At 71.0% G+C, this 51,414-nt stretch carries 49 protein-coding genes, 1 pseudogene and 1 riboswitch; of the genes and pseudogenes, 22 read left to right on the forward strand and 28 right to left on the reverse strand.

Annotated elements, in window-relative coordinates; genetic code table 11:
• The 6 genes and pseudogenes from AB0F15_RS33795 to AB0F15_RS33820 form a co-directional block, all read right to left on the reverse strand.
• Window positions 1-116 (reverse strand): annotated as a pseudogene (locus AB0F15_RS33795) (lipoyl synthase); the annotation flags it as partial.
• Window positions 113-1,387, reverse strand: a complete 1,275-nt coding sequence (glyA, locus tag AB0F15_RS33800; RefSeq protein ID WP_360279403.1) for a serine hydroxymethyltransferase — start codon at window positions 1,385-1,387, stop codon at window positions 113-115. The gene glyA and the pseudogene AB0F15_RS33795, both read right to left, overlap by 4 nt.
• Window positions 1,387-1,764 (reverse strand): glycine cleavage system protein GcvH, encoded by a 378-nt coding sequence (gene gcvH, locus AB0F15_RS33805; RefSeq protein ID WP_360279406.1) that lies wholly within the window; start codon window positions 1,762-1,764, stop codon window positions 1,387-1,389. The genes glyA and gcvH overlap by 1 nt, the downstream gene beginning before the upstream one ends.
• A gap of 14 nt (window positions 1,765-1,778) precedes the next feature.
• Entirely contained in the window at window positions 1,779-2,870 is a 1,092-nt protein-coding gene (gcvT, locus tag AB0F15_RS33810) for a glycine cleavage system aminomethyltransferase GcvT (RefSeq protein WP_360279409.1), read from the reverse strand.
• Window positions 2,871-2,877: 7 nt separating this feature from the next.
• Window positions 2,878-5,709, reverse strand: a complete 2,832-nt coding sequence (gcvP, locus tag AB0F15_RS33815) for an aminomethyl-transferring glycine dehydrogenase (protein ID WP_360279532.1) — start codon at window positions 5,707-5,709, stop codon at window positions 2,878-2,880.
• A 44-nt stretch (window positions 5,710-5,753) separates the two neighbouring features.
• Window positions 5,754-5,852, reverse strand: a riboswitch (glycine riboswitch).
• A 145-nt stretch (window positions 5,853-5,997) separates the two neighbouring features.
• Window positions 5,998-7,326 (reverse strand): helix-turn-helix transcriptional regulator, encoded by a 1,329-nt coding sequence (locus AB0F15_RS33820; protein ID WP_360279412.1) that lies wholly within the window; start codon window positions 7,324-7,326, stop codon window positions 5,998-6,000.
• Between the two features lie 72 nt (window positions 7,327-7,398).
• Between AB0F15_RS33820 and AB0F15_RS33825 the strand changes: the two genes are divergently transcribed.
• Window positions 7,399-7,596 (forward strand): hypothetical protein, encoded by a 198-nt coding sequence (locus tag AB0F15_RS33825; protein WP_360279415.1) that lies wholly within the window; start codon window positions 7,399-7,401, stop codon window positions 7,594-7,596.
• Here AB0F15_RS33825 and AB0F15_RS33830 read toward each other — a convergent pair.
• From AB0F15_RS33830 to AB0F15_RS33845, 4 genes are read right to left on the reverse strand one after another with little or no spacing between them, the layout of a single operon-like run.
• Window positions 7,593-8,360, reverse strand: coding sequence for a 3-oxoacyl-ACP reductase (locus tag AB0F15_RS33830; RefSeq protein WP_360279418.1), 768 nt, complete (start codon window positions 8,358-8,360; stop codon window positions 7,593-7,595). The genes AB0F15_RS33825 and AB0F15_RS33830 overlap by 4 nt on opposite strands.
• A complete protein-coding gene (locus AB0F15_RS33835) occupies window positions 8,360-9,727 on the reverse strand; it encodes an aldehyde dehydrogenase family protein (RefSeq protein WP_360279421.1) in 1,368 nt (455 codons plus the stop codon). Before AB0F15_RS33835 ends, AB0F15_RS33830 begins: the two co-directional genes overlap by 1 nt.
• The gene (locus AB0F15_RS33840; protein WP_360279424.1) at window positions 9,724-10,434 is read right to left on the reverse strand and encodes a gamma-glutamyl-gamma-aminobutyrate hydrolase family protein; all 711 of its coding nucleotides are present in this window, start codon (window positions 10,432-10,434) and stop codon (window positions 9,724-9,726) included. Before AB0F15_RS33840 ends, AB0F15_RS33835 begins: the two co-directional genes overlap by 4 nt.
• Window positions 10,415-11,761 (reverse strand): glutamine synthetase family protein, encoded by a 1,347-nt coding sequence (locus AB0F15_RS33845; protein WP_360279535.1) that lies wholly within the window; start codon window positions 11,759-11,761, stop codon window positions 10,415-10,417. Before AB0F15_RS33845 ends, AB0F15_RS33840 begins: the two co-directional genes overlap by 20 nt.
• A 228-nt stretch (window positions 11,762-11,989) precedes the next feature.
• Here AB0F15_RS33845 and AB0F15_RS33850 point away from each other — a divergent pair, with 228 nt between their 5' ends.
• Window positions 11,990-12,514 carry a general stress protein gene (locus AB0F15_RS33850; RefSeq protein WP_360279427.1) on the forward strand — a complete coding sequence of 175 codons (525 nt, stop codon included), beginning with the start codon at window positions 11,990-11,992 and terminating at the stop codon, window positions 12,512-12,514.
• Between the two features lie 157 nt (window positions 12,515-12,671).
• Here the strand turns inward: AB0F15_RS33850 and AB0F15_RS33855 are convergent, their stop codons facing one another.
• The 3 genes from AB0F15_RS33855 to AB0F15_RS33865 all read right to left on the reverse strand — a co-directional run bounded on the left by AB0F15_RS33855 (window position 12,672) and on the right by AB0F15_RS33865 (window position 15,250).
• Window positions 12,672-13,634: an alpha/beta hydrolase gene (locus AB0F15_RS33855; protein WP_360279430.1), complete on the reverse strand. Its 963-nt coding sequence runs from the start codon at window positions 13,632-13,634 to the stop codon at window positions 12,672-12,674.
• Between the two features lie 78 nt (window positions 13,635-13,712).
• A complete protein-coding gene (locus AB0F15_RS33860) occupies window positions 13,713-14,930 on the reverse strand; it encodes a hypothetical protein (protein WP_360279433.1) in 1,218 nt (405 codons plus the stop codon).
• Entirely contained in the window at window positions 14,927-15,250 is a 324-nt protein-coding gene (locus AB0F15_RS33865) for a PadR family transcriptional regulator (protein ID WP_360279435.1), read from the reverse strand. Before AB0F15_RS33865 ends, AB0F15_RS33860 begins: the two co-directional genes overlap by 4 nt.
• A 99-nt stretch (window positions 15,251-15,349) precedes the next feature.
• Between AB0F15_RS33865 and AB0F15_RS33870 the strand changes: the two genes are divergently transcribed.
• Complete coding sequence (locus tag AB0F15_RS33870) at window positions 15,350-16,252, forward strand: SMP-30/gluconolactonase/LRE family protein (RefSeq protein WP_360279438.1); 903 nt, start codon at window positions 15,350-15,352, stop codon at window positions 16,250-16,252.
• A 12-nt stretch (window positions 16,253-16,264) separates the two neighbouring features.
• On the opposite strand, the gene AB0F15_RS33875 is transcribed toward AB0F15_RS33870, so the two are convergent.
• The 12 genes from AB0F15_RS33875 to rsmD form a co-directional block, all read right to left on the reverse strand.
• Entirely contained in the window at window positions 16,265-17,431 is a 1,167-nt protein-coding gene (locus AB0F15_RS33875) for an MAB_1171c family putative transporter (protein ID WP_360279441.1), read from the reverse strand.
• The gene (locus AB0F15_RS33880; protein WP_360279444.1) at window positions 17,428-17,937 is read right to left on the reverse strand and encodes a hypothetical protein; all 510 of its coding nucleotides are present in this window, start codon (window positions 17,935-17,937) and stop codon (window positions 17,428-17,430) included. Before AB0F15_RS33880 ends, AB0F15_RS33875 begins: the two co-directional genes overlap by 4 nt.
• 214 nt (window positions 17,938-18,151) lie before the next feature.
• Entirely contained in the window at window positions 18,152-18,586 is a 435-nt protein-coding gene (locus AB0F15_RS33885; protein ID WP_360279447.1) for an XRE family transcriptional regulator, read from the reverse strand.
• Window positions 18,587-18,644: 58 nt separating this feature from the next.
• Window positions 18,645-19,502, reverse strand: coding sequence for a bifunctional DNA-formamidopyrimidine glycosylase/DNA-(apurinic or apyrimidinic site) lyase (gene mutM / locus AB0F15_RS33890; protein ID WP_360279450.1), 858 nt, complete (start codon window positions 19,500-19,502; stop codon window positions 18,645-18,647).
• An 87-nt stretch (window positions 19,503-19,589) separates the two neighbouring features.
• Complete coding sequence (locus tag AB0F15_RS33895) at window positions 19,590-20,945, reverse strand: polysaccharide lyase 6 family protein (RefSeq protein ID WP_360279453.1); 1,356 nt, start codon at window positions 20,943-20,945, stop codon at window positions 19,590-19,592.
• Between the two features lie 87 nt (window positions 20,946-21,032).
• Entirely contained in the window at window positions 21,033-21,782 is a 750-nt protein-coding gene (gene rnc / locus AB0F15_RS33900) for a ribonuclease III (RefSeq protein WP_360279456.1), read from the reverse strand.
• A gap of 13 nt (window positions 21,783-21,795) precedes the next feature.
• Complete coding sequence (rpmF, locus tag AB0F15_RS33905) at window positions 21,796-21,978, reverse strand: 50S ribosomal protein L32 (protein ID WP_013223689.1); 183 nt, start codon at window positions 21,976-21,978, stop codon at window positions 21,796-21,798.
• Between the two features lie 69 nt (window positions 21,979-22,047).
• Complete coding sequence (locus tag AB0F15_RS33910; RefSeq protein ID WP_360279459.1) at window positions 22,048-22,650, reverse strand: YceD family protein; 603 nt, start codon at window positions 22,648-22,650, stop codon at window positions 22,048-22,050.
• 84 nt (window positions 22,651-22,734) lie between these two features.
• Entirely contained in the window at window positions 22,735-23,463 is a 729-nt protein-coding gene (locus AB0F15_RS33915; RefSeq protein WP_360279462.1) for a DivIVA domain-containing protein, read from the reverse strand.
• Between the two features lie 120 nt (window positions 23,464-23,583).
• Window positions 23,584-24,282 carry a ribonuclease domain-containing protein gene (locus AB0F15_RS33920; RefSeq protein WP_360279465.1) on the reverse strand — a complete coding sequence of 233 codons (699 nt, stop codon included), beginning with the start codon at window positions 24,280-24,282 and terminating at the stop codon, window positions 23,584-23,586.
• 132 nt (window positions 24,283-24,414) lie between these two features.
• Entirely contained in the window at window positions 24,415-24,900 is a 486-nt protein-coding gene (gene coaD, locus AB0F15_RS33925; protein WP_360279467.1) for a pantetheine-phosphate adenylyltransferase, read from the reverse strand.
• 96 nt (window positions 24,901-24,996) lie between these two features.
• Window positions 24,997-25,557, reverse strand: a complete 561-nt coding sequence (rsmD, locus tag AB0F15_RS33930) for a 16S rRNA (guanine(966)-N(2))-methyltransferase RsmD (protein WP_360279470.1) — start codon at window positions 25,555-25,557, stop codon at window positions 24,997-24,999.
• A 123-nt stretch (window positions 25,558-25,680) separates the two neighbouring features.
• On the opposite strand from rsmD, the gene AB0F15_RS33935 reads away from it, so the two are divergent.
• The gene (locus tag AB0F15_RS33935) at window positions 25,681-27,795 is read left to right on the forward strand and encodes an ATP-binding domain-containing protein (protein ID WP_360279473.1); all 2,115 of its coding nucleotides are present in this window, start codon (window positions 25,681-25,683) and stop codon (window positions 27,793-27,795) included.
• Between the two features lie 294 nt (window positions 27,796-28,089).
• Here the strand turns inward: AB0F15_RS33935 and AB0F15_RS33940 are convergent, their stop codons facing one another.
• Entirely contained in the window at window positions 28,090-31,869 is a 3,780-nt protein-coding gene (locus AB0F15_RS33940; protein ID WP_360279538.1) for a hypothetical protein, read from the reverse strand.
• A 261-nt stretch (window positions 31,870-32,130) separates the two neighbouring features.
• Here AB0F15_RS33940 and AB0F15_RS33945 point away from each other — a divergent pair, with 261 nt between their 5' ends.
• The 12 genes from AB0F15_RS33945 to AB0F15_RS34000 all read left to right on the forward strand — a co-directional run bounded on the left by AB0F15_RS33945 (window position 32,131) and on the right by AB0F15_RS34000 (window position 43,908).
• Window positions 32,131-33,126 (forward strand): LLM class flavin-dependent oxidoreductase, encoded by a 996-nt coding sequence (locus AB0F15_RS33945; RefSeq protein ID WP_360279475.1) that lies wholly within the window; start codon window positions 32,131-32,133, stop codon window positions 33,124-33,126.
• A 526-nt stretch (window positions 33,127-33,652) separates the two neighbouring features.
• Window positions 33,653-34,447, forward strand: coding sequence for an ABC transporter permease (locus AB0F15_RS33950; protein WP_360279478.1), 795 nt, complete (start codon window positions 33,653-33,655; stop codon window positions 34,445-34,447).
• A gap of 2 nt (window positions 34,448-34,449) precedes the next feature.
• Window positions 34,450-35,304: an ABC transporter permease gene (locus AB0F15_RS33955; protein ID WP_360279481.1), complete on the forward strand. Its 855-nt coding sequence runs from the start codon at window positions 34,450-34,452 to the stop codon at window positions 35,302-35,304.
• Window positions 35,301-36,575, forward strand: a complete 1,275-nt coding sequence (locus AB0F15_RS33960; protein ID WP_360279484.1) for an MCE family protein — start codon at window positions 35,301-35,303, stop codon at window positions 36,573-36,575. The genes AB0F15_RS33955 and AB0F15_RS33960 overlap by 4 nt, the downstream gene beginning before the upstream one ends.
• On the forward strand, window positions 36,572-37,576 hold the full coding sequence (locus AB0F15_RS33965; RefSeq protein WP_360279487.1) for an MCE family protein: 1,005 nt from the start codon (window positions 36,572-36,574) through the stop codon (window positions 37,574-37,576). The genes AB0F15_RS33960 and AB0F15_RS33965 overlap by 4 nt, the downstream gene beginning before the upstream one ends.
• On the forward strand, window positions 37,573-38,565 hold the full coding sequence (locus AB0F15_RS33970) for an MCE family protein (protein ID WP_360279490.1): 993 nt from the start codon (window positions 37,573-37,575) through the stop codon (window positions 38,563-38,565). Before AB0F15_RS33965 ends, AB0F15_RS33970 begins: the two co-directional genes overlap by 4 nt.
• A complete protein-coding gene (locus tag AB0F15_RS33975) occupies window positions 38,562-39,596 on the forward strand; it encodes an MCE family protein (protein ID WP_360279492.1) in 1,035 nt (344 codons plus the stop codon). The genes AB0F15_RS33970 and AB0F15_RS33975 overlap by 4 nt, the downstream gene beginning before the upstream one ends.
• Window positions 39,596-40,669 carry an MCE family protein gene (locus tag AB0F15_RS33980; RefSeq protein ID WP_360279495.1) on the forward strand — a complete coding sequence of 358 codons (1,074 nt, stop codon included), beginning with the start codon at window positions 39,596-39,598 and terminating at the stop codon, window positions 40,667-40,669. Before AB0F15_RS33975 ends, AB0F15_RS33980 begins: the two co-directional genes overlap by 1 nt.
• A complete protein-coding gene (locus AB0F15_RS33985; RefSeq protein WP_360279497.1) occupies window positions 40,669-41,877 on the forward strand; it encodes an MlaD family protein in 1,209 nt (402 codons plus the stop codon). Before AB0F15_RS33980 ends, AB0F15_RS33985 begins: the two co-directional genes overlap by 1 nt.
• Window positions 41,865-42,374, forward strand: coding sequence for a hypothetical protein (locus tag AB0F15_RS33990; protein WP_360279500.1), 510 nt, complete (start codon window positions 41,865-41,867; stop codon window positions 42,372-42,374). Before AB0F15_RS33985 ends, AB0F15_RS33990 begins: the two co-directional genes overlap by 13 nt.
• Window positions 42,371-43,186 (forward strand): hypothetical protein, encoded by an 816-nt coding sequence (locus AB0F15_RS33995; protein WP_360279502.1) that lies wholly within the window; start codon window positions 42,371-42,373, stop codon window positions 43,184-43,186. Before AB0F15_RS33990 ends, AB0F15_RS33995 begins: the two co-directional genes overlap by 4 nt.
• 77 nt (window positions 43,187-43,263) lie before the next feature.
• The gene (locus AB0F15_RS34000) at window positions 43,264-43,908 is read left to right on the forward strand and encodes a hypothetical protein (protein ID WP_360279505.1); all 645 of its coding nucleotides are present in this window, start codon (window positions 43,264-43,266) and stop codon (window positions 43,906-43,908) included.
• 39 nt (window positions 43,909-43,947) lie between these two features.
• Here AB0F15_RS34000 and AB0F15_RS34005 read toward each other — a convergent pair whose 3' ends face one another.
• On the reverse strand, window positions 43,948-44,838 hold the full coding sequence (locus tag AB0F15_RS34005; RefSeq protein ID WP_360279508.1) for a hypothetical protein: 891 nt from the start codon (window positions 44,836-44,838) through the stop codon (window positions 43,948-43,950).
• A 421-nt stretch (window positions 44,839-45,259) separates the two neighbouring features.
• On the opposite strand from AB0F15_RS34005, the gene AB0F15_RS34010 reads away from it, so the two are divergent.
• From AB0F15_RS34010 to AB0F15_RS34025, 4 genes are all read left to right on the forward strand, one after another.
• The gene (locus AB0F15_RS34010; protein WP_360279511.1) at window positions 45,260-45,898 is read left to right on the forward strand and encodes a DUF6801 domain-containing protein; all 639 of its coding nucleotides are present in this window, start codon (window positions 45,260-45,262) and stop codon (window positions 45,896-45,898) included.
• 85 nt (window positions 45,899-45,983) lie between these two features.
• The gene (locus tag AB0F15_RS34015; protein ID WP_360279514.1) at window positions 45,984-47,402 is read left to right on the forward strand and encodes a DUF6801 domain-containing protein; all 1,419 of its coding nucleotides are present in this window, start codon (window positions 45,984-45,986) and stop codon (window positions 47,400-47,402) included.
• A gap of 20 nt (window positions 47,403-47,422) precedes the next feature.
• Complete coding sequence (locus AB0F15_RS34020; RefSeq protein WP_360279517.1) at window positions 47,423-47,995, forward strand: DUF6801 domain-containing protein; 573 nt, start codon at window positions 47,423-47,425, stop codon at window positions 47,993-47,995.
• 20 nt (window positions 47,996-48,015) lie between these two features.
• Window positions 48,016-48,606 (forward strand): DUF6801 domain-containing protein, encoded by a 591-nt coding sequence (locus AB0F15_RS34025; protein ID WP_360279520.1) that lies wholly within the window; start codon window positions 48,016-48,018, stop codon window positions 48,604-48,606.
• A gap of 119 nt (window positions 48,607-48,725) precedes the next feature.
• On the opposite strand, the gene AB0F15_RS34030 is transcribed toward AB0F15_RS34025, so the two are convergent.
• The gene (locus AB0F15_RS34030; RefSeq protein ID WP_360279523.1) at window positions 48,726-50,006 is read right to left on the reverse strand and encodes a helix-turn-helix domain-containing protein; all 1,281 of its coding nucleotides are present in this window, start codon (window positions 50,004-50,006) and stop codon (window positions 48,726-48,728) included.
• A gap of 307 nt (window positions 50,007-50,313) precedes the next feature.
• Here AB0F15_RS34030 and AB0F15_RS34035 point away from each other — a divergent pair, with 307 nt between their 5' ends.
• Window positions 50,314-51,012: a hypothetical protein gene (locus AB0F15_RS34035; protein WP_360279526.1), complete on the forward strand. Its 699-nt coding sequence runs from the start codon at window positions 50,314-50,316 to the stop codon at window positions 51,010-51,012.
• Window positions 51,009-51,383, forward strand: coding sequence for a GntR family transcriptional regulator (locus AB0F15_RS34040; protein ID WP_360279529.1), 375 nt, complete (start codon window positions 51,009-51,011; stop codon window positions 51,381-51,383). Before AB0F15_RS34035 ends, AB0F15_RS34040 begins: the two co-directional genes overlap by 4 nt.
• Window positions 51,384-51,414: the final 31 nt, after the last annotated feature.

Raw genomic sequence — 51,414 nt, forward strand, 5'->3', positions numbered from 1 at the left:
TCCGGACCCATCCGCACCCGCGTCTTGATCCACGGCGGCTTCTTCTCGATCGGCGTCTCACTGTTGCGAACCTCGAGACGCAGCAGCTTCCGGCCCTCGGGCTGGGCGGCGCTCATCGGGACAGGTCCGCGTACAGCGGGTGCTTCTTGGCCAGCGTCTCGACGCGGTCGCGGAGCTTGGCCCGCACAGCGTCGTCGAAGTCCGGCTTGAGCGCCTCGGCGATGACGTCGGCGACCTCGGCGAAGTCGTCCGCGCCGAAGCCGCGGGTGGCCAGCGCCGGCGTGCCGATCCGCAGGCCGGAGGTGATCATCGGCGGGCGCGGGTCGAACGGGACGGCGTTGCGGTTGACCGTGATGCCGACTTCGTGCAGCCGGTCCTCGGCCTGCTGACCGTCCAAGGCGGACTGGACCAGGTCGACCAGCACCAGGTGGACGTCGGTGCCGCCGGTCAGCACGCGCACCCCGGCGGACGCGCAGTCCTCCTGCGAGAGCCGCGACGCGAGGATCCGCGAGCCTTCGAGGGTGCGCTGCTGCCGCTCGCGGAACTCGTCGCTCGCGGCGATCTTCAGCGCGACGGCCTTGGCCGCGATGACGTGTTCGAGGGGCCCGCCCTGCTGGCCGGGGAACACCGCGGAGTTGATCTTCTTCGCCAGCTCCTCGCGGCAGAGGATGAGCCCGCCGCGCGGGCCGCCGAGGGTCTTGTGCGTGGTCGTGGTGACGATGTCGGCGTGCGGCACCGGCGACGGGTGCAGCCCGGCCGCGACCAGCCCGGCGAAGTGCGCCATGTCCACCATCAGCCGCGCCTCGACGAGATCGGCAATGCGGCGGAACTCGGCGAAGTCGAGCTGCCGCGGGTAGGCGGACCAGCCGGCGATGATGAGCTTCGGCTTGTGCTCGACGGCCAGGCGCTCGATCTCGGCGAGATCGACGATGCCGGTCTCCTTGTCGACGTGGTAGGCGACGACGTTGTACAGCTTGCCCGAGAAGTTGATCTTCATCCCGTGCGTCAGGTGGCCGCCGTGGGCCAGGTCGAGGCCGAGGATCGTGTCGCCCGGCTTGAGCACGGCGACCATCGCGGCGGCGTTGGCCTGCGCGCCGGAGTGCGGCTGGACGTTGGCGTGCTCGGCGCCGAACAGGGCCTTCGCCCGGTCGATCGCGAGCTGCTCGACGACGTCGACGTGCTCGCAGCCGCCGTAGTAGCGGCGGCCCGGGTAACCCTCGGCGTACTTGTTGGTCAGCACCGAACCCTGCGCCTCGAGCACGCCCACCGGGGCGAAGTTCTCGGAGGCGATCATCTCCAGGGTGGACTGCTGGCGGTTCAGTTCGTCGGCGACGGCCGCGGCGACCTCGGGGTCGACTTCGGACAGGTGCTGGTCGAACGTCGTCATCAGTTCTCCTGGGTGAGCTGGGCGTACGCGGCGGCGTCGAGCAGGTCGGGCACGTCGCCGGTCAGACGCACCTTCAGGAGCCATCCTTCGGTGTACGGGTCGGAGTTGATGACCTCGGGGGTGTCCGATGTGGTGCCGTTCACCTCGACGACCTCGCCGGAGACCGGCGCGTACAGCTCGCTGACCGACTTGGTCGACTCGACCTCGCCGAACACCTCGCCGGCGGTGATCGCCGAACCCGCCTCGGGCAGCTGGACGAACACGATGTCACCGAGCGACTCGGCGGCGAAGGCGGTGATGCCGACGGTGGCGACACCGTCGGAGACGCTCAGCCACTCGTGTTCCTTGGTGTACTGCAGGTTCTCGGGGATGCTCACGGTTCAGCAGATCCTTACGCGCGGGAGTAGAAGGGCAGGGCGACGACCTCGACGGGCTCGATCCTGCCCCGGATGTCGACGGAGAGCTCGGTGCCGGGCTCGGCGTACGCCCGATCGACGTACGCCATGGCGATCGGGTAACCGAGCGTCGGCGACAGCGCGCCGCTGGTGACCTCGCCGATCCCGGTACCGTCGGCCAGCACCGCGTAGCCGTGCCGCGGCGCACGACGACCAGCGCCGCGCAAGCCGACCCGCACGCGCGGGACGTCCGCATCCGCACGGCGTTCCAATGCCGCGCGGCCGACGAAGTCGCCCGGCTTCTCGAACTTGACGACGCGGCCGAGCCCGGCTTCGAAGGGGCTCTGTTCGACGGTGAGCTCGTTGCCGTAGAGCGGCATCCCGGCTTCCAGCCGCAGCGTGTCGCGGCAGGCGAGACCCGCCGGGACCAGGCCGTGCGGCTCGCCGGCCTCCAGCAGCAGCCGCCAGACCGCGGGGGCCTCGTCCGCGTTCACGAACAGCTCGAAGCCGTCCTCGCCGGTGTAGCCGGTGCGGGCGAGCAGGACCTCGTGGCCCTTCACGACCGCCGGGACGCCGGCGTAGTACTTGAGCGACGTCAGGTCCGCGTCGGTGACGGCCCCGATGATCGCCGCGGCCTCCGGGCCCTGGACCGCGATCAGCGCGGTCGTCTCCGACCGGTCGTCGACCTTCGCGTCGAAGCCCGCGACCCGCTCGGCGAGGGCGTCCGCGACGACCTGCGCGTTGCCGGCGTTCGCCACGACCAGGTAGTGCTCGTCGGCCAGCCGGTAGACGACCAGGTCGTCCAGCACGCCACCCTCGGCGTTGCAGATCATCGTGTACCGCGCGCGGCCCGGCTTGACGCCGGTGAGGTTGCCGACCAGCGCGAAGTCCAGGACGTCCGCCGCCTGCTTGCCGGTGACGTGGATTTCGGCCATGTGCGAGAGGTCGAACAGCCCGGCCGCCTCGCGGACGGCCTTGTGCTCGGCCAGTTCGCTGGCGTAGCGGACCGGCATCGACCAGCCGGCGAAGTCGGTGAACAGCGCACCGAGTCCCTTGTGGACTCCGTGCAGGGAGGTCTCTTTCGACACGACAGGATCAGCCTTCGTAAGCGTTGAGGGGCGGGCACGAGCACACGAGGTTACGGTCGCCGCGGGCGCCGTCGATGCGACGCACCGGCGGCCAGTACTTGTTCTTCCGCGAAACACCCGCCGGGTACACGGCCAGCTCACGGTCGTAGCGCTTGTCCCACGCCCCGACCAGCGTCTCCGCGGTGTGCGGTGCCCCACGCAACGGCGACTCCTCCGCGCTCCACTTACCGTTCGCGACCTCGTCGATCTCGGCGCGGATGGCGATCATCGCGGCGCAGAACCGGTCGATCTCGCCGAGGTCCTCCGACTCGGTCGGCTCGACCATCAGCGTCCCGGCGACCGGGAACGACATCGTCGGCGCGTGGAAGCCGTAGTCGATGAGCCGCTTAGCGACGTCGTCGACCGTCACACCGGTCTCCTTGGTGATCTGCCGCAGGTCGAGGATGCACTCGTGCGCGACCAGGCCGTCCTGGCCCGTGTAGAGCACCGGGTAGTGCGGCGCCAGCCGCGAAGCGACGTAATTGGCGGCCAGCACGGCGACCTTCGTGGCCGTGGTCAGGCCGGGCGCACCCATCATCCGGACGTAGGCCCAGGAGATCGGCAGGATCGACGCCGAGCCGTATGGCGCGCCGCTGATCGGGCCGACGCCCGTCTCGGGACCGGCCTGCGCCAGCAGCGGGTGGTTGGGCAGGTACGGCGCGAGGTGCGCGCGCACCGCCACCGGGCCGACGCCGGGGCCGCCGCCGCCGTGCGGGATGCAGAACGTCTTGTGCAGGTTCAGGTGCGAGACGTCGCCGCCGAACTCACCCGGCTTGGCCAGGCCGAGCAGGGCGTTGAGGTTCGCGCCGTCGACGTACACCTGGCCGCCGCCGTCGTGGACGATCTTCGCCAGCTCGTCGATGCCGTGCTCGTACACCCCGTGCGTGGACGGGTAGGTGACCATGATCGCGGCGAGCGCGTCCCGGTGGGCGTCCACCTTGGACCGCAGGTCGGCCAGGTCGACGTTGCCCTCGTCGGTGCACTTGACGACGACCACGCGCATCCCGGCGAGCACCGCGGACGCGGCGTTGGTGCCGTGCGCGGACGACGGGATCAGGCAGACGTCACGGCCCTCGTCGCCGTTGGCCCGGTGGTAGGCGCGGATCGCGAGGAGGCCGGCGAGCTCGCCCTGGCTGCCCGCGTTCGGCTGCAGCGACACCTGGTCGTAGCCGGTCACCTCGGCCAGCCACTGCGCGAGCTGCGCCACCAGGACGTGGTAGCCCTCGGCGTCCTCCGCCGGCGCGAACGGGTGGATGCCGGCGAACTCGCGCCAGCTGATCGGCTCCATCTCGGTGGTGGCGTTGAGCTTCATCGTGCAGGAGCCGAGCGGGATCATGCCGCGGTCGAGCGCGTAGTCCAGGTCGGACAGCCGGCGCAGGTAGCGCAGCATCGCCGTCTCGGAGCGGTGGGTGCCGAAGACCTCGTGGCCCATGAAGCCGCTCTCGCGCGCCAGCCCGTTCGGCAGCGCGACGCCGTCGTGCACCTCCGCCTCGACGCCGAACGCGCGGAGAACCTGAGCGGTGATCGCGGGGGTGCTGACCTCGTCGAAGGCGACGCGGACGTGGTCGGCGTCGATGTGGCCGAGGTTGATCCCGGCTTCGCGGGCGGCGGCGTGGACCGCGGCGGCCCGGCCGGGGACGCGCACGACGACGGTGTCGAAGAACGACTCGTGCACCACCTCGGCGCCGCCCTGACGCACGGCGTCCGCGAAGCCCGCGGCCAGGCCGTGGACGCGCCGGGCGATCTTCTTCAGGCCGTCGGGACCGTGGTAGACCGCGTACATCGCGGCCAGCACGGCCGGGAGGACCTGCGCGGTGCAGATGTTCGACGTCGCCTTCTCACGACGGATGTGCTGCTCACGGGTCTGCAGCGCGAGCCGGTACGCCGAGTTGCCGTCGGCGTCGACCGAGACACCCACCAGCCGCCCGGGCAGCGAACGCTCGAGGCCGGAGCGGACCGACAGGTACCCGGCGTGCGGACCGCCGTAGCCGAGCGGGACGCCGAAGCGCTGCGTCGACCCGGCGGCGACGTCGGCGCCGAACTCGCCGGGGGCGGCGATCAGCGTCAGCGCGAGCAGGTCGGCGGCGACGGTGAACAGCGCGCCCGCGGCCTTCGCCGACTCCGAAATCGCCTGGTAGAAGCCGTGGCCGCGCAGCACGCCGGACGCGCCGGGGTACTGGACGACGACGCCGAAGAACTCGTCCGGCAGGCCGGTCAGCAGGTCGCGGACCTCGACCTCGATGCCGAGGGCCTCGACCCGGGTCCGCACGACGGCGATCGTCTGCGGCAGGCACTCGGCGTCCAGCACGACCTTGTTCGACTTCGACTTGGACGAGCGGCGCATCAGCGTGACGGCCTCGGCGACGGCGGTCGACTCGTCCAGCAGGGACGCGTTCGCGGTGGCCAGGCCGGTCAGGTCGGCGACCATCGTCTGGAAGTTGAGCAGCGCCTCGAGGCGGCCCTGCGAGATCTCCGGCTGGTACGGCGTGTACGCGGTGTACCAGGCCGGGTTCTCCAGGACGTTCCGGCGGATCACCCCGGGGGTGACGGTGTCGGAGTAGCCCAGCCCGATCATCTGCGTCATCGGCCGGTTGCGCGCGGCGAGGGCACGCAGCTCCGCGGTGGCTTCCTCTTCGGACGCGGCAGGCGGGAGGTCGAGGTCGCGGGTCGCCTGGATGGCACTCGGCACGGCCGCCCCGACCAGGGCGTCCAGGCTGCCGTAGCCGCACTCGGCCAGCATCTTCGCGCGTTCGGCCTCGGACGGGCCGATGTGGCGGGCGTCGAACTGCGTAGACGTGATGGGGAGCTCCTCGGGCCGGGCACCGGACAGAACGGTGCGCTGGGAACTCCCCCTCTGTCATGGCACCTGAGAGTTTCACCGTGTGTGACACGGCTTTCACCTTGGGTGAGGCGCGGGTGCGCCTGCTTTCCAGAGTGGCCTCGCGCGAAGCGGTAGCAGGTACCTGAGAGATTCCGGGGAGTTTGCTCCTTCGGTGCCCCACCGACTTCGTGAGGGCTCTCCCGCCTCGGCTCGACGGCCCGATCTGCAGTTGTTGCGGCCACCGTACCTGCCGGGTTCGAGGTCCGTCTACTTCTCCCGAGCAACGCCACACCGGTCCTCGACCGGCGCTCGACCGGCGATCCGGCGGACCACCCGGCCCGCCAGCGCGGGCGGCCGCCGGACCCGGCCCGACGAGAGGACGAGGCGTTTGAGCGGGCCGCCGAGCGGCACCGGGGGCAGGCCCGCGGTCAGCAGCACCTGCTCGACGATCTGCTCGGCGAACCACGCCACCGAATCGTTGAGCCGGTCGAGCGAGGGGCGGTCGCCGTCGAAGACGTCCTCGTCGGCCAGCGTCACCTCGAAGTACGCGCAGCCCGGCGGGACCGAGACGGCTTCCTCGATCGCCCGCGCTCCCGCCAGGGGATCCGCGAACCCCGCTTCGAGCAGCGGGGCACGGTAGATACGCGCGGCCCGCGCGCGCATGCGGGGGCCGTAGCGGACCACCACCGGGAGCCGTCCGGTCAGGTCGGGCACGGCGAGGCCGTGCAGCAGCATGATCGGCGGCACCGAGTGCACCAGCCGCGGCGCGGGCCCGGCCAGCTCGCGGGCGGTGATCCGGACCCGGTCGGCCATCGTGTCGGGGAGGCCGAAGTAGCGGAAGTCGACGTTGCCGAACCCGAGACCGTCGGCGACCAGCGACGCCAGCAGCTCGCCGTAACCCCAGATCGGCGACAGCACGACCACCGGCGGCGCGGTGACGACCGGTGACGGCGCGGGCGGCCGCGTCGCCTCCTGCTCCGGCACCTGGATCACCAACCGGGGCGGCTCGTGCCAGTCGTGCACCTCGGCGACCCGCCAGTAGAGACCCAGCGGCCGCCACAGCTCCCCGAGGATCTCGTGCTCGATGATGCGGCGCACCTCGGCGTCGTCGTGGGGGAAGTCCCGCGGCGGCACGATCCCGACGTAGTGGTGGTAGGTGACGCGGACTTCGTCGCCGCGGGTGGCGGAGCGGATCCGCATCTCCCAGTCGATCGGCGACGCCGCGATGGCGTTGGCCACCTGCGTGCCGGGCGAGGAGTAGACGAGCGCGGTCGCCTGCCGGAGGAACTGCCCGGCCCGGTCGATGCCTTCCCTCAGCGCCTTCGCCGCCTGCGCGACGCGCACCGGGGAAGCGAGCGAGTCGGGCAGGACGCCGGCGACGCGCAGCAGCTCGGCTTCCCCGAGCCCGGTGACCTCGGCGAGCTGCGCCCAGTGGTCGAAGACGGTCACCTTCGGCGCGTGCCGGTGCTCGATCCAGCTGCGCAGCGTCGACGTCGGGACGCCGATGCGCCGCGCGGCCTCGTCCAGGGAAAGGCCCCGGGAACGGATCCCGGCCCGGACCGCTTCCGCCCACTCGTCGGCGCGCCAGTGCGTCACCTCACAAAGCTAACGAAACCGGCTAGCTTTGCGCAGGGACGAATCGCCCACCCGGCATCGACGCTGGTCACCATGACCACCACCATCGTCGCCCTGACCCTGATCGTCGGCGTGCTGACCTTCGCCGCCGGCGCCTTCCTCTCCTCCGAGATCGCCACCCGGATCCTGCGGCGCCGGGAAAAGGAGATCTCCGAAGAGCGCAAGAAGCTCAACGCCGCCTGGAGCTACCTGCGGGAGGTCTACGGCGTCAAGAAACCGACCAGGCGTTAGATCGGGGTGACGTACGCGCCGGAGATGCCGCCGTCGACCAGGAACTGCGACGCCGTGATGAAACTGGCGTCGTCGCTGGCCAGGAACGCGACGGCGGCCGCGATCTCCGACGGCTCGGCGAACCGGCCGACGGGCACGTGGACCAGGCGCCGCGCCGCGCGTTCCGGGTCCTTCGCGAACAGCTCCTTGAGCAACGGGGTGTTCACCGGCCCGGGGCACAGCGCGTTGACGCGGATGTTCTCCCGCGCGAACTGGATGCCCAGCTCGCGGCTCATCGCCAGCACGCCGCCCTTGGACGCGGTGTAGGAGATCTGCGACGTCGCCGCGCCCATCACCGCCACGAACGACGCCGTGTTGACGATCGAACCGCGACCCTGCCGCTGCATGTGCGGCAGCACCGCCTTGCAGCACAGGTACACCGACGTCAGGTTGACCCGCTGGACCTTCTCCCACGCCTCGATGCCGGTGGTGAGGATGGAGTCGTCCTCCGGCGGTGAGATGCCGGCGTTGTTGAAGGCGACGTCGACCGAGCCGAACTGCTCCACCGTGCTGTGGAACAGGTTCTCGACCTGCTCGGCGTCGGTGACGTCGGTCTGGATGAACGCGCCGCCGATCTCGTCGGCGGCCGCCTTGCCCTCGGCCGGCGTGAGGTCCGCGATGACGACCTTCGCGCCTTCGCTCGCCAGGCGGCGGGCCGAGGCGAGCCCGATGCCGCTCGCGCCGCCGGTGATGACCGCGACGCGGCCTTCGAAACGCTGGACCATTACTCCTCCGTGCTCAGAAAGACGTTCTTGGTTTCGGTGAACGCCGCCGCGGCGTCCGGGCCCAGCTCGCGGCCGAGACCGGACTGCTTGAAGCCGCCGAACGGCGTCCAGTAGCGCACCGACGAGTGCGAGTTCACCGAGAGGTTGCCGGCTTCGACGCCGCGGGCGACCCGGAACGCCCGGCCGGCGTCGCGGGTCCAGATCGACCCGGACAGGCCGTAGTCGGTCGTGTTGGCCATCCGGATCGCGTCGGCCTCCTGCTCGAACGGCACGACGGCGACGACCGGGCCGAAGACCTCCTCCGCCGCGACCGGGTGGTGCAGGTCCGGCGGGGTGACGACGGTCGGCGGGAACCAGAAGCCGGGGCCCGCGGGCGCGGTGCCGCGGATCGCGACGGGCGCGTCGCCGGGCACGTAGGAAGCGACCTTCTCCCGGTGCGCGGCCGAGATCAGCGGGCCCATCTCGGTCTTCTCGTCGCCGGGGTCGCCGACGACGACGCCGTGCACCGCGGGCTCGAGCAGCTCCATGAAGCGGTCGTACGCGCTCGCCTGCACCAGGATCAGCGACCGCGCGCAGCAGTCCTGGCCGGCGTTGTCGAAGACGCCGTAGGGTGCGGTCGCCGCGGCCTTCTCCAGGTCGGAGTCGGCGAAGACGATGTTGGCGTTCTTGCCGCCGAGCTCCAGCGTCACGCGCTTCACCTGCGCCGCGCAGCCCGCCATGATCTGCTTGCCGACCTCGGTCGAGCCGGTGAAGACGACCTTCCGCACGGCCGGGTGGTCGACGAACCGCTGCCCGACCACGGACCCCTTGCCGGGCAGCACCTGGAAGACGTCCTCGGGGATGCCCGCCTCGCGGGCCAGCTCGCCCAGCCGGATCGCGGTCAGCGGCGTCAGCTCGGCGGGCTTGAGGACGACGGTGTTCCCCGCGGCGAGCGCGGGCGCGAACCCCCAGCCGGCGATCGGCATCGGGAAGTTCCACGGCACGATCACGCCGACCACGCCCAGGGGCTCCTGGAAGGTGACGTTGATCCCGCCCGGCACCGGGATCTGCTGGCCGATCAGGCGTTCCGGCGCGGCGGAGTAGTAGTTCAGCACGTCACGGACGTTGCCCGCTTCCCAGCGGGCGTTGCCGATGGTGTGCCCGGAGTTCTCGACCTCGAGCCGCGCGAGGTGCTCGAGGTCGGCCTCGACGGCGTCGGCGAAGCGGCGCAGCAGCCGCGCCCGGTCGCCGGGGGCGACGTCACGCCACGCCGGGAACGCCGCGTGGGCGCGGGCGATCGCCGCGTCGGTCTCCTCGGCGCTGGTCAGCGGGACGCTCCGCACCACCTCCTCGGTGGCGGGGTTCAGGACGTCGAAACTGGTGGTCATGCCCTCTCCTTGCTCGCGTCGACGAGAGCCTGGAACAGCCGGACGTCGTCGCTGTCCTGCTCGGGGTGCCACTGGACGCCCAGGGTGAACTCGCCGGGCACTTCCGCGGCCTCGATCGTGCCGTCGGCGGCCCAGCCGACCGGTTCCAGGCCGGTGCCGAGCCGGTCGATGGCCTGGTGGTGGTAGCAGCGGGCCTTCGTCTCCCGCCCCAGGATCGCCGCCGCCCGGCTGCCGTTCTCGAGCAGGACCGTGCTGGTCCCGAACGTCGCGGGGGCAGGCTGGTGCTCGGTGGTGCCCGCACTCTCGGGCAGGTGCTGGACCAGGGTGCCGCCGAGGGCGACGCTCATCACCTGCAGGCCGCGGCACACGCCGAGGACCGGTTTGCCCGCCGTGCGCGCCGCTTCGAACAGGCCGAACTCGAACGCGTCCCGCTCCGGCCGGACGTAGGTCGCCGGGTGCGGCTCGTGGCCGTAGCGCGCGGGTTCGACGTCGGCGCCGCCGGTGAGCACCAGCCCGTCCACAGTGGACACCAGCCGGTCGTACGCGTCGGATACCGGCGGCAGCACCACCGGGATACCACCGGCCGCGACGACGCAGTCGACGTAGACCCGGTGCAGCAGCACGGCTTCGGTGTCCCAGGCCAGGAACTTCGCGGGTTCCAGGTAGGACGTCAGCCCGATGACGGGCTTAAAGGCGCTCGAAGCCACGGACGAGCTCCCAGTCGGTGACGGCCGCGTTGCAGGCGTCGATTTCGATCTTCGCCGCGTTCAGGTAGTGGTCGACGACGTCGTCGCCGAAGGCCGCGCGCGCCAGTGCGCTGCCGTCCAGGGCCGCGGCGGCCGCGGGCAGGGTGGTCGGCACGGTGTCCCGGCCGGAGTTGTAGGCGTTGCCGGTGAACGGCTCCTCCAGCTCCAACTCGTTCTCGATGCCGTGGAGCCCGGCGGCGACGAGCGCGGCGACGGCGAGGTAAGGGTTGACGTCGCCGCCCGGCACCCGGTTCTCCACCCGCAGCGACTCGCCGTGCCCGACGACGCGCAGGGCGCAGGTCCGGTTGTCGGTCCCCCACGCGATCGCGGTCGGCGCGAAGCTGCCGGGCACGAACCGCTTGTAGGAGTTGATGTTCGGCGCGAGGAAGTACGTCAGCTCGTGCAGCGCGGCGAGCTGGCCCGCGAGGAAGTGTTCCATCAGCTTCGAGAAGCCGTGCTCGCTGTCGCCCGGCAGCACGGCACGGCCCTCGGTCGAGCGCAGGCTGATGTGGATGTGGCAGGAGTTGCCCTCGCGTTCGTTGTACTTCGCCATGAAGGTGAGGCTCTTGCCCTCCTGCGCGGCGATCTCCTTGGCACCGTTCTTGTAGACGCTGTGGTTGTCGCACGTCGAGAGCGCGTCGGTGTAGCGGAAGGCGATCTCCTGCTGACCGGGGTTGCACTCGCCCTTGGCGGACTCCGGGTAGAGCCCGGCGCCGGCCATGTCGTTGCGGATGCGGCGCAGCAGCGGCTCCAGCCGCGCGGTGCCGAGCATCGAGTAGTCGACGTTGTACTGGTTGGCGGGCTTGAGACCGTGGTAGCGCTTGTCCCAGGCGGCCTCGTAGGTGTCGTCGAAGACGATGAACTCGAGCTCGGTGCCGACGAAGGCGGCGAGGCCCCGCTCGGTGAGCCGGTCGAGCTGGCGGCGCAGGATCTGGCGCGGCGACACCGACACCGGCCCGCCCTGCACGCGCTCGACGTCGGCCAGCACCAGCGCGGTGCCCTCCTGCCACGGGACCTCGCGCAGGGTTTCGAGGTCGGGGCGCAGCACGAAGTCGCCGTACCCGCTGTCCCAGGAGGAGAGGGCGTACCCGTCGACGGTGTTCATGTCGACGTCCACGGCCAGGAGGTAGTTGCAGGCCTCGGTGGCGTGGCCGACGACCTCGTCCAGGAAGTACTCGGCCGAGCAGCGCTTGCCCTGCAGCCTGCCCTGCATGTCGGTGAGCGCGACGAGCACCGTGTCGATCGTGCCCGCGTCCACGCGCGCCCGGAGTTCGTCGAGCGTGAGCATGCCTCGCCTGCGTGCCATCGTCGCCCCAAAGGTTTGGTATGAATCCTTTGCCGGTCCTTCCTACCCGGTGACCGGGTCGGGGTCAACCCGAGAAAAGGTATTTTCTTGAACCATTGAGCTCATGGTTGGATTGTCCGGGTTGCCCGGCTGAGAAGAGTCTGTGAATTCGCTCGTGCGGGAGGAAACCGCGACGCCCGGACGTTGGACAGGGCAAGAGAGGTGAGATCGATGACCACAGCATTCACGCAGCAGAGCACGATCGGACAGCAGCAGGCCCGGCCCCAGCTGCCGACCCTGCCCACCGGCTGGCCGATCGGTTCGTACGAGTCCTACGAGCAGGCACAGCGGGCGGTCGACCACCTCGCGGGCACCGACTTCCCGGTCACCGACGTCACGATCGTGGGTGTCGAGCCGATGCTCGTCGAGCGGATCGCGGGCAAGATGTCGTGGGGCAAGGTCCTGGGCAGCGCGGCGACGTCCGGCGCGATGTTCGGCCTGTTCCTCGGTCTGATGCTCAGCCTGCTCAACCCCGGCGCCGGCATGGTCCCGATCGTGATCGGCCTCGTCGCCGGTCTCGGGTTCAACGTGCTCTTCGGCGCGCTGGGCTACGCGGTGAACCGGAACAAGCGCGGGTTCGTCTCGCAGAGCCAGCTGGTGGCCCGCCGCTACGACGTCCTGTCCCAGCCGCGCAACGCGGAGAAGGGCCGAGCGCTGCTGGCGGACCTGGCGGCGCGCAGCGCGTTCGGCCACTGACCCACGGACCGTCGAAGGCCGCCCCGGATCCGCCGTTTCCGGAGGCGGCCTTCGCCGTGCCCGGGGGTAGCGCGGCAGCGCCCGGTGCTGTGGACAGCCCGGACGGAGCGCGCCGGCACTGTCGGTGCCCGCCGGTAGCGTGGAAAACGGGGGCTGCTCAGGTGCCCGAGGACACCGCCGGCACGTCCGGGAGCCCCGCCGGCTCGGGAGCTTCCGCCGGACGCCCCGCGCGCAGGAGCTCCCCCCACTGCGCCCGGTCGTACCGCGCCGGCGGCGTCTCGGCCAGGAACTCCCGCAGGATCTCCAGGAACCGCTCCGGATCCGACCGGTGCGGGAAGTGGCCCGCGCCCTCGAAGAGGACCAGCCTGCTGCCCGGCATCGCCCGGTGGGCGCGCAGCGCGTGGCCGCTCGGCACCACCCGGTCCTCCGTGCCCCACACCAGCAGCGTCGGGATGCCGTCGGTCAGGTAGCACCGGTCCAGCATGTTGACCACCTGCCCGCGCCAGTCGACGACCGAGCGCAGCGTCCGCAGGAACGCCGAGCGCGTGCCCGGCTCGACCAGCCGCGCGTACCGGGTCAGCACGTAGTCGAGGTCCGCGTCGTCGAAGACCCGCAGCAGCCCGGCGAACCCGCGCAGCGCCGCGACCGCGGGCGGCGTCCCCAGCAGCGGCAGCACCAGCCCCGCCCCCGGCGCCGCGGCCAGGCGCAGCAGCGGGTGGACACCCGCCCCGACCCCACCCGAGCCGACCAGCACGAGCCGTTCGCACCGTTCCGGGAACTGGTAGGCGAACTGCATCGCGACGCCGCCGCCGAGCGAGTGCCCGACCACCGTCACCCGGTCGACGTCCAGGGTGGTCAGCAGGTCGCGCATGCCGCACGCGTAGGCCGCCACCGAGTAGTCCGCGCGCGGTTTGGCCGAGGAGCCGTGGCCGAGCAGGTCGGGGGCGATCACCGTGAAGTCGGCCGACAGCGACGCCAGCAGGTCCAGCCAGGTCGACGAGTCGTCGCCGATGCCGTGCAGGAAGAGCAGGGCCGGCCCGCGCCCGGCCATCCGGTAGGCGCGCTCGTACCCGTGGACGACCCGGGTGCGCGGGGCGAAAGTGTCCGTGGGTGGCGTCACCCGCCCAGCTCAGCACGCCCGCGTTCACCCGGCGTTTCGGGCGCGTTCGGAACGGGTGAACACGCCGGGAGCGGCCCCCTACCTGGTCGGCGTCGCCGCGGTCGGCGGGCTGGTGGTCGTGGCCGACGGGGTGGCCGCCACGGTCACCTTGGGGATCGCGGCGCTGAACGGGACGCCCGCGATCTCGCGACAGGCGCCGCGGTACCCGTTGTAGCCGTTGTAGTTGCCCTGGTCGTCGGTGACGCCCTGCTCGATCTTCGGCCGGGGGAACCGGTTGTCCTCGCCGATCTTCCGCGTGCCGCCGGTCGAGTACTCGCAGGCGTAGCGGGTCAGCGTGATCGGCCTGCCCTCTTCGTCGTAGAGGTAGACCTCCGTCAGCGGCTTGCCGTCGGCGTCGAAGGCGTAGACGTTCTCGACCTCGCGGCCGCCGTAGGTCAGCTGGTCGTTGCCGTAGTGATCGGCCGACGACGAGTAGTACGGCGATGAACCCGAGGGCGAACTCCCGCGGGCGAAGAGGTCCATCACGGCGCCGAACCCGCCCAGTGCGCCGCCGATGACGAACGCCGAAACCGGCACGGCCACCCACAGCAGCCGCCGGTCGGCCCCCACTCGCGGGCCCGCCCACAAGCCCCCGGCGGCCGCGAGGATCAGGAACGGCAGCAGCAGCACCGCATCCCGGTGCCGCAGCATGAACAGCAGCCCGAACGCGAGCAGCGCGACGGCGCACAGCACCCACCACGCCGGCTTGAGCGAACGGAGGTAGCGCAGGACCTTGCCGGTGTCCTCCTGCTCGCGCCCCTTGGCCATCGTGGTGCGCAGCCACCCCACTTCCGGCAGCGCCAGCACCGGCTCGACTCCGCCGCGCAGGAGCAGCACCAGGCTGACGAGGAAGACCGGGGCGAACAGCAGCAGGCCGATGAGCACGTCGGGGTCGACGGTGACGGCGGCGCCGAACGCGAGCAGCGCCAGGGCCAGCGCGCAGAGCACCAGGCCCCAGAACGCGATCCGCGGCTTCACCAGGCTGGGCGCGGCCGTCGGCGCGACCACCTGGGTGGCGCCCTCCCCCGGCGCCGGGTACCCACCGGAGGCGCGCAGCTCGGCGGCGTAGCTCTCGGGCGAGCCGAGCCGTTCGATCAGGGCCTCGACACGCGCCCCCTCCCCCAGCTCGGCCTCGAGTTCCACCAGGTGCGGGCGAACGTCCTCGAGGATCTCTTCGATCTCGCCGTCGGGCAGGTCGGCGAGCGCGGTGCGGACCCGCGCCAGGTACACCCGCACGGCGGTCGGCTTGTCGCTCATGCTGCCTCTCCCAAAAGCACGTTCATCGTCGATGCGAAGCTCTGCCAGGTCTTGCCCGACTCCGCCAGCCGGGCCCAGCCCGGCTCGTTCAGGCTGTAGTACTTGCGGTGGGGCCCCTCTTCGCTGGGCACCACGTACGAGGTCAGCAGCCCGGCCTTGTACAGCCTGCGCAACGTCCCGTACACCGACGCATCCCCCACCTCGTCCAGGCCGGCGGCCCGGAGCCTTCTCAGGACGTCGTACCCGTAGCCGTCTTCCTCGCGAAGCACCGCGAGGACGGCGAGATCGAGCACGCCCTTCAGCAGCTGACTGATCTCCACTGCACCTCCAGTCCTACGCTTCGAAAGGTACCACGCATTGCACAGTAGTACGCACGGCGGTGGTCCATGCTGAAGACAGGATTTACCCAGGGGTGAGAGATGGATCTGGTCAAGACGGACTTCCAGGCGCTCGACGAGCGGTTCGCGCGCGTGAACGGCGACGAGTGGATGCAGCGCCTGCACACCGGCTGCCGCTGGACGGAGGGCCCGGCGTACTTCCCGGCGGGCCGCTACCTGGTGTTCAGCGACATCCCGAACGACCGCACGCTGCGCTGGGACGAGACGACCGGGCAGGTCGGCGTGTTCCGGCAGCCGTCCCGGTACGCGAACGGGCACACGGTGGACCGCCGGGGGCGGCTGATCAGCTGCGAACAAGGTCCACGCCGGGTGACGCGCACCGAACACGACGGCTCGATCACGGTGCTGGCCTCGGAGTACCGGGGAAAGCGGCTGAACAGCCCGAACGACGTCGTCGAGCACTCGGACGGGTCCATCTGGTTCACCGACCCGAGTTACGGCATCGACAGTGACTACGAGGGGTACCGCGCGGAGAGCGAAATCGGGGGCTGCCACGTGTACCGCGCCGCACCGGACGGCTCGGTGACGATCGTCGCCGACGACTTTTCGCGGCCGAACGGGCTGGCGTTCTCGGCGGACGAATCGCGGCTGTACATCGCCGACACCCGCCAGGAACCGAGCCACCTCCGGGTGTTCGAGGTGGGCGAGAACGGCACGCTGACGGGCGGCGACGTCTTCGCGACGAGCGACAGCGGCGGTTTCGACGGCGTCCGGGTGGACAGCGAAGGCCAGGTGTGGGCCGCGGCCCACGACGGCTTGCACTGCTTCGCGGCGGACGGGACGCGGATCGGCAAGCTGCGGATGCCGGAGATCTGCTCGAACTTCACCTTCGGCGGGGCGCGGGGGAACGAACTGTTCATCACCGCGTCGAGTTCGCTGTACACGGTGCGGGTCACCGTGAACGGAGCCCGCTACCCGCGCTGAAGCTCCCGTCCGCTACCCGGACACCATCGCCACCAGCGCGTCGCTGCGGCGCCAGGCCCGGCTCACCTGGATCAGCCAGGCCGCCTCGGCGGCGACGTCCGCGGCCGAATCCGGTTCCGCTTCGTGGCCGGGGGTCCGGTCGAAGCGCCTTCCCGTGCGGCTTGCCTCGATCGCCGCCGCCAGGGTCACCGCTTCCACGGTGGCCGCCACCTCGGCTTCGCGGACTCCCGCGCGCTGCGCAGCCGCCTCCGCGCGGGCCGGGAGGTCCGGGTCGAAGTGGGCTCGCAGAGCCAGGTGGCCGTCGCGGATTTCGATGACCCGGCGGTACAGCGCGAACTCGGCGCCGCCCGCCAGCCGGCGGCCCGGGTCGAGCGCGATGCCCGGAACCGCGGTGCGCAGCGCCGTCCACAGCGGCTCGATCCGGCGGTAGGCGCGGTACGCGCGGAGCCGGCCGAGCACCGACGAAACCGCCGGCGACCACGCGCTGAGCGTCGCGCCGGCGGTGACGAAACCGATCGTCACCGCGGCGAGCACCGACGACGGCAGGTCCTCGCGGGCGCCGATCCGCGCCGTCCGTGCGAGCTGCACGACGTCGCCGACGTCCCAGAAGGTCCACGCGGCCGCCGAGCCGACGCCGGCGACCAGCAGCCACAGCCCGGTGCGCAGCGGCCCCGGCTCCGCGTGCCACGCGCTGCGCACGAACACCGCGAACAGGAGGCCGAAGCTGACCAAGCCGTAGAGCAGGAACAGGACCTTGTCGCCGAGCGCGAACGGCAGCGTGGCGGAGGAGAACACCGTCTCGGCGCCGGTGCGCCGCGGCTCGGACAGGGCGAAACACCCGCCGAGCAGCACCATCGTCGCCGCGGTGAACCACGCGTGCGGGGCAGGCCGCGCGCCTTCGCCCCGCCACACCGACTGCGTGAAGGCGACCGCGAAACCGATCGCGGCCAGCCTCAGCTCGTCGCCGGCCAGTGTCACGACCCACTCGACCACCGGGCCCGGGCCGAGCAGGGCCTCCATCGCCGGAGTCAGCACCAGGATGCCCGTGGCGATGCAGATGCCGAAGCCGGCGAGGAACCACATCGTGCGCACCGGCTGGCTGTGGCGCGCCTCGATCAGCTTGTACCCGAACCCGGCGAAGCCGGCCACGCACAGGTAGTAGGTGAGGGTTTCGATCACGGCGTCCGGCGGCGGGACCGGCCGCCGAACAGGGAATCGAAGCGCCGCACGCCGTCCGGGACGCCGGGTGCGGGTTCGCGCGGCTCCGCGCGCCGGACGACCCGCTGGGCGAGCAGGCTCGCGACGAGTTCGGCTTCGCGCTCCTCGATCTCCGAGTAGGTGGTGCGCCCGAGCACGCGCCGGACCAGCTCGGGTGAGAGGTTCGGCATCAGCTGCCGGCCGGCCGCGGCGTCGATGGCCACCCCGTCGGCCCCGGCGTCGTGGCCGACGTGGCCGCACAGCAGGTGCCCGACCTCGTGCAGCAGGATGTGCCGCCGGTGCAGGGCGGTCGTGTTGGTCGGGTAGAGGATGTAGTCGGCGCGTTCGGTGCTCATCAGCAACCCGCACGGCGCGCCTTCGGGCGCGCTGACCGGCATCAGCTCGATGGGGCGGCCGCGCTCGGCGGCCAGCCCCGCGACGAAGTCTTCGGCGTCGAACGGTTCCGGCAGGCTGACGGCGTCGGCCACCTGACGGGCACGCCGCCAGAGTGAGCGGGCGGGTCGCCGCCGCAAGGATGGTCGCGCCACTGTCAGGTCTCCCTCGCCCCGCCCGGCCGTACGGTTCCAGCCGGATCAACGCGGCAGGGCCGTTATGGTTGCGCAGCTGGAAAAAATCGGGCGGCGAACGTGGTTCCCGCGGACGAACCGGAAGCCCGGCCGGGCCTGCGCGGCCACCGCCACCTCAGCTCTCCTTCTTCGCGGCGGCGCGACCGGCCTCCCTCCGGGCGATCGCGTCGATCATGTCGCTGATCGTGTCCAGCCCGTCCGACGACAACGTCACCGCGCGCAACGCCAGGTCCCGGACCCCCGCGTCGCGCAGGGCACCGAGCAGGGCCAGTTCTTCGGCGATCTTCCTGCTCTGCTCGTCGTCGAAGAAGTACGCCGGCGGTACCCCGAAGAACTGGGCGAGTGCTTCGAGGTGCCGCTTGGTCGGGTTGTCGCGGCGGCCCGTGCGCAGCTGCCACAAGTACGTCGTCGAAAAGCTCTCGCCGGTGGCCGCGCGGCACGCCTTGGCGACCTCTTCGTTGCTGTACGGCTCCCGATCGGGCCTGCGGACCACGTGGAACAGCCGGTCGATCTTCTCGGCCAGCGTCGACTTTCCGGGCTCGTTGACCACGATGCACTCCCTCAGCTACCAGGCGTATTCATCCTAGCTGAAAGGCGAACACCATTTATCAACCCGAGTTCGCCCTCGGCCGGGGCTGGCACCTCGGGCACGAAAACGACGAGCGGTTCATGAACGGCTCCCGCCGGATCGCCGTACCGCACCGGTGACAGGGCATCCCCTCCTGGCCGTACGCGTCCAGTGACCGGTCGAAGTACCCGGACTGCCCGTTGACGTTGACGTACAGCGCGTCGAACGAAGTGCCCCCCGCGCCCAGCGCGGCGTCCATCACGTCCGACGCCGCCGACAGCAGCTCCCGGCCCTTCGCCAGGGTCAGCTTCTCCGTGGGCCGCGACCAGTGCAGCCGCGCGCGCCACAAAGCTTCGTCCGCGTAGATGTTGCCGATGCCCGAGACCAGCGTCTGGTCCAGCAGCGCCCGTTTGACCTCCGTGCGCCGTGACCGCAACGCGCGCACGGCCGCGTCGAGGTCGAACTCCGGGTCCATCGGGTCACGCGCGATGTGCGCGATCGTGTCCGGGAGCAGCACGTCGTTGAGGTCGTCGAGCGCCAGGCCGCCGAACGTCCGCTGGTCGACGAAGCGCAGCTCCGGCCCGTCGTCGTCGAAGCGCAGCCGCACCCGTAGGTGCTTCTCGTCCGGCGTGCCCTCGGGCTGGACCAGCATCTGGCCGCTCATGCCCAGGTGGGCCAGCAGCGCCTCCTTGTCGGACAGCTCCAGCCACAGGTACTTGCCGCGGCGCCGCGCCGCCTCGACGCGGGTGCCGGCGAGCCGCTGCGTGAAGTCCTCCGCGCCCAGGGCGTGCCGGCGGATGGCGCGCGGGTGCAGGACCTCCGCCTCGCGGATGGTCCGCCCCGCGACGTGCACCTGCAGGCCCAGCCGGACGACTTCGACCTCGGGAAGTTCGGGCATACGGCCATTGTGCCCGCCGGGTACGACACTTTTTGAACGGCACTGTTCGCAACGGCACTGTTCGCAACGGCGCCGCCGGAACGGTCCCTACGGCGCGGTGGGGCCGACGTCCGCCTTCGTCAGCGGAACCCGGGTCGTCCCGGTGGCGAAGTACTCGTCGGCGCCGACGTCGAAGGTGCCCGTGCGGGCCTGCTGGTCGAAGTCCTTCGCCGCGTACGGGTACGACCCCGCACCCGTGTTGATCGCGGGGCTGCCCGAAGCCAGCCGGGAGAGCCCGGCGGCGTCCTTGACCAGCTTCGGGTCGACGTTGCGCGACGCGATCCCCGCCGTCCCACCGAAGGTGATGTTGCCTTCGTACTTGACCGTCGACCCGCTGGGCAGCGTGACGAGCGTGCCGGAAGTCCCCTTGACGATGTTGTCCGCGACCACGCAGTCCTTCGGCTTGAAGTCGCCGCCGTCGCCGTCGATCACCGACGAACTGCCCAGCACCGTGTTGTACGCGACCGTCACACGGTCCGGGCGGTCGTGGAGCTTGCTCGTCGGACCGCTGTCGGCCTCGTCGCCGGAGCCGAACACGATCGCCCGGCCGCCGGTGTTGGCGACGTAGTTGTTCACGATCTTGTGGTCGTTGCCGTGGAACCGGATGCCGGAGCCGAAGAGCACATTGCCCTCGACCGTGCTGCGGTTGCCGTGGCGCAGCACGATGTAGCCCTTGCTGTCGCGAATCGTGTTGTAGCGCACCACGTTGTCGGACGACTTGACGGAGATCGCCTCGATGTCGCCGTCGGCCTTCTCGAAGAGGTTGTTCTCGACGACCGCGTGCGCGGAGTAGGACTGGTGGTTGCTCAGCCCCAGCCGGACCGACTCGCCGCCGTTCCCGCCGGAGAACTGGTGGTTGAAGAAGTAGTTGTGGTGCACGTGGACGTTCTGCGCCATGGCGTCGGACGGCCCGAGGATCTGCAGGAACACGCCCTGGGTGGTGCGGTTCTGGAAGACGTTGCGGTCGACCTCGGTGTCATCGCCGTTCACCGTGACCCAGTTGCCGTCGCTCGTGAGCTGGAAGTCGTTGCGCGACAAGCGGTTGTGCGACGCCCCGGCGGGAACGCTCAACGAAGCGCCGTTGCGGAACTTGAAGCCCCGCAGCACGACGTTCGAGACGCCGCCGGCGAAGGAGAACGTCTTCGAGCCGGTGATGGTGGCCTTGCCGACGTGCTCGGCCGTGATCGTCACCGGCGCGGACGCCGTGCCGGACCGCTTGATCGAGAGCGTCGAACTCGCCGCGTACGAGCCGTCGGCGAGGGCGATCGTGTCACCAGGCTGCGCCTTGTCCAGCGCGGACTGGAGTGCGGACAGCGAAGTGACCCGGGTCTGCGCGGCCGACGCCGCGGGCCCGGGCACGACGACGAGTGCCGCTGTGATCAGGGGAACGAAGAACAGACGCATCCGCCAAACTCCTCAGTGAGCACCGGGCGGCGGATGTCCACACGCTACTGAGCGGTTCGGGAAAACGTCAACAGAGGTTCCCGGTGATCAGGACTCCGAGCTGTCCTTCTTCTCGGCTTCGAGCTCGGCGGAAAGCGAGCGCCAGGCCGTCTCCGCGGCCTTCTGCTCGGCTTCCTTCTTCGTCGAGCCGGTGCCACCACCCAGGGCACGGCCCGCGACGAGCACCGTGGCCGTGAACTCCTTGCGGTGGTCCGGACCGGTGTCCTCGACCCGGTACTCGGGCACGCCGAGACCGGCCGACGCGGTCAGCTCCTGCAGGCTCGTCTTCCAGTCGAGCCCGGCCCCGCGCAGCGGCGCTTCGGCGAGCAGACCGTCGAAGAGGTGGTGCACGAGCTTGCGCGCGATCTCGATGCCGTGCGCGAGGTAGACGGCACCGATCACCGCCTCCAGCCCGTCGGCGAGGATGCTCGCTTTGTCCCGGCCGCCGGTGAGCTCTTCGCCCTTGCCGAGCAGCAGGTGCGCCCCGAGCCCGCCCTCGCCGAGCCCGCGCGCCACCCGCGCCAGTGCGTGCATGTTGACGACGCTGGCGCGGAGCTTCGCGAGCTGGCCTTCGGGCAGGTCGGGATGCGTGGTGTACAGGTGATCGGTGACGACGAGGCTGAGCACGGCGTCACCGAGGAACTCCAGCCGCTCGTTCGGCGGCAGCCCCCCGTTTTCGTACGCGTACGAACGGTGGGTCAGCGAAAGCCGGAGCGACTCGGGGTCGAGAACGACCCCGAGCGCTTCGAGCAACGGCGCCGGATCGGCTGCGTGTCCCCCGGGCGTCTTGCCCCCCATATCGGCTACCCGATCAGGCGGGCTCGACGACCTGGCGGCCGTTGTGCTGGCCGCACGACGGGCACGCGATGTGCTGGAGCTTCGGCTGCTTGCAGGCGCGGTTGGAGCAGGGCACCAGCTGCACCGGAGCCGCCTTCCACTGGCTGCGGCGGGAGCGCGTGTTGGATCGCGACATCTTCCGCTTCGGGACGGCCACGAGTAGATCTCCTTATGACGGTCTGCTCGCGGTGCGAGCGAACTTTCCTCCGGAACGAGCTGGCGCTCGTCAGGCTTGCTCAGCGGGGCCCGGCGCAGGCTTTTCGCCCGCATTCTCGTCGAAGCGCTCGACCAGTGCGGCCCACCGAGGGTCTATCTTCTCATGCCCGTGTCCGGGCTCGAGATCGGCCCACTTGACGCCGCACCCGATGCACAGCCCGGCGCAGTCCTCGGTGCACAGCGGCGCCAGCGGCAGGGCCAGCACCACGGCGTCGCGCACGGTGGGCTCGATATCGATCCGGTCGTCGATCAGCCGGGGGATCTCGTCCTCGTCCGTGGTCTCCTCGGTGACCGACCCCGGGTAGGCGAACAGCTCCTGGACCTCGACCTCGACCTCCTCGGTCAGCGGGTCGAGACAGCGGGCGCACACGCCGTGGGCGGTCGCCTTCGCGGTGCCGCTGACCAGCACCCCTTCGACGACGGACTCGAGCAGGAGGTCGAGCCGGAGCTCGGAGCCGGCGTCGATGGTGATCACATCGGGGACGCCGAGCGGCGTCTCCACCGGCACGCTGCGCTGGACGGCGCGGCTGAGGCCGGCGTGACGGCCGAGCTCACGGGTGTCGATCACCCACGGGCTGCGGTCGTCGAGCTGGGGGGTCTTGTTCTCGGACATCCTGTCCAGGGTACGCACTGGTCGCCACCCCTTTTGAGCTGGTCCCTCCAGAGCGCCCCGACGGCGAAGCGGACGAGAAGCTCGTCACACCTGGTAGTCGTAGAGGGTCGGGCGGCCGCCCGAGCTCGGCAGGTTCGCCGGGGAACGCAGGTGGTTGCGGCCCGAGTCGACCGTGCGGAGCGTCGTCGCCAGCAGCTCCGAGAACTCCGCCAGCTTGCCGTCGACGTAGGCGTCGCAGTCCGCGCGCTGGCGGTCGGCCTCGGCGTGGGCCTCGTCGACGATGCGGGCCGACTCGGCGTGCGCGGCCTGGACGACCTCGGTCTGCGCGACCAGCCGGGCCTGCTCGGCGCGGCCGTCCTCGATGGCGCGTTCGTAGGCGTCGCGGCCGGCCTGGATCATGCGCTCGGACTCGGCGCGCGAGCGGTCGGTGAGGTTCTGGTACTCGGCCTGGCCGGCCGCCACCGTGCGGTCGGCCTGGTCGTGCGCGTCGGCGAGCAACTGCTCCGCGCGGGCCCGCACGTCGGCGAGGATGCGCTCGGCTTCGTCGGTCGCGTCGGCGATCGCGCGCTCGGCCTCGGCGTTCGCGCCGGCGACCGTCTCCCCCGCCTCCTTGCGGGCGGCGTGGATCAGGTCGTCGCGCTTGTCGAGGACGTCCTGGGCGTCGTCGATCTCCGCGGGCAGTGCGTCGCGAACGTCGTCGAGGAGTTCGAGCACGTCTCCCCGGGGCACGACGCAGCTGGCCGTCATCGGGACGCCGCGCGCCTCCTCGACGATGGTCACGAGCTCGTCGAGCGCCTCGAAAACCCGGTACACGGCAACTCCAATCCCCTGTCGCTGTGTCCAGTCTGCCCGCATCGGGCGCCGAAGCGGTGAAGGCGCACGGCACCGGGCGTGTCCCCGTTCGGCGGACCCGCCCGGCCGTCGTCGCGAAGATCAGGAGGAAACGTCGATCCGCTTGAAGGTGACGTAGCGGTCGGGGGTGTACGCCAGCTCGCCCGCCTTGCCGGAGATCACCCGGTCGTTCGTGCCGACGGCGAAGAGCTTGTAGTAGCCGGACGCGCAGGCCGGGAGCACGCCTTCGCGGTTCTCGTAGGTGGTGCCGGTGGCCGCGCCGCTGCGGACGCTGTCCACGACGGTCTTCGCCGCCGGCGAGAGCTGGGAGTAGCCGATCTTCGCCAGGCCCGACAGGTCACCGCAGGCGTGCGTCGAGCCGCCGCCGACGTCGATGACCTTGAAGGTGGCGTAGTGGTCGCCGGTGTAGAAGTACTCGCCGCCGCTGCCGGTGATGATCCGGCGCGTGCCGCGGGTGCTCGCGCCCGGCGTGGGCACCGTGTACTCGTGGTAGTAACCCGACGCGCAGGCCGGGAGGACGCCTTCCCGGTTGTCGAAGACGACGCCGTCGTTCTTCGGGTACGGGAACGGCCCGCCCTTCTGGATCAGGTTGTACGTCGTCGTCGCTTCGGCCGGCAGCGCCGCGAGCGTCGTGTGCGAGAAGCCGGACAGGTTCCCGCAGGAGTTCTGCGCGGCGACGGCGGGGGACGCCGGCACCGCTTCGGCGGCGGTGATGCCGGCGAACAGCGTGGCCAGGAGCGCGAACAGGACGGCAGCCAGGCGCGATCGGTAGTTGGTCATTTTCGGACCGTAACCCGATGGGATGATCGTCAGGAGACGACGACGTGAACTCCGGCACCGGCGAGCCCAAGTCCCGACGAACGGAGGGGGCCGAACGACGGGAACCGGACACCCGGTGTCCCCTGTGGAGGGTCAGTGCCCGAGCTTCGGGAACTTCTCCGAGAGGCGCTCGTAGACGATCGGCGGCACGAGGTGCTCGATGTCGCCGCCGAGCGCCGAGATCTCCTTGACGAGCGAGCTCGACACGAACCCGTACGCCGGGTTGTTCGCCATCAGCAACGTCTCGACGCCGGTGAGCTCGCGGTTCATCTGCGCCATCTGCAGCTCGTAGTCGAAGTCGCTGACCGACCGCAGGCCCTTGACGATCGCCGCGATGTCGTTCTCGCGGCAGTAGTCGACCAGCAGGCCTTCCCACGAGCCGACCCGGATGTTCGGCAGCTTCGCGGTGATCTCGCGCAGCATCTCCAGGCGCTCTTCGATCTCGAAGAGGCCCTTCTTGCTCTTGTTCACCCCCACCGCGACGACGACCTCGTCGAACAGCCCGCTGGCCCGCTCGATGATGTCGAGGTGCCCGTTGGTGGCCGGATCGTAGGAGCCGGGACAGACCGCACGCCGCATGGCGCGGACGCTACCGTGCCGCACCCGGTCTCCGCCGCGTGGCTCACACCACACGGTTCACGGCTCGTGATCACGGCTCGTGGTCACGGCTCATGGTCACGGCACAGCCGCGTACTCCGCCCAGAACACAGCCGTGTCGCCGTACTTCTTCGCGCGCGAAGGCTCGAAGCCCGCCGGCCAGTCCGGCTCGCCGTCACGGGCCGCGCGTTCGACGACCACGAGAGCACTCTCCCCCAGCCAGCCGCCCGCGGCCAGCGAGGCCAGCACCTTGCCGAGCGCCGCCGCGTCGACGGCGTACGGCGGGTCGGCCAGCACCAGGTCGTACGACCGGGGGGCGGGGGCCGCGACCACCGCCTCGACCGGCCCGGGGCGGACCGTGCCGCCCAGGCCCAGTGCCGCGACGTTGCCGCGCAGGACGTCCACGGCGCGCCGGTCGGACTCCACGAACACCGCGTCGGCCGCGCCGCGGGAGAGGGCTTCGAGGCCGAGCGCGCCCGACCCGGCGTAGAGGTCGAGGACGTGGGCGCCGTCCAGCTCGCCCGCCGTCTCGAGGGCGTTGAACAGGGCTTCCCGCACGCGCTCCGACGTCGGCCGGGTGCCCTTCGGCGGCACCTTCAGCCGCCGCCCGCCCGCCGTCCCGGCCACGATCCTGGTCACCCCCCGATTGTGGGGGGACGGCGCGCGGCGCGGATGACCGGGACACGGTGTCGCCGGCCGGGCCACCGCGTAGAGTCGTTCTTCGCCCTCGGAGGCGATCCCAAAGCTGTCAAGGAGCCATGCGTGTCCGAACCTCGGGTCAGACGGGCCGAGATCGCCATCGAACAAGCCCACGTCGATCGCGTGTACACCCGTCTGGACGAACTGAAGGCCCAGGCCGAGGCGATGCGCACGAAGGGCTACGAGATCGGCCGGGGAGCGCAGCGCGAGGCGATCTTCGAGCAGGCGTCGATGCTGTTCGAGCGGGACATGATGGTCCACCACGCCAACCAGACGCTGCAGACGCTCGACGCCGAGTACGAGGGGCTCGTCTTCGGCAGGCTCGACGACCGCGAGGGCGAACGCACCTACGTCGGCAGGCTCGGCATCCGCGACGCCGAGTTCGACAACCTCGTCACGGACTGGCGCGCACCGGCCGCGGCGGCGTTCTACCAGGCCACGGCCGAGGAGCCGATGGACGTCGTGCGGCGGCGCGTGATCCGCTGCTCGGGCCAGAACGTCCTCGACGTCGACGACGACGTCCTGATCGCCGACGCCGTGCCCGACGACATGCAGATCGTCGGCGAGGGCGCGCTGATGGCCGCGCTGGGGCGCTCGCGCGGCGAGAAGATGCGCGACATCGTCGCGACCATCCAGAAGGAACAGGACGACGTCATCCGGGCGCCGTGGCGCGGGATCACCGAGATCACCGGCGGCCCGGGCACCGGCAAGACGGCGGTCGCGCTGCACCGCGCCGCCTACCTGCTCTACCGCTACCGGCGGCAGCTCGGCGGCGCCGGGGTGCTGGTCATCGGGCCGTCCGGGGTGTTCACCAGCTACATCTCGCGCGTCCTCCCCTCGATGGGGGAGACGAACGTCGAACTGCGCGCCCTCGGCGAGGTCCTCGACGGCCTGGAGGCGACGCGGCAGGACGCGGCACCGCTGGCGGCGGTCAAGGGGTCGCTGCGGATGCGGAAGGTGCTGCTGCGGGCGTTGCGCGACACCCCGCCGGGCGCGCCGGAGGAGATGCGGATCGTCTACCGCGGCGAGGTGCTCAAGCTTTCGGCGCGCGACCTGGAGAAGGTCCGTCGCAAGGCCCACACGCAGGGCGCGCCGCCGAACCGGGCGCGGCTCCGGGCGGCGGAACTGCTGCTGGACGCGCTGGCGGCGCGGGCCGAGGAGCACGCGAAGGACGACGGCAAGCAACTCGACCGGGCGGAGCTGATCACCGACCTCGGCGAACGGATCGACTTCCACCGCTTCCTCGTCGTCTGGTGGCCGGCGCTGTACCCGGCGCAGATCCTCAAGTGGCTGGGCGACGAAAAGCGGCTGGCCGCGGCGGCGAAGGGCGTGCTGAACCGGCACGAGATCTCGATGCTGGCCGCGGACTTCGCCGACCGGTCGCGCGGCTGGTCGATCGCGGACGTCGCCCTGCTGGACGAGCTGCGGGTGCTGATCGGGCCGCCGCCGAAGCGCAAGCGGCGCCAGGTGATCGAGGTCGAGCCGGAGCGGTCCGGCGGGGCGCCGACGCGGCCGGAACACTACGACGAGTACTCCCACGTCGTCGTCGACGAGTCGCAGGACCTTTCGCCGATGCAGTGGCGGATGGTGGGGCGGCGCGGGAAGTACGCGAGCTGGACGGTGGTCGGGGACCCGGTGCAGAGCTCGTGGCCGGACCCGGCGGAGGCGGCCGCGGCGCGGGACCAGGCGTTCGGCCTCAAGACGGCGCGGCGCCGGTTCACGCTGCGCACGAACTACCGGAACTCGGCGGAGATCTTCGACCTGGCGGCGAAGGTGGTGGCCGGCCACGCGGAAGCGGACGAGCTGCCGGTGGCGGTGCGCCGCACCGGGGTCGAACCGGAGGTCCGCCCGGTGGAGGCGGCCGGCCTGGCCTCGGCGACGCAGGCGGCGGTGAAGGAACTGCTGGGCGCGGTGGAGGGCACGGTCGGCGTCATCACGTCGATGGAGCGGGTGCCGGAGGTCGCGGGCTGGCTGTCCGGTCAGGCGGACGAGCGGCTGAAGGTCGTCGGCAGCCTCGATTCGAAGGGCCTGGAGTACGACGCGGTGGTGCTGGTGGAGCCGGTCGACCTGATCAGCGAGTCGACGACGGGCCGCCGGGTGCTGTACGTGGCGCTGACGCGGGCGACGCAGCAGCTGATCGTGCTGGCCGCGGACCCGGACTGGCTCCCGGCGGCCTGATCCCGAGCGCCCCAATGTGGCCTTCGGTGCGTTGAACGCACCCAATGTGGCCTTCGGTGCGTTGAACGCAACCAAGGCCACATTGGGGCGCTCGGGCCGTGCTCGAGAAACGCTGAAGGGCCCCTTCGAGAGGCGGGAGGCGGGTTCCCGTGCCCTCGAAGGAGCCCTTCAGACCCCCGGTGAGTGAAACGCAGTGGGGACGTTTCCGTCCGAGGGCATGTCTAGCCGATCCGGGTTGTTCGGTGTCCGCGGTCACCCACCGAACAACAACGCCGGACAACCCCGGCGCGCTGATCAGGGGCAGGGCGGGCTGTAGCCGAGCCCGGGAAGGCTTTCGGTCCACTCGGCTTCCGTGATCCGGGGTGACACCGCCGCGCAGATCCGGTCGGCCGCCCGGTCGGGATCGGCCTCCCAGAACCGGATCGTGCCGTCCGGGCCGGCTCCGGCCAGTGTGTGGCCGTCCGGGGCGAACTGCGCGGCGTAGATGCGGTCGCGTTGCTCGGGCAGGACCGCGTACGGCGTCGCGGCGGCGACGTCCCACAGCCGGATCGTCCGGTCGTAGCTGCCGGACGCCAGCGTCCGGCCGTCGCCGCTGAAGGACACCGACATGACGATGTCCGTGTGGCCGTCCAGCACCACCGGCGGCGGCACGTGCCCCGGGTCCGCGACGTCCCAGAGGCGCACCGTGCGGTCGGCGCTCGCGGTGGCGAGGTGCCTGCCATCGGGGCTGTAGGCGATCGAGAAGACCGTGTCGGTGTGTCCGGTCAGGTTCGCGAGCGGCCGCGGGACCCGCGGCGACGAGACGTCCCACAGCCGGGCGGTGTGGTCCCAGCCGGCGGTGGCGAGCGTCCGGCCGTCCGGGCTGAAGGCGAGGGTGTGGACGTCGTCGTCGTGGCCCTCGAGCTTTGCGATCTCCACCGGCCGGGTGCGGTCGGCGAGGTCCCAGAGGCGGGCCGTGTGGCCGTCGCCCGCGGTGGCCAGCAGCCGGCCGTCCGGGCTGAAGACCACCGCGTCGACGTCGTCGTGGAGCCGGTTGAACACCACCGGCGGCCCGGGGTGGACCGGGTCGGTGATGTCCCGCAGCGTCATCGTGTGGTCCCAGCTGCCGGTGGCCAGGGTCCGGCCGTCCGGGCTGATCGCGACGCCGCAGACCGGGCTGCCGAATCCCCCGATCGTGGCGAGCGTCCGGCGGGCGCGCGGGTCGGTGAGGTCGTGCAGCCGCACGGTCTGGTCGTAGCCGCCGGTGGCCAGCAGCTTGCCCCCCGGACCGAAAGCCACGTGGCACGCCCGGGCCGTGTGCGCGGGGATGGCGGGGCCGGGCAGGTCCCAGAGCCGGGCGGACTGGTCGTCGCTGGCCGTGGCGAGGGTGCGGCCGTCGCGGGTGAACACCGCGGAGACGACCGCGCCGATGTGCCCGGGCAGGGATGGCAGCTCGCGCGGCTGCCGCAGATCGGCGACGTCCCACAGCCGGGCCGTGCGGTCGAAGCCGGTGGTGGCGAGCGTGCGCCCGTCGGCGGTGAACGCCACCGAGCGCACGACCGCCTGGTGCGCGGTGAGCGACGCCAGCTGAGCCGGGTGGGCCGGGTCGGTGACGTCCCACAGCCGCGCGGTCCCGTCCTGGCTCGCCGTGGCCAGGGTCGGCCCGCCGGGGCGGAACGCGACCGAGTGCACGACGTCGGTGTGCCCGGCCGCGATGCCGAGCTGACGCCGTGAAGCGACGTCCCAGACGCGCGCGGTCTTGTCGGCCGACGCGGAGGCGAGCAGCCGGCCGTCGGCGCTGAAGGCGATGTTGTTGACGTAGGAGGTGTGCCCGGTCAGCTCTCCCGCCTGCCGCGGGTGGGCCGGGTCGGTGGTGTCGTACAGCCGGATCGTGCCCTCGCCGTCGGCGGTCGCCAGCAGCGGCCCGGCCGGGCTGAACGCGACGGCGTAGGACTTGGCCGCGTGCTGTTCGATCGGCACGCCGGGACCCGGCCGCGCGGGATCGGAGACGTCCCAGACGCGGACGGTGCCGTCGAAGCCCGCGGTGGCGACGGTCCCGCCGCCGGCCGCGAAGGCGACGTTGTTGACGTTGCCGGTGTGCCCGGTGAGCACGCCCAGCGTTGCCGGGTGGTGCGGGTCGTGGATGTCCCACAGCCGCGCCGTGCCGTCCCAGCTGGCCGTGGCCAGGACCCGCCCGTCCGGACGGAGGGCGACGGAGTTGATCCGGCCGGTGTGCCCGGTGAGCCGCGTCGAGTACGGCGTCCCGAACATGCCGAGCAGGCCGCTGCGCTCGTCGGCCCCGGGATCCAGGCGGTAGGCGGCGAGCGCGAGCTGCGCGGCCAGCGCCGGGTTGGTGGCGCGCATGGCCAGCGCCTGGCCGGCGACCTTCTGGGCGAGCGCGCTGTTGCGCTGCTCGGTGGCCGTGGTCTCGGCGCGCACGGCGTAGACGGTGGCGGCCACGGCGACGACCAGCAGCACCGCGAGCAGGGCGACCAGCTGGCGTAGCCGCCGGGTACGGCGGCGGTCGCGGTCCTGTTCGGCGTGCTCGACGGCGAGGCTCGCGTCGAGGAACCGCCGTTCCCGCCGGGACAACGCCGAGTCCTCGCGCGCGGCCCACTCCCGGGCGATGGCCAGCCGGGTGCCGCGGTAGAGCCAGCCGGGGTCCTCGTCGACGGACTCCCAGGCGTCGGTCGCCTCGGTGAGCTGCCGGTGGACGCGCAGGCCTTCGCGGTCTTCGGTGAGCCACTCGCGCAGCCGCGGCCAGCCGCGGATGAGGGCTTCGTGGGCGATCTCGATGCCGGTGTCGTCGAGCGTGATCAGCCGGGCCGCGGCCAGCTCGCCGAGGACGACGGCGGTGTCGGTGTCGTCGGCGTCGTCGGCGTCGAGTTCGGCGCGGCCGATGCGCCGCTTGGTGTCTTCGGTGCCTTCGCCGAGCGCGGTCATCCGGAGGAAGATCTGCCGCGCCAGCCGCTGCTGAGGCGGGGACAGCTTCGCGAAGGTGCTTTCGGACGTCTGCGCGATGGCCCGCTCGATGCCGCCGGTCGACTCGTACCCGGCGAGGGTCAGGGTGGTGCCGCGGCGGCGGCGCCACGTCTCCAGCAGCGCGTGCGAAAGCAGCGGCAGCACGCCGGGCTGGCCGGTGGCGTCCGCGACGAGCTGGGAGACCAGGGCGTTCTCGACGCGGTACCCGGTGTCGACGGCGGGCCGCGAGATCGCCTGCCGGAGCTCCTCGGTCGTCATCGGGCCGACCAGGACCTGGGCGTCCTGCATGGCTTCGGCGAGCTCCGCGTGCCGCGCGCAGTGGGTGTAGAAGTCGGTGCGGATGCCGAGCACCACCCGGGTCCGGCTGCCCGGTTCGGTGGTCGCGGTGACGAGCGCGCCGAGGAACCGCGCCCGCTCCTGGTCGTCCTGGCAGAGGGTGAAGACCTCCTCGAACTGGTCGACGATCAGGACGAGGTCCTCGTCACCGCCGTCGGCCAGCTGACGGGCGGCGAGGCCGAGGTTGCGCGGGTGCGCGGCGAAGTCGTCGAGGAGGGCGCCGGGGGCGACGCCGAGCGCGGCGGCGAACTTGACCGCGCACTCCTGCAGCGGCCGGGGGCCCGGGGTGAGCAGCACGACCGGCCCCTTCACCGAAGGCAGCAACCCGGCCCGCAGCAGGGACGACTTCCCCGAGCCGGACGCGCCGAGGACGGCGAGAAAGCGTTGTCCACCCAGCCGTTCGACGAGTTTTCCGACCAGCCGTTCGCGGCCGAAGAATCGGCCCGCGTCGGCGGGGGTGAAAGCGGCCAGCCCGGCATAAGGAGGGATTTCGCCGGGTTCCGGCTCGAGCGGTGAATCGGCACCCTCCCGGCGCGAGTCTTCGGCGACGGCGTGCCAGCGTTCTTCCCATTCCCCCGGCGCCCCGCCACACGCCCGGACGTAGGCGAGCGTGACCGCCAAGCTGGGAAGTTTCCGGCCGCCGGCGGCTTCGGAGAGCGTCCCGGCCGAGTAGTGCGCGCGCCGCCCGAGCTCGCGGTAGGTCGGATTCCCGGCGCTCTCGCGCAACCGCCGGAGGTCGGCGGCGAATTCGGTCAGCGGATCGTCGCCGGGATCCAACGGTCGTTCCGGACGCGGCACCCGGTCCTCCTGTTTCTGTTTTTCCGGCTGGCCCACCGTAGCCAATCGCGCGCGATCAGGGGGCCGAATACGGCTGACGGCGAACGCCGACCGGCACGGCGTGAAGATCGTCACAGCCGCCTCCCCGGAGACCCGGCCGACGCGCTGCCCGGGCGTCCGGACGGGCGTGGTGACGTCCGGCGGCGGAGATCCGGCGGCCTCGCGGGAAGCAATGGCGGCACCGGGGCGTTGACCCCGGTTGTGAGCTCACTGCCTGACGTGCCGCTGTCCGTGCTCGACCTGTCCCCCGTGTCCGAGGGGAACACCGTCGGCGAGACGCTGCGCAACACCCTGGACCTCGCCCGTGCCGCGGAACGGCTGGGCTACCACCGCTACTGGCTCGCCGAGCACCACAACATGCCCGGCATCGCCAGCTCGGCCACCTCCGTGCTGATCGGGCACGTCGCCGATGCGACCGAGCGGATCCGCGTCGGGTCGGGCGGGGTCATGCTGCCCAACCACGCGCCGCTGGTCGTCGCCGAGCAGTTCGGCACCCTGGAGGCGTTCCACCCGGGCCGGATCGACCTCGGCATCGGCCGCGCGCCCGGCACCGACCAGCGCACCGCGCTCGCCCTGCGCGGCCCGGGCGGCCTGACCGCGGAGAACTTCCCGGAGCAGCTCCAGGAGCTGATCGGCTACTTCACCCATTCGGAGGCTCGCGGCGTCAACGCCGTGGTGGCCGAGGGGCACCAGCCGCCGGTCTGGCTGCTCGGCTCGAGCGGCTTCAGCGCCCAGCTCGCCGGGCGGCTCGGGCTGCCGTTCTCCTTCGCGCACCACTTCGCCGCCGACAACACCATCCCCGCCGTCCAGCTGTACCGGGAGAACTTCCGGCCGTCTTCGGTGCTCGAGAAGCCGCACGTGATGCTCGGGGTGTCCGTGGTCGCCGCCGAGACCGACGAGCGCGCCCGGTTCCTCGCCGGCCCCAGCGGGCTGACGTTCCTCAGCCTCCGCCGCGGCCGCCCGATCGCGCTGCCGACGCCGGAGGAGGCCGCGGAGTACCCGTACACCGAGATGGACCGGGCATTCCTCGCCGAGCGCTTCGGGTCCACCATCGTCGGCTCGCCGGAGACCGTCCACAAGGGACTCGAGCAGCTCCTCGCCGACACCGGCGCGGACGAACTGATGATCACCACGATGGTCCACGGCCACGCCGACCGCGTCCGCTCCTACGAACTGGTCGCCGCCCTCAAGTCCTGACCGCCGAACTCGCGTACCCAGCCGGACGACACGCGTACCTGGACGGACGACACGCGTACCTGGACGGACGACACGCGTACCTGGACGGACGTCACACGTACCTGGAGGGACGACACGCGTACCTGGACGGACGCCTGCCCGGCGCCGGCGTGTCGTCCGGCTGGGTACGCTTGACGTCCGGCTGGGTACGCGTGTCGTCCGTTCCGGTACGCGGGAATTGACACGTCGGTGCAGGTGGTGGCCGGTGACGTCACTTGGGACGGTAATTTCTTTCCCTCTGCTGACAACAAGATCCGGTGCGTTTGTCAGCACCGCACAAGAAATGTGTGGTTACCAGCCCGTGACCCCGTGATCCTGCTCAAGTTCTTGTCTACCAGCAAGGCCGTCGTTAGCGTACCGACCAGTAGGAAACGGCACGGCGTCCCCGAGACCGTGAATGGCCGGAATCTGTAACCCATTCGGACCATTTCCCCTTAGGCAACTCGGGCGTATTCGTCGTGCCGCCGAAACCGCTGGAGGCACACGAATGGCCGAACGGACGACGACGCCGTCGTTCCCCGGGGCCGGGGCTTTGCGGCAGACCGGACGGCTCTACGGGCTCGGGTTCGACGTAGTCCGGCTGACGTTCCGCCGCCCCTTCCAGGCGCGTGAGCTGATCCAGCAGTTCTGGTTCATCGCGAGCGTCTCGATCCTGCCGACGGCACTGGTGTCGATCCCGTTCGGCGCGGTGATCGCGCTGCACATCGGCTCGCTGACCACGCAGATCGGCGCGCAGTCGTTCACCGGCGCGGCGAGCGTGCTCGCGATCATCCAGCAGGCCAGCCCGATCGTCACGGCCCTGCTCATCGCCGGCGCGGGCGGCAGCGCGATGTGCGCGGACCTCGGCTCCCGCACCATCCGCGAAGAGATCGACGCCATGGAGGTCCTCGGCGTCTCACCGGTCCAGCGGCTGATCGTGCCGCGGGTGCTCGCCGCGATGGGCGTCGCGATCTTCCTCAACGGCATGGTCAGCGTCGTCGGCGTGCTCGGCGGCTACTTCTTCAACGTGGTCATGCAGCACGGCACCCCGGGCGCCTACCTGGCCAGCTTCTCCGCGCTGGCCCAGCTGCCCGACCTCTGGATCAGCGAGATCAAGGCACTCATCTTCGGCTTCGTCGCCGGAGTCGTCGCCTCCTACCGCGGGCTCAACCCCAAGGGCGGCCCGAAGGGCGTCGGCGACGCGGTCAACCAGTCGGTGGTCATCACGTTCCTGCTGCTGTTCGTGCTGAACCTCATCCTCACCACCGTCTACCTGCAACTCGTCCCGCCCAAGGGGAGCTGATCGTGACGACGACGGAAGTCCCCACCCGCGCCGGCCGCGTGCGCGAGGCCGTCGACCGCCGGTTCGGGTTCCTCGACACCCTCGGCGACCAGATCCTGTTCTTTCTCCGCGCCATCGCCTGGACACCGCGGGCCCTGCGCCGCTACCTGCGCGAGGTCGTCCGCCTGCTGGCCGAAGTCAGTTTCGGCAGCGGCGCGCTCGCCGTCATCGGCGGCACGATCGGCGTGATGATCGGGATGACCGTCGCCACCGGCACGGTCGTCGGCCTGCAGGGCTACTCGGCGCTGAACCAGGTGGGGACGTCGGCGTTCGCCGGGTTCGTCTCCGCCTACTTCAACACCCGTGAGATCGCGCCGCTGGTGAGCGGGCTCGCCTTGAGCGCCACGGTCGGCTGCGGGTTCACCGCGCAGCTCGGCGCGATGCGGATCTCCGAGGAGATCGACGCACTGGAGGTCATGGGCATCCCCAGCGTCCCGTACCTGGTGACGACGCGGGTGATCGCCGGCTTCCTCGCCGTCATCCCGCTCTACGCGATCGGGCTGCTGTCGAGCTACCTCGCCTCGCGGGAGGTCACCGTGTTGTTCTTCGGCCAGTCCGCGGGCACGTACGACCACTACTTCCTGCTGTTCCTGCCACCCGGCGACGTGCTCTGGTCGTTCGGGAAAGTCCTGGTGTTCAGCGTCGTGGTGGTCCTGGCGCACTGCTACTACGGCTTCCGCGCGAGCGGCGGACCGGCCGGCGTCGGCGTCGCGGTGGGCCGCGCGGTGCGCACCGCGATCGTCGCGATCAGCGTCCTCGACTTCTTCCTGTCCCTGGCGATCTGGGGCGCGACGACGACCGTGCAGGTGGCCGGATGAGACGCGATACCCGCCGGAAGGCCGGGGTTCGCACCGCGGGGGTGCTGTTCCTCGTGGTGATGGGCGTGCTGGTGACCCTTTCGATCAAGATCTACGACAAGGACTTCGTCAGCACGGTCCCGGTGACGCTCAAGGCGAGCCGCATCGGCAACCAGCTCTCCCCCGGCGGCCAGGTCAAGGCCCGCGGGGTGCTCGTCGGCGAGATCCGCGGCGTCCGGGCGACACCGCAGGGTGCCGAGATAGCGCTTGCTCTCGAACCGGGCAAGGTGGACATGCTCCCCCGCGACGTCTCCGCGCTGCTCGTGCCGAAGACGCTGTTCGGCGAACGCTACGTCCAGCTGTCCATCCCGGACGGCACACGGGCCCCGCACCTGGCCGCCGGCGACGTCATCGAGCAGGACCGGTCGGCGAACGCGGTCGAGCTGGAACGCGTCTTCGACAACCTGCTGCCGATCCTGAAAGCCGTTCAGCCGCAGAAGCTGGCGACGACGCTGACCGCGGTTTCGACGGCCCTTCAGGGACGCGGCGAGCAGCTCGGGAAGACGATCGACACGGCCGCGGCCTACCTGAAGGACTTCAACCCCGATGTCCCGCGGCTGACCTCGGACCTGCGTGACCTCGCCAAGGTTTCCCGCCTGTACGGCGACATCGCCCCCGATCTCCTGGACGCGCTCACCGCCTCCGCCGTCACGCTCGGCACGGTCAAGGAGAAGGAAGCCGACCTGGCCGGGGTGTACCAGCAGGTGACGTCGTCGTCCCAGGAGGTCGCCACCTTCCTGGCCAACAACCGGGACAACCTCATCTCCCTGGCCGCCGACAGCCGCGCGCCGCTGGAGATCGCGGCGAAGTACTCCCCCAGCTTCGCCTGCACCCTGGGCTCGCTCAACGCTTTGAAGGGAGCCATGGACAAGGTCCTCGGGGCGGGCACGAACGAACCGGGCGTGCACGCCGACGTCGCGGTGACCACCAACAGCGGCAAGTACGTGCCTGGCAAGGACGACCCGCGCTTCACCGCCGGCGGCGAGCCGCGCTGCTACCCCTCCGGCGTCGCCCCCACCACGGGCACCGCCGCGGTGGCACCCGGCACCACCGGGCACCCCCTGCTGACCGGCGGCCAGGGCGACCTCGGCGTCGCGAACTCGCCGCAGGAACAGCAGCTGCTGGCCACGCTGGTCGCCCCGACGATCGGCGTGCCGACGGCCCAGGTCCCGGACTGGAGCAGCGTGCTCGTCGGCCCGCTCTACCGCGGCACGGAGGTGAAGCTCAAGTGAGGAACATCGCCGCGCCACTGATCAAGAGCATCATCTTCATCGCCGTCACGGCACTGGCCACCGTCCTGCTGGCCATTTCCATCACCAACTCCGGCGTCGGATCGGGTGAGCCGTACTCGGCGAAGTTCCTGGACGCCACCTCGCTCAACGTCGGCGACGACGTGCGCATCTCCGGCGTCCGCGTCGGCCAGGTGGAGTCGCTGGAGATCAGCGACCACAACCGCGCGCTCGTGCGGTTCGCCCTCGACTCCGGACGGCGGCTCCCCGCCGACGTCCGCGCGGTCATCAAGTACCGCAACCTGGTCGGTCAGCGCTACATCGCCCTCGAACGCGGCGCCACCGGCACCCGGGACCAGCTGGCCGAGGGCGGGGAGATCCCGCTGGACCGCACGACGCCCGCCCTCGATCTCACGGACCTGTTCAACGGCTTCAAGCCGCTGTTCCAGGCGCTGTCGCCGAACGACGTCAACGAGCTCTCCGGCGAAATCGTCCAGGTGCTGCAGGGCGAGGGCGGGACCGTCGAGAGCCTGCTGCAGCACACGGGTTCGCTGACCACCACCCTCGCCGGGCGCGACAAGGTGATCGGCGAGGTGATCGGGAACCTCAACTCGGTGCTCAAGACCGTCAACGGCAAGGGTGACGCGCTGGCGAACCTCGTCTCGACGCTGCGGCAGCTGGTGTCCGGCCTGGCCGGCGACCGCGCCGCGATCGGCGACGCGATCAGCGGGATCGGCGCCCTCACGCAGTCCACCGCCGGGCTGTTCGAGCAGGCCCGCCCGCCGTTGAAGGACAGCATCGCCGGGCTGCAGGGCGTCGCGGGCAACCTGGCCCAGAACCAGTCCGATGTGGACAGTTTCCTGACCAACCTGCCGGTGAAGTTCAACGAGATCGGCCGCGTCGCTTCGTACGGCTCGTGGATGAACTTCTACCTGTGCCGCGCGGTCCTGGAAAGCTCACCGCCTCGCGGCGTTTCGACCACTACGCCGAGGTGTGAGTCGTGAAGTCCTTCAAGGAGCGCAACCCGATCGTCATGGGTGTGGTCGGCAGCGTCGCGCTGGCCGCCCTGCTGACCGTGACGTTCAACTACGACAACCTGCCGATCGTCGGCGGCGGCACCACCTACGAAGCCGAGTTCTCCGAAGCCGCCGGCCTGCAGCCGGAGGACGAGGTCCGGATCGCCGGCATCAAGGTCGGCGAGATCCGCGACGTCGCGCTGGCCGATGACCACGTCCTGGTCACCTTCCGGGTCAAGAACGCCTGGATCGGCGACCGCACGACCGTCGACATCAAGATCAAGACGTTGCTGGGCCGGAAGTTCCTCGCGCTGAACCCGACCGGCGACGGCGTGCAGAACCCGGACCAGCCGATCCCGCGCACCCGGACCGTCACGCCCTACGACGTCACCGACGCCTTCAACGGCCTGGCCGACACGGTCGGCGCCATCGACACGAAACAGCTCGCGGACAGCTTCACCACGCTGTCCGACACCTTCCGGAACTCCCCCGAGCACGTCCGCACCGCCCTCGACGGACTCAGCCGGCTGTCGAAGACGGTGTCCAGCCGGGACAGCCAGATCGCCGAGCTGCTGGCCAACTCGCGGAAGCTGACGACGACGCTGGCGAACTCGAACGACGACTTCGAGAAGCTGATCGACGACGGGAACCTGTTGCTGACCGAACTGAACCGCCGTCGCGACGCGATCCACGACCTGCTGACCGGGTCCGCCCGGCTGGCCGACCAGCTCCGCGGCCTGGTCGCCGACAACTCGGCTCAGCTCAAGCCCGCGCTCGAGTCGCTGAACCAGGTCACCGACCTGCTGAAACGGCAGAACGACAACCTCACCAGGGGCCTGCAGCTGGCCGGCCCGTACTTCCGGGTGGTCACCAACTCGACCGGCAACGGCCACTGGATCGACGCCTACCTTTGCGGGCTGCTGCCCGAGAACCACGACCCCTGCACCCCGCCGAAGAACCCGGGAGGCGCCAAGTGAGCGCGCTGACCACGACCCGCACCGGCGTCCTGGTGAGCCGGTTCGTCGCCGCCGCGCTCCTGCTCGCCCTCGTCGTCACGGTGGCGCTGTGGTGGGTGTTCTCCGGCTCCGGGCAGCACCACGTCACGGCGTTCTTCACCCGCGCGGTCGGCGTCTACCCCGGCTCCGACGTCCGCGTGCTCGGCGTCCGGATCGGCCAGGTCGACGCGGTCACCCCGCGCGGCGAGCAGGTGCAGGTCGACATGTCCGTCGACGGCTCGGTCGGGATCGCCGAGGACACGACGCTGCTGGTGATCGCGCCCAGCGTCGTCGCCGACCGCTACCTCCAGTTCGGCAAGCCGGCCCGCGGCGGCCCGCGGCTGCCCAACGGCGCGGTGATCCCGGTGCAGCGCACCGCCACCCCGGTGGAGCTCGACCAGCTCTACGCCAGCCTCGACACGCTGACGAAGGCACTCGGCCCGAACGGCGCCAACTCCCAGGGCGCGCTCTCCGACCTGCTCAAGACCGGGGCGCAGACCCTGCAGGGCAACGGCCGCGCGTTCAACGACAGCGTGCGCAACTTCGCGCAGCTGGCGCGCACGCTGGCCGGGAACTCGGGCGACCTGTTCGGCACCGTCGACCAGCTCCAGCAGTTCACGACCATGCTGGCCACCAACGACCAGCAGATCGGCAACGTGAACCAGCAGCTTTCGCAGATCTCGACCACGCTGGCCGCCAACAGCGGGGAGCTCGCGCAGGCCCTCGACGGTCTCGGCCGCGCGCTCGCCGACGTCCAGGCGTTCATCCGCGACAACCGAGGCGCGCTCAAGGCCAATGTGGACAACCTGGTGACGACCACGCGGACGCTCGTCGAGCAGCGCGAGTCGCTGGCCGGGACGCTCGACGCCGTGCCGCTGGCGGTGACGAACGTGCTCCAGTCCGTCGACCCGGCCACCGGGCGGCTGCTCGGCCGCGGGGACCTCGACTACTACCTCCGGCAGTCGCTGCCGTTGCCGGTCACCGGGGACGTCTACACGAACGGGGGGCAGTGATGAAGCGCGTGCTCACCCTGGTGGCCGTCGGGTGCCTGCTCGCAGGCTGCTCGGGCGAGTTCAAGGGCGTCTACGACCTGCCCCTGCCCGGTGGCGCCGACGTCGGCGACCACCCGTACTCGGTGACCGTGCAGTTCGCCGACGTGCTCGACCTCGTGCCGCAGGCCGCGGTGAAGGTCGGGGACGTCCCGGTCGGCCGGGTGCGGGAGGTCCGGCTGGGTGGGGACGGCTGGACGGCCGAAACGGTACTGGAGGTCAACGGCGACGTCGTGCTGCCGGCGAACGCCGTCGCGCGGCTGCGGCAGTCCAGCCTGCTCGGCGAGAAATTCGTCGAGCTGGCCCCGCCGGACGGCGAAGCGCAGAACGCCGGCAACGGGCGGCTCGCGAACGGCGCCACGATCGCACTGGCCCGCACCAACCGCAACCCCGAGTTCGAAGAGATCTTCGGCGCGCTTTCGCTGCTGCTCAACGGCGGCGGCATCGGCCAGCTGCAGACCATCAACCGCGAGCTGTCGAAGGTGATGGACGGCAACGAGGAGCAGATCCGCTCGTTCCTGTCCGGCGTGAACACCCTGATGACCGATCTGGACGCGCACCGCTCGGACATCACCGAAGCGCTCGACGGCCTGAACCGGCTCTCGGCGACCCTGGCGAACCGCCACGAGCAGGTCTCCGGCGCGCTCACCGACCTCACTCCCGGCCTGCAGGCGCTGTCCGACCAGCGCACTCAGCTCGTCACCATGCTGCAGGGGCTGGATCACCTTTCGACGGTCGCCACCGACGTCGTCGACCGCAGCCGCGACGACATGGTCGCCGACCTGCGCGCCCTGGCCCCGATCCTCGGCCAGCTCGCCAAGGCCGGCGACAACCTGCCGAAGTCGCTGCAGATGCTGCCGACCTTCCCGTTCCCCGACTCGGTGCTGCCGGCGGTGAAGGGCGACTACATCAACGCCTACGTGTCGATGATCCCGGCACCGGGCGTGCCGTTGCCCAAGCCCGGCGAAGGCGTCCCGCCGGGTCTGCCGCCGCTCCCGCTGCCGAGCAGCGCCGCCCGCGCCTCCGGAGGCAGCTGATGCTCGCGCGCAGAGTACGGATCCAGGTCGTCCTGTTCGTCGTGATCGCGCTGGCCACGACGGCGTTCGTCGGCGCGAACTACGCCGGGCTGGGCCGGCTGCTGGGCTCCGGCAGCTACACGGTGAAGCTGGAGCTCGCCGAAGGCGGCGGCCTGTTCACCAACGGCGAGGTGACCTACCGCGGTGTGGCTGTCGGCCGGGTCGGCGAGCTGCGGCTCACCGTCACCGGCACGGAGGCGGACCTGCTGATCGACGACGGCGCCCCGCCGATCCCGGCGAACTCCCGTGCCGTGGTGGCGAACCGGTCCGCGGTCGGCGAGCAGTACGTCGACCTGCAGCCGCGCACCGCCGACGCGCCCTACCTGGCCGGCGGCTCGGTCATCCAGCGCGAGTCGACCACGCTGCCGCTGCCGGTGAACAGCCTGCTGACCGACCTCGACTCGTTCACCGCTTCGGTGCCGACCCAGGACCTGCGCACGGTGGTGAACGAGCTCGACGACGCGTTGCGCGGCGCGGGCCCGGACCTGCAGACGCTGATGGACTCGGCGACGACGTTCACGCAGGAGGCGAGCAACCACCTGCCACAGACGTCGAAGCTGATCGGCGACGGCGCGACTGTGCTGCGCACGCAGGTCGACTCCGCGGCGGAGTGGCACTCGTTCAGCAGCAACGCCCGCGTCTTCGCCCAGCAGCTGGCGAAGTCGGACGGCGACCTCCGGCGGCTGATCACCTCCGCGCCACCAGCGGCGACGGAGCTGAGCAGCCTGCTGAAGGAGAACGACCCCGGCCTGCCGATCCTGCTGGCCAACCTGCTGACGACGTCCCGGGTGTTCGCCACCCGGACGGCCGCGGAGGAGCAGCTGCTGTCCGACGCGCCGCGCGCGGTGGCCGCCGTGGACTCGGCACTGGACCGCCAGAACAACCGCCTGCGGTTGGGGCTGGTGCTGAACTTCAACGACCCGCCGCCGTGCCTGCAGGGCTACGAGAAGACGCCACACCGGCCGAGCACGGACCTGACCCCGTTGCCGTTCAACACCGACGCGGCCTGCACGCTGCCGTACGGGAACGAAAGCTCGGTGCGCGGCACGCAGAACGGGCCCCACGCGCCGGTGCCTGCCCCGGCCCTGCCGGGCGGGCTCACCGGACCGCTCGGGATCGGCGAGCAGGCGACGTCGACGAGCCTCGAGGAGATGCTGTGGCTGCGGTGAAGCCGAAGCACGCGGCGGTGGTGCTCGCGGCGGCGGCCTTGGTGTTCGCGGGCTGGTCGGGCTACTCGTGGTACTCGGCGGCCAACGCTTCCGCGGTGACCTACGGCGTGGCTCGCGACGAGGCCCTGACCAGCGGACGCACGCTGGTGGCGGAGCTGAGCAGCCTGGACTACCACGACGTGGACGGCGGCTTGGGCCGCTGGCTGTCGGCGTCGACGGGTCCGCTGCACGACCAGCTGGCCCGCACCGACGAGACGACGAAGAAGACACTGGCGGCCAACGCGACGGTGGCGACGGGCCGCGTCCTGGACGCGGCACTGAGCGAACTGGACGAGCACGCGGGGACGGCGAAGATGCTGGCCTCGGTGGAGATCACGATGGCGAAGCAGGGAACGGCCCCGGCGGTCAAGCGCAACCGCTTCGCGGCGGCGCTGAGCAGGACCCCGGACGGGTGGAAGCTCAGCGCGCTGGACCAGCTACCGGTGGGTGCCCGATGAGCCGCGCGAGGACCGTGGCGCACGACGCTTCGGAGACCGCGGCCGCCGCCCGTCCCGCAGGGACCGGCGGCGAGGAAATCGCTCAGGCCGCCGACGCCGACCCCACCGCCGCGGCCGGCGCAAGGGAAATCCTCGCTCCCGCCGCCGGCGAACCGGCCGACGCCCCTGCGGGCGAGACCACGACCGCGACTGAGCCCGACCTGCCGGCCACCTCCGCCGAAGCGGGCGAGACCGCCGAGTCCGAAACCGAGACCGACGTCGAAACCGAGACGGATGCCCGGACCGGCGAACCTGCCCGTCCCCGGCCCGCTCGGCGCCGTCTCCCCGCGCTGCTCCTCGCCGCCGCCGTGCTGCTCACCGGCGCCGGCGTCTGGTTCACCCTCGAAGCCCGCGCCACCGCGGCGAACCCCGCTGCCGCCAATCTCGCGCTCACCGACGTCGGGGCGACCGCCGACGTCACCTCCGCCGTCACCGTCGCCATGAACCAGATCTTCTCCTATTCCTACGACCGGACCGACGTCACCGAAAAGGCCGCTGCGGCGGTACTGCGCGGGGCTGCCAAGGATTCCTACGACAAGCTCTTCGCCGAAGTGCGCCGCAAGGCACCGGAGCAGAAACTCGTCCTCACTTCCCGCGTTTCGGCGATCGCCGTGCAAGAACTCCGGAATGGTCACGCGCGGTTACTCGTCTTTCTCGACCAATCAGCCGTCCGAGCCGACAACAATGCGACCGACAGTGCCGCCGCGCAGCTTTCGGTGACCGCGGAGCACACCGACGGCCACTGGGTCGTCACCGCACTCGAACCACGCTGAACCGTCTCGCACAAACCGACACTCACCGTTTCCGGGAGCACCCGGAAACGGACGGGAAACGCAAAAGGAGGACAACCATGTCCGTGGCAACGCAGCTGAAGAGACTGGCCGTGCTCACGTCGGCGGCGGCCGTCGTACTCGGCGGGGTCGCTGTGACGCCGGCTTCGGCCGACGTCATCGAAATCCCCGTGTCCTACAGCGTGGCCGGCACCACCACGGTGAAGAAGACCGGCAGCACCATGAAGCTCGGCCCCGGCACGCTCAAGGGCAACCTGATCATCGACGACCAGACGGGCTCCGTCGGCCTCAGCGCCGACCTGTCGCTGCCGCCGTCGCAGGCCGACATCTCCCTGGTCTCCGGCCTGTTCCGGGTCAAGGCGACGGTGAAGGTCGTCCCGCTCGGGCCGGCCACCGGCACCATCGCCGACGGCACCCTGACCACGCACGCCAAGGCGAACATGGAGATCTCCAACATCTGGGTCGGGCTGCTGGCGCCGGTGATCCCGCTGCCGACCGTGCCCGGCGCCTGCCGGACGAAGACCCCGGTCGAGCTGAACCTGGTCGCGCCGAACATCGACATCACCTCGCCGACCATCACCATCGGCGCCACGTACACGATTCCGGAGTTCAGCAACTGCTTCATCGCCGACCTCGCGCTCGGCGCCCTGGTTTCCGGGCCGGGCAACACCATTTCGCTCGATCTGACCGCTCCCCAGAGCTGACCCACCGGGTGGCGGGCGCACCGCCCGCCACCCGTTCGCTCAGCAGGGCGCGTTGACGTTTTCCTTCAGCACGAAGCTGTCGTTGTCCCCGGCGGAGACGGCGAACACCGGCCCGCACGTCACCGGCTCCGACTCGGTGACGAAGTCCGAGCCCCAGACGATGATGTCGCCGTTGGTCTTGAAGGCCAGGTTGTGGTTGTACCCGGCGTCGATGCCGGCGACGTCGGACAGCGCCGCCTCCGGGACGGCGATCTGCTGGTAGTTGTTCTGGCCCCACGCGTAAACGCGGCCCCCCTTGAGCGCCAGGCTGTGGTTGAACCCGGCGGAGATCGCCGTGACCCCCGAGGACAGTCCGGCCGGGACAGTCGCCTGGCCGTAGGCGTTGCCGCCCCAGGCCAGCACCCCGCCGTTCTTGAGGACGAGGTTGTGGTCGCCCCCGGCGGAAATCGCGGTCACACCGGACTGCGCGGCCGCGGGCACGTCGGTCCGCGTTCCCCAGCTCACCACCTGCCCGCCCTGCTTCAGGGCCAGGCTGTGCATGTTGGTCGTCGAGATGGCGATGACGCCGCTGCTCACCGAGGCCGGCAGGGTGGTCTGGCCGTACCAGTTGTTGCCCCAGGCAATGACCTTGCCGTTCTTGAGGGCGAGCTCGTGGCCCCAGCCGGAGGAGATCTGGCTGACCCCGGACTTCGCGTCGGCGGGTACCACGTTGGCACCCCAGTTGTTCGCGCCCCAAGCGAAGACCGCGCCGCTCTGCAGGGCCAGCACGGTCGTGCTGCCCGCCGACATGGCGGAGACCCCGGCCAGCACGTCCGGCGGCGGAACCGTGATGCCGTAGTCCTGCTTCCCCCAGGCGATCACACCACCGACGGTGGCCGCGGACGCCGGCGATGCGCACAAAGACACGGCCAGCGCCGCCGCCACCGTCAATACGGCTCCCCTGAGCGATACCCGTTCACAACGTGAAGTAACCGGCACGGTAGCCTCCTTTCTCTCGATTCGTTATCCGCGATTGCTCCGGCAAGATCGTGAATGGTAGACCGTAACAGGCACCCTTCGGCGACGCGGTGGTTCTTTGTCAAAATCCGACAGAAGATCCGCCGGACCTGCGTGCAACCGGACAAGAAACCCGGACCTCTGCGGCAGGGTGGGCTGACCGTGCGCCGAAGTCTTGTTCCATACTGAACTGACGAGTAGCCTTGATTACGGCAGATGGACCTCCACCTCGCACGTCGATGAATCGCGTTCCGCCGCCCGGGGCAATGGGGTCGGTGAACGCGATTGGGGGATCAACGACGGCGGGCAATCGATCAGCCAAAGCCGAGACTGTACTGAATCAAAGGAGATGGGTATGTCCCGACTCAGCAGGCTGTCCGCCGGAATCGCGACCACCGCTACCGCCGTCGGCGCCATCGCGGTATTGACCGCCGGCACCGCGGCCGCCGCTACGGTCACCTACACCGCCGGCGGCACCACGCCCCTGACCTACACCTGCTCGTTCCCGGGCATCACGCCGCAGCCGGTCCTCGTCAGCTCCCACCTCGACGCGGAAGACACCGTCGCGGCCGGCGGCACCCTCACCCCCGCCAACGTGGGCGGCTCGGCAACGATCAGCGCCGGCGTCCACGCGCTGCTCACCGCGGTCGGCTACGACGGCATCCGGGGCACGGCGACGGTGCCGGTGACGGCGGCGTCGGGCACGTTGTCGCAGCCGGCGGCCACCGGGCTCGACATCCCGCAGACCATCTACCCAGCAGGCGGCACGATCACGGTGAACATCTCGCAGGTCGCGACGTCCACCGTGCCGACCTACACCGCGCCGGCCACGGCGGGCACCGACACGCTGTCGATGGGCAGCCCGGTCACAGCAAGCCTCGAGTTCCACAAGAAGGCGACCAACACCTGGACGCCGTGGGCGATGAGCTGCACCCTGAAGGTCACCAACCCGGTGCAGAACACCGCGTTCAGCCCGAGCATCACCGTCTCCTGACCGGGTTCCCGGTGCGGGTCCCTCGCGAGAGGGGCCCGCACCGGGTCTTCCGCCTTCCGCACCACCGAACACACCAGGGAAACCGATGCCACGTCGAGTCCGGCCCCGCTCCGTCACGGTGACCGCGCTGGCGGCCGCCGGCCTGCTGTCCGCGGCGAACGGCGCGCTGACGGGGGTCGGTTCGGCCGCTCCCGGCCCCGCGGTCCCGCCGGACACCCAGGCGAGCGCATCGGTCTCGGTGCACTGCCCGTTCGCCGACCCGCTCGGCCCGCGCGCGCTCACCGTCGAATCGACGGCGACGCTGCCCGCGCAGGCGAAGACCGGCACGTCGGCGACGATCGGCGCCTACTCCGCCAAGCTGAGCATCCCCCGCGACGTCGCGCTCTCGTTCCTGCCCGCCGGCGCCACCACCGGTTCGCTGCGCGGAGCGGTGCAGCTCGACCTCGCCGTCCACCAGGACGACCGCTCGGACCGCGTCCCGGTCCCCCTCGTCGTGGCCCCGACCCCCCTGCCGGAAACCGGCGACGTCGTCCTGACCGCGACGGGCACCGTGCCGGAGATAGCGATCAACACGATCGGCGCCGTCTCGTTCGACGTCACCGAACCGACCCTCACGCTCGAAGCCGTCCCGGCTCCCGACGCGCCCCCGGCGACCACTGCGCCGCCGAAGGTCGCGTGCACCCTCGACGAAGGCCAGAAGACGACGCTGGGCAAGGTTCTCGTGCTCCCGAAGGTGACACCGGGCACCAAGCAGAAGCAGTCGGCTGCGCTCGGCGACGTGACGACCATGGACGAAGAGCCGCCCCCCAACGTGTACACCCAGCCGCTCGGCCTGGTCAGCATTCTCACGAGGTCGACGGTCAAGAAGCTGGGCGCGACGGTCGTCTCCGACCCGTCCATCCTGGTCAACGGGTTCATCAACGTGAACATCGACACCGGTGACTCGTGGGTCACCGGCTCGACCGCCTTCAGCCCGGTCACCGCGGCGTTCCTCGGCTTCGGGTTCGTGCCGGTGAGCGCGACGGTCGAGTTCCTGCCGGTCGAGTACGAGACCCAGCGGATGATCGACTTCACCGGCAACCTGTACACCGACCCGGTCACCGAGCTTCCTTCCCTGCACGCGGATCTGCGGGTGATGGCCCGGATGAGCCACGCCGAGATCAACGGCGTCCCGCTCGACCTGGGTGCCGACTGCATGACGAAGGAGCCGGTCCACCTGGTCCTGGACGGCCCGTACGAAGCGTTCGGCGACGGTCACGTCAGCACCGAGCCGAACGGCGGTTTCACGCTGCCGGGCTTCAAGGGCTGCGGCACCGGCGGACAGGATCTGAACCCGCTGCTCGACGGCATGAGCTCCGGCCCGGGCAACCAGGCCTACGCCGACACCTACAACCTGTTCGGCTGCACGGAACCCGACCCCAAGGACTGCCCGACCAACTCCCAGCCACCTGCGCCGGGCTCGCAGAGCGCGGCCGCGAAGAAGGCGGCCGCGAAACCGAGGTAAAACCGTATCGAGGGGGAACGATGAAGATCGCACCAGCTGTCGCGGCGGCACTGCTCGTCACGGGCATGGCGACGGGAACGGCACAGGCGGCGACGGCCTTCCAGTCCGGCCCTGTCGGCTACACCTGCCCGTTCCCCGACGGTTCGCAGCAGACGGCGACCTTGGTGGCCGGGTTCACCGGTCCGGACACCGTCGCTCCCGGGGCGGGCTTCGGGCTCTCGGACGTTTCGGGAAACGTGACGCTCTCCCCTGCCGCGTCGGCCTGGCTCACCGGCCGGGGGGCCGACGGCTTCAGCGGCGGGCGGGTCGCGGTCTTCACCGAGGCGGTGAACGCACCCCGGTCGTCCAGCAACCCGCCCGCCGCGACGATCAAGCCGGCGACCTGGGGTTCCGGCCCGGTCGTGGTCGAGTTCGCCGGCGGGCGCGCGTCGCACACCGCCGGCGCCACCGGAACGATCACCTTCACCGCGGGTCAGCTCATCCTGCTGATGTCGCTCCACCGGCCGGACGGCCAACCCTCGTTCGCGACGGCGATCTGCCATCCGCAGGACGGCCAGGACACCGCGTTCACCCCGTCCCTGCCGATCAGTTGACGCCGGACCGAGGGGGAACGATGAGGATCGGAACAGCTGTCGCGGCGGCTCTGCTCGTCACGGGCGCGGCGGCGGGAACGGCGAACGCGGCAACGGCGACGCCGCAGACCGGCGCGTTGACCTACACCTGCACGTACCCCGGCATCCCACCGCAGGGGTCGGCCTTCACCGGCTCGTTCGAGGCCGCCGACCAGGTTCCGCCGGGCGGCACCTTCACCCTCACCGGCGCGTACCTGAGCCACGTGATGTCGCCGGCGGTCCGCTCGCTCTTCACGGCCGCCGGCTACGACCGGGTCCAAGGTTCGTTCGGTGCTTCGATCACCGCGACGAACGCGGCCCCGGACACCGCGTTCATCTCGGGCAGCTTCCCGGAGCAGCCGATCGCCGCCACCGGCTCGCTGACCTTCACCGAGATCGGCGACCAGAACCTGACGTTCACCGCCGGCGCGGCGGGTCCGATCAGGTTCACGCTGGGTCCGCAGGTCTACGAAAGCCTGCAGTTCCACCGGAGAACGACCGGGACCTGGGTGGCCTGGTCGTCGTCCTGCACGCTGAAGATCACCAGCCCGGCCCAGAACACGGCCTTCCAGCCGGACATCGCGATCTCCTGAACCACAGGTCGAACAGCTCCGATTCGCTGACGAACCGTCCTACGCGGACATTGAACTCGTTGCCGAGGCTGCTCCCAGCCCGGCGGCCAGGCCCCCATCGCTCGTCCCGGTCCGCACGCTCAGCTGGACGTCCACTGTGGATGGGAGCCGCCCGCTCGCGGTGCCGGGAGCAGTTCGCTGACCGGGTGCCGCAGCGGCAGCGGCGCCGCCCCCGCGCGCAGCGCCAGCTCCATCTCGAAGCGGGCCGCCGGGTCGCGGAGCTTGTCGCCGAACGTCGCCTGCAGCTGGCGCATGCGGTAGCGGACCGTCTGCGGGTGGACGCCGAGGCACTCCGCGATCTCCACCACGTTGCCCTGGCTGTCCAGCCAGGCCCGCAGCGTCTCCAGCAGCCGCTCCTGCTGCTTGCCCGTCATGTCCGCCAGCGGGGCGAACAAGCGCTGCCGCAGGGTGCCGACCAGGCCGGTGTCGGAGTTGACCAGCAGCGTCGCCAGGTGCTCCTCCGCGCGCAGCACCGGGCGCGGCGCCAGCACGCCGCGCTCGGCCAGCTGCAGCGCGTTCCGGGCCCAGCGCAGGGAATCCGCGACCGACGCCATCGGGACGCACGGGCCGATCGACAGGCGGCAGTCCGGCAGGGCCACCTGCAGCGCCGCCAGCCGGGGACCGCTCAGCTCACCGGGGACGACCAGTTTGGGGTCGGGCGTGTCGAGCTCGGCGAGGACGTCCGCGTCCAGGCCGGCGTGCCGGCGGGCCGGGGCGACGCCGCCGGCCGGGCAGACCGCCACCGGCGTCGCGTCCACCGGCACCGGCCAGCCGATCAGCTGCGCCAGCTCGGCGATCGCCTTGGGCGACGCGGGTGGCGTCTCCAGGATCAGGTGCAGCAGCTTGCGGCGCCAGGTGTCCAGCGCTCCCGCCGTGCGCGCCTTCGCTTCCAGGTAGCCGTCGAGCGCCACGGAGGCCAGCTCGTCCATGAACGCCAGCATCGCGTCGGCCAGCTGGGACATCACCGCCGACGAAAGGCCGCTGCGCCGCCCGACGCGCATGATCCGCCGCCACGACACCCGCGCACCGACCCGGTAAGCCGACTGCAGCGTGTCGAGGCTGCGGCCCTCGCGCATTTCGTTCTGTCCCAGCCGGTGGTGCACCTCGTGCGACTGTTCCTTCGACACCGTCGGATCGGCGATCTGCGCGACGAACAGCGTGATCGCGTATTCGACGCCGGCCCGGATCGACTTGCCGTAGGGCCCGTCGAGCGGGCGGGCGTAGGCCGGGATGGTCGCCCGGATCTCATCGACGATTTCGGCCGCCAGGCTGGCCAGCTCCGGCCGCAGGATGTCGGCCAGCTTGCGCGGTAGGGCGGCGGGCGGTGGCGCAGCGTGATCGAATCCGCGCTCCACCGACATCGCAGCTCCTTCGCTCCGCCCCGGACTCCGGTCGCGAGCACCCCGCGGCCGGACACCCCGCGCCTGTTGCGGGGTGACAACGGGCACATCGAAAAACTAACGCCAAACGTGTCACACCCGTGGAGGAAAACCGATTTCTTGTCATCCCGGTGACAATTTTACGGGGAGAGGCTGCGATCAGCTGACAAGTGTCCCGCCGAGTGCATCGAGCGGTGCGTACGAACGGGCGAACGGACAACGAGCGGGCCGTGCTGCGGTTACGCCGGCGTCTTGTATCGTGTGCTTGACACAAGAGGGAGGAGCGGCGATGCTGCAGCTCGACAACCTGTTCTGGGTCGCGGTCATCATGGGCCTGTTCGGCCTGGCGATCCTGATCGTGCTCTGGCCGGGCGAGAAGCACGGAAAGCGCTTGCTCAGCCGCTGGGGCGTGCCGGACCCGGACGCCGGAGAGGTGGCGCTCGCCGTCCGGTACCTCAAGCGGCGCCGGCTCTGGTACCCGTGGCTCTTCCTCGCGATCCCGCCGCTGCTCGACGACACGACGACGGGCTCGGTGCTCGCCACCCTGCTGCTGGGTGGCCTGATCGCCGAACTGCTGGCGCAGCGCCCGGCTCGCGGCCCGCGCCGGGAAGCCGTGCTGGCGCCACGGACGCTGCGGGGGATCGTCCCGGTGTGGGTGCTGGTGGTGGGTGGGCTGGCGGCCGCGGGGTCGCTGGTGCACCTGGGGCTGACGGCGCAGTGGAAGCTGCTGGCGGTGGCCGCGGGCACGGTGGTGGTGAGTGCGGCGATCACGCTGCTGGCGGTGCGCCGCCCGGCGGTCGGCGACCCGCGCGCCGACCTGGCGCTGCGCTGCCGCAGCGCGCGGGTGGCGATCGGGCTGGGCATCGGCGCCTGCACGGCGATCGGCTGGCCCGCGGGGAACTTCAGCTCGTTCCTGGCGGTCGTGGCCGGCTTGGCCGCGTTCCTGGCGGTGACGGCTCCGGTGAAACGGCTGCCGGCGGCCGCGTGAAGATCGTCGTCGACACGGAGAACGGCCTCGCGCCGTGGCGGCAGGTGCACGACCAGGTGATCCGGGCGGTCACGACGGGCGCGTTGCCCGAGGGGACCCGGCTGCCGCCGATCCGCCAGCTGGCGCGGGACCTGGGCCTGGCGTCGGGAACGGTGGCGCGGGCGTACCGCGAGCTGGAGGCGGCGGGCTGGGTGGCGACGGCCCGCGCGCGTGGCACGGTGGTGACGGTGCCTTCCGGTCGCCCGGACCGCGCGGCCCTGCTGGCGTCCGCGGCCGCGGAGTTCACGGCCCAGGCCCGCGACCTCGGCGCGGAGCTGGACGACGTTCTCGCGGCGGTCCGCACCGCCTACCGGGCTCACGAAAGTTCGTGATGGCCACCTTGAGGAACTTGAAGTTCCTCAA

This window comes from Amycolatopsis sp. NPDC026612 (genome assembly GCF_040638285.1).
Taxonomy (GTDB): domain Bacteria; phylum Actinomycetota; class Actinomycetes; order Mycobacteriales; family Pseudonocardiaceae; genus Amycolatopsis.

Bases quoted from the DNA above. Each gene is read 5' to 3' on its own strand.
- AB0F15_RS33960 (WP_360279484.1), top strand. From the start codon at position 35,301: ATGAGACGCGATACCCGCCGGAAGGCCGGGGTTCGCACCGCGGGGGTG.
- AB0F15_RS33850 (WP_360279427.1), top strand. From the start codon at position 11,990: ATGACCACAGCATTCACGCAGCAGAGCACGATCGGACAGCAGCAGGCC.
- AB0F15_RS33870 (WP_360279438.1), top strand. From the start codon at position 15,350: ATGGATCTGGTCAAGACGGACTTCCAGGCGCTCGACGAGCGGTTCGCG.
- AB0F15_RS33895 (WP_360279453.1), bottom strand. From the start codon at position 20,945: ATGCGTCTGTTCTTCGTTCCCCTGATCACAGCGGCACTCGTCGTCGTG.
- AB0F15_RS34025 (WP_360279520.1), top strand. From the start codon at position 48,016: ATGAGGATCGGAACAGCTGTCGCGGCGGCTCTGCTCGTCACGGGCGCG.
- AB0F15_RS34035 (WP_360279526.1), top strand. From the start codon at position 50,314: ATGCTGCAGCTCGACAACCTGTTCTGGGTCGCGGTCATCATGGGCCTG.
- rnc (WP_360279456.1), bottom strand. From the start codon at position 21,782: ATGGGGGGCAAGACGCCCGGGGGACACGCAGCCGATCCGGCGCCGTTG.
- AB0F15_RS34020 (WP_360279517.1), top strand. From the start codon at position 47,423: ATGAAGATCGCACCAGCTGTCGCGGCGGCACTGCTCGTCACGGGCATG.
- AB0F15_RS33920 (WP_360279465.1), bottom strand. From the start codon at position 24,282: ATGACCAACTACCGATCGCGCCTGGCTGCCGTCCTGTTCGCGCTCCTG.
- glyA (WP_360279403.1), bottom strand. From the start codon at position 1,387: ATGACGACGTTCGACCAGCACCTGTCCGAAGTCGACCCCGAGGTCGCC.
- AB0F15_RS33985 (WP_360279497.1), top strand. From the start codon at position 40,669: ATGCTCGCGCGCAGAGTACGGATCCAGGTCGTCCTGTTCGTCGTGATC.
- AB0F15_RS33825 (WP_360279415.1), top strand. From the start codon at position 7,399: ATGACCACCACCATCGTCGCCCTGACCCTGATCGTCGGCGTGCTGACC.
- AB0F15_RS34010 (WP_360279511.1), top strand. From the start codon at position 45,260: ATGTCCCGACTCAGCAGGCTGTCCGCCGGAATCGCGACCACCGCTACC.
- AB0F15_RS33830 (WP_360279418.1), bottom strand. From the start codon at position 8,360: ATGGTCCAGCGTTTCGAAGGCCGCGTCGCGGTCATCACCGGCGGCGCG.
- AB0F15_RS33860 (WP_360279433.1), bottom strand. From the start codon at position 14,930: ATGAGCGACAAGCCGACCGCCGTGCGGGTGTACCTGGCGCGGGTCCGC.
- AB0F15_RS33910 (WP_360279459.1), bottom strand. From the start codon at position 22,650: ATGTCCGAGAACAAGACCCCCCAGCTCGACGACCGCAGCCCGTGGGTG.
- AB0F15_RS33845 (WP_360279535.1), bottom strand. From the start codon at position 11,761: ATGCTCACGCTCGACGAACTCCGGGCGCGCGTGGACGCGGGCACGATC.
- AB0F15_RS34030 (WP_360279523.1), bottom strand. From the start codon at position 50,006: ATGTCGGTGGAGCGCGGATTCGATCACGCTGCGCCACCGCCCGCCGCC.
- AB0F15_RS34015 (WP_360279514.1), top strand. From the start codon at position 45,984: ATGCCACGTCGAGTCCGGCCCCGCTCCGTCACGGTGACCGCGCTGGCG.
- AB0F15_RS34000 (WP_360279505.1), top strand. From the start codon at position 43,264: ATGTCCGTGGCAACGCAGCTGAAGAGACTGGCCGTGCTCACGTCGGCG.
- AB0F15_RS33835 (WP_360279421.1), bottom strand. From the start codon at position 9,727: ATGACCACCAGTTTCGACGTCCTGAACCCCGCCACCGAGGAGGTGGTG.
- AB0F15_RS33950 (WP_360279478.1), top strand. From the start codon at position 33,653: ATGGCCGAACGGACGACGACGCCGTCGTTCCCCGGGGCCGGGGCTTTG.
- AB0F15_RS33995 (WP_360279502.1), top strand. From the start codon at position 42,371: ATGAGCCGCGCGAGGACCGTGGCGCACGACGCTTCGGAGACCGCGGCC.
- AB0F15_RS33980 (WP_360279495.1), top strand. From the start codon at position 39,596: ATGAAGCGCGTGCTCACCCTGGTGGCCGTCGGGTGCCTGCTCGCAGGC.
- coaD (WP_360279467.1), bottom strand. From the start codon at position 24,900: ATGCGGCGTGCGGTCTGTCCCGGCTCCTACGATCCGGCCACCAACGGG.
- mutM (WP_360279450.1), bottom strand. From the start codon at position 19,502: ATGCCCGAACTTCCCGAGGTCGAAGTCGTCCGGCTGGGCCTGCAGGTG.